Source organism: Paenirhodobacter hankyongi (genome assembly GCF_003664585.1).
Lineage (GTDB): Bacteria > Pseudomonadota > Alphaproteobacteria > Rhodobacterales > Rhodobacteraceae > Rhodobacter > Rhodobacter hankyongi.
Genome location: NZ_RCHI01000016.1, coordinates 57672 through 101136 on the forward strand (window position 1 = coordinate 57672; position 43465 = coordinate 101136).

Annotated in this window: 40 protein-coding genes (1 of these 40 running past the window's edge); 21 read left to right on the forward strand and 19 right to left on the reverse strand. The window is 68.6% G+C overall.

Annotation, left to right across the window (positions count from 1 at the left end; all coding sequences use genetic code 11):
- From DYS74_RS14835 to DYS74_RS14865, 7 genes are all read left to right on the forward strand, one after another.
- On the forward strand, window positions 1-721 hold the 3' portion of the coding sequence (locus tag DYS74_RS14835; protein WP_121534468.1) for a hydantoinase/oxoprolinase family protein. 1412 nt of this gene lie to the left of the window's left edge; the window shows 721 of its 2133 coding nt (coding positions 1413-2133); the start codon falls outside the window, past its left edge; it ends in the stop codon at window positions 719-721.
- A 57-nt stretch (window positions 722-778) separates the two neighbouring features.
- Complete coding sequence (locus DYS74_RS14840; RefSeq protein WP_121534469.1) at window positions 779-2827, forward strand: hydantoinase B/oxoprolinase family protein; 2049 nt, start codon at window positions 779-781, stop codon at window positions 2825-2827.
- A gap of 25 nt (window positions 2828-2852) precedes the next feature.
- Complete coding sequence (locus tag DYS74_RS14845; RefSeq protein WP_183077550.1) at window positions 2853-4418, forward strand: AMP-binding protein; 1566 nt, start codon at window positions 2853-2855, stop codon at window positions 4416-4418.
- A complete protein-coding gene (locus DYS74_RS14850; protein WP_121534470.1) occupies window positions 4415-4858 on the forward strand; it encodes a Zn-ribbon domain-containing OB-fold protein in 444 nt (147 codons plus the stop codon). The genes DYS74_RS14845 and DYS74_RS14850 overlap by 4 nt, the downstream gene beginning before the upstream one ends.
- Window positions 4855-5988 carry a thiolase family protein gene (locus DYS74_RS14855; RefSeq protein ID WP_121534471.1) on the forward strand — a complete coding sequence of 378 codons (1134 nt, stop codon included), beginning with the start codon at window positions 4855-4857 and terminating at the stop codon, window positions 5986-5988. The genes DYS74_RS14850 and DYS74_RS14855 overlap by 4 nt, the downstream gene beginning before the upstream one ends.
- A 34-nt stretch (window positions 5989-6022) precedes the next feature.
- A complete protein-coding gene (locus DYS74_RS14860) occupies window positions 6023-6796 on the forward strand; it encodes an SDR family NAD(P)-dependent oxidoreductase (protein ID WP_121534472.1) in 774 nt (257 codons plus the stop codon).
- A 123-nt stretch (window positions 6797-6919) separates the two neighbouring features.
- Complete coding sequence (locus DYS74_RS14865) at window positions 6920-7792, forward strand: transporter (RefSeq protein ID WP_245965296.1); 873 nt, start codon at window positions 6920-6922, stop codon at window positions 7790-7792.
- A 52-nt stretch (window positions 7793-7844) separates the two neighbouring features.
- Here the strand turns inward: DYS74_RS14865 and DYS74_RS14870 are convergent, their stop codons facing one another.
- The 7 genes from DYS74_RS14870 to paaN all read right to left on the reverse strand — a co-directional run bounded on the left by DYS74_RS14870 (window position 7845) and on the right by paaN (window position 16043).
- Window positions 7845-9788, reverse strand: coding sequence for a 3-hydroxyacyl-CoA dehydrogenase NAD-binding domain-containing protein (locus DYS74_RS14870; protein WP_121534473.1), 1944 nt, complete (start codon window positions 9786-9788; stop codon window positions 7845-7847).
- Window positions 9789-9791: 3 nt separating this feature from the next.
- Window positions 9792-10493 (reverse strand): ABC transporter ATP-binding protein, encoded by a 702-nt coding sequence (locus DYS74_RS14875; RefSeq protein ID WP_121534474.1) that lies wholly within the window; start codon window positions 10491-10493, stop codon window positions 9792-9794.
- A complete protein-coding gene (locus DYS74_RS14880; protein ID WP_121534475.1) occupies window positions 10480-11265 on the reverse strand; it encodes an ABC transporter ATP-binding protein in 786 nt (261 codons plus the stop codon). Before DYS74_RS14880 ends, DYS74_RS14875 begins: the two co-directional genes overlap by 14 nt.
- Window positions 11262-12218, reverse strand: coding sequence for a branched-chain amino acid ABC transporter permease (locus DYS74_RS14885; RefSeq protein ID WP_121534476.1), 957 nt, complete (start codon window positions 12216-12218; stop codon window positions 11262-11264). Before DYS74_RS14885 ends, DYS74_RS14880 begins: the two co-directional genes overlap by 4 nt.
- Before the next feature lie 4 nt (window positions 12219-12222).
- Window positions 12223-13095, reverse strand: a complete 873-nt coding sequence (locus DYS74_RS14890; RefSeq protein WP_121534477.1) for a branched-chain amino acid ABC transporter permease — start codon at window positions 13093-13095, stop codon at window positions 12223-12225.
- 127 nt (window positions 13096-13222) lie between these two features.
- Window positions 13223-14359 (reverse strand): ABC transporter substrate-binding protein, encoded by a 1137-nt coding sequence (locus tag DYS74_RS14895; RefSeq protein WP_121534478.1) that lies wholly within the window; start codon window positions 14357-14359, stop codon window positions 13223-13225.
- A gap of 34 nt (window positions 14360-14393) precedes the next feature.
- Window positions 14394-16043 carry a phenylacetic acid degradation protein PaaN gene (gene paaN / locus DYS74_RS14900; RefSeq protein WP_121534479.1) on the reverse strand — a complete coding sequence of 550 codons (1650 nt, stop codon included), beginning with the start codon at window positions 16041-16043 and terminating at the stop codon, window positions 14394-14396.
- A 119-nt stretch (window positions 16044-16162) separates the two neighbouring features.
- Here paaN and paaG point away from each other — a divergent pair, with 119 nt between their 5' ends.
- The 4 genes from paaG (at window position 16163) to DYS74_RS14920 (ending at window position 19514) form a co-directional block, all read left to right on the forward strand.
- Entirely contained in the window at window positions 16163-16957 is a 795-nt protein-coding gene (gene paaG / locus DYS74_RS14905; protein WP_121534480.1) for a 2-(1,2-epoxy-1,2-dihydrophenyl)acetyl-CoA isomerase PaaG, read from the forward strand.
- Window positions 16958-16971: 14 nt separating this feature from the next.
- Entirely contained in the window at window positions 16972-17409 is a 438-nt protein-coding gene (paaI, locus tag DYS74_RS14910; protein ID WP_220668858.1) for a hydroxyphenylacetyl-CoA thioesterase PaaI, read from the forward strand.
- A 31-nt stretch (window positions 17410-17440) separates the two neighbouring features.
- Window positions 17441-18751, forward strand: a complete 1311-nt coding sequence (paaK, locus tag DYS74_RS14915; RefSeq protein WP_121534482.1) for a phenylacetate--CoA ligase PaaK — start codon at window positions 17441-17443, stop codon at window positions 18749-18751.
- Window positions 18752-18914: 163 nt separating this feature from the next.
- Window positions 18915-19514, forward strand: coding sequence for a TetR/AcrR family transcriptional regulator (locus DYS74_RS14920; RefSeq protein ID WP_121534483.1), 600 nt, complete (start codon window positions 18915-18917; stop codon window positions 19512-19514).
- Here the strand turns inward: DYS74_RS14920 and DYS74_RS14925 are convergent.
- The 11 genes from DYS74_RS14925 to DYS74_RS14975 all read right to left on the reverse strand — a co-directional run bounded on the left by DYS74_RS14925 (window position 19498) and on the right by DYS74_RS14975 (window position 29735).
- Entirely contained in the window at window positions 19498-20145 is a 648-nt protein-coding gene (locus tag DYS74_RS14925) for a transferase hexapeptide repeat family protein (RefSeq protein WP_121534484.1), read from the reverse strand. The two genes, DYS74_RS14920 and DYS74_RS14925, sit on opposite strands and share 17 nt — an antisense overlap.
- The gene (gene paaZ, locus DYS74_RS14930; protein WP_121534485.1) at window positions 20145-22205 is read right to left on the reverse strand and encodes a phenylacetic acid degradation bifunctional protein PaaZ; all 2061 of its coding nucleotides are present in this window, start codon (window positions 22203-22205) and stop codon (window positions 20145-20147) included. Before paaZ ends, DYS74_RS14925 begins: the two co-directional genes overlap by 1 nt.
- A 62-nt stretch (window positions 22206-22267) precedes the next feature.
- Complete coding sequence (locus tag DYS74_RS14935; protein WP_121534486.1) at window positions 22268-23020, reverse strand: Phenylacetic acid catabolic protein; 753 nt, start codon at window positions 23018-23020, stop codon at window positions 22268-22270.
- An 8-nt stretch (window positions 23021-23028) separates the two neighbouring features.
- A complete protein-coding gene (gene paaE / locus DYS74_RS14940; protein WP_121534487.1) occupies window positions 23029-24105 on the reverse strand; it encodes a 1,2-phenylacetyl-CoA epoxidase subunit PaaE in 1077 nt (358 codons plus the stop codon).
- A 28-nt stretch (window positions 24106-24133) separates the two neighbouring features.
- The gene (paaD, locus tag DYS74_RS14945; RefSeq protein ID WP_121534488.1) at window positions 24134-24655 is read right to left on the reverse strand and encodes a 1,2-phenylacetyl-CoA epoxidase subunit PaaD; all 522 of its coding nucleotides are present in this window, start codon (window positions 24653-24655) and stop codon (window positions 24134-24136) included.
- A gap of 4 nt (window positions 24656-24659) precedes the next feature.
- Window positions 24660-25427, reverse strand: a complete 768-nt coding sequence (gene paaC / locus DYS74_RS14950) for a 1,2-phenylacetyl-CoA epoxidase subunit PaaC (RefSeq protein ID WP_121534489.1) — start codon at window positions 25425-25427, stop codon at window positions 24660-24662.
- A complete protein-coding gene (gene paaB / locus DYS74_RS14955; protein ID WP_121534490.1) occupies window positions 25427-25711 on the reverse strand; it encodes a 1,2-phenylacetyl-CoA epoxidase subunit PaaB in 285 nt (94 codons plus the stop codon). Before paaB ends, paaC begins: the two co-directional genes overlap by 1 nt.
- 59 nt (window positions 25712-25770) lie before the next feature.
- Complete coding sequence (paaA, locus tag DYS74_RS14960; RefSeq protein ID WP_121534491.1) at window positions 25771-26769, reverse strand: 1,2-phenylacetyl-CoA epoxidase subunit PaaA; 999 nt, start codon at window positions 26767-26769, stop codon at window positions 25771-25773.
- Window positions 26770-26786: 17 nt separating this feature from the next.
- Window positions 26787-27989, reverse strand: coding sequence for a 3-oxoadipyl-CoA thiolase (pcaF, locus tag DYS74_RS14965; protein ID WP_121534511.1), 1203 nt, complete (start codon window positions 27987-27989; stop codon window positions 26787-26789).
- A 173-nt stretch (window positions 27990-28162) separates the two neighbouring features.
- Window positions 28163-29005, reverse strand: a complete 843-nt coding sequence (locus DYS74_RS14970; protein ID WP_121534492.1) for a PaaX family transcriptional regulator C-terminal domain-containing protein — start codon at window positions 29003-29005, stop codon at window positions 28163-28165.
- Window positions 29006-29075: 70 nt separating this feature from the next.
- Window positions 29076-29735: a GntR family transcriptional regulator gene (locus DYS74_RS14975; protein ID WP_121534493.1), complete on the reverse strand. Its 660-nt coding sequence runs from the start codon at window positions 29733-29735 to the stop codon at window positions 29076-29078.
- A gap of 215 nt (window positions 29736-29950) precedes the next feature.
- Between DYS74_RS14975 and DYS74_RS14980 the strand changes: the two genes are divergently transcribed.
- On the forward strand, window positions 29951-31240 hold the full coding sequence (locus DYS74_RS14980) for an NAD(P)/FAD-dependent oxidoreductase (RefSeq protein ID WP_121534494.1): 1290 nt from the start codon (window positions 29951-29953) through the stop codon (window positions 31238-31240).
- Window positions 31241-31248: 8 nt separating this feature from the next.
- On the forward strand, window positions 31249-32562 hold the full coding sequence (locus DYS74_RS14985) for a hypothetical protein (RefSeq protein ID WP_121534495.1): 1314 nt from the start codon (window positions 31249-31251) through the stop codon (window positions 32560-32562).
- A gap of 370 nt (window positions 32563-32932) precedes the next feature.
- Here DYS74_RS14985 and DYS74_RS14990 read toward each other — a convergent pair whose 3' ends face one another.
- The gene (locus DYS74_RS14990) at window positions 32933-33697 is read right to left on the reverse strand and encodes a DeoR/GlpR family DNA-binding transcription regulator (RefSeq protein ID WP_121534496.1); all 765 of its coding nucleotides are present in this window, start codon (window positions 33695-33697) and stop codon (window positions 32933-32935) included.
- A 259-nt stretch (window positions 33698-33956) separates the two neighbouring features.
- Here DYS74_RS14990 and DYS74_RS14995 point away from each other — a divergent pair, with 259 nt between their 5' ends.
- The 8 genes from DYS74_RS14995 (at window position 33957) to DYS74_RS15030 (ending at window position 43374) form a co-directional block, all read left to right on the forward strand.
- Window positions 33957-34751, forward strand: a complete 795-nt coding sequence (locus DYS74_RS14995; RefSeq protein WP_121534497.1) for an inositol monophosphatase family protein — start codon at window positions 33957-33959, stop codon at window positions 34749-34751.
- Window positions 34752-34825: 74 nt separating this feature from the next.
- Window positions 34826-36400: an ABC transporter substrate-binding protein gene (locus DYS74_RS15000; RefSeq protein ID WP_121534498.1), complete on the forward strand. Its 1575-nt coding sequence runs from the start codon at window positions 34826-34828 to the stop codon at window positions 36398-36400.
- 63 nt (window positions 36401-36463) lie between these two features.
- Window positions 36464-37444 (forward strand): ABC transporter permease, encoded by a 981-nt coding sequence (locus DYS74_RS15005; RefSeq protein WP_121534499.1) that lies wholly within the window; start codon window positions 36464-36466, stop codon window positions 37442-37444.
- The gene (locus DYS74_RS15010; protein ID WP_121534500.1) at window positions 37444-38352 is read left to right on the forward strand and encodes an ABC transporter permease; all 909 of its coding nucleotides are present in this window, start codon (window positions 37444-37446) and stop codon (window positions 38350-38352) included. Before DYS74_RS15005 ends, DYS74_RS15010 begins: the two co-directional genes overlap by 1 nt.
- A gap of 1 nt (window position 38353) precedes the next feature.
- Window positions 38354-40210 carry an ABC transporter ATP-binding protein gene (locus DYS74_RS15015; RefSeq protein WP_121534501.1) on the forward strand — a complete coding sequence of 619 codons (1857 nt, stop codon included), beginning with the start codon at window positions 38354-38356 and terminating at the stop codon, window positions 40208-40210.
- Window positions 40203-41489: a Zn-dependent hydrolase gene (locus DYS74_RS15020; protein ID WP_121534502.1), complete on the forward strand. Its 1287-nt coding sequence runs from the start codon at window positions 40203-40205 to the stop codon at window positions 41487-41489. Before DYS74_RS15015 ends, DYS74_RS15020 begins: the two co-directional genes overlap by 8 nt.
- Complete coding sequence (locus DYS74_RS15025) at window positions 41486-42436, forward strand: phosphotransferase family protein (RefSeq protein ID WP_121534503.1); 951 nt, start codon at window positions 41486-41488, stop codon at window positions 42434-42436. The genes DYS74_RS15020 and DYS74_RS15025 overlap by 4 nt, the downstream gene beginning before the upstream one ends.
- The gene (locus tag DYS74_RS15030; RefSeq protein WP_121534504.1) at window positions 42433-43374 is read left to right on the forward strand and encodes a choline kinase family protein; all 942 of its coding nucleotides are present in this window, start codon (window positions 42433-42435) and stop codon (window positions 43372-43374) included. Before DYS74_RS15025 ends, DYS74_RS15030 begins: the two co-directional genes overlap by 4 nt.
- Window positions 43375-43465: the final 91 nt, after the last annotated feature.

The following is a 43465-nucleotide window of genomic DNA, read 5'->3' on the forward strand; positions in this document are numbered from 1 at the left end:
CCATGCCTGCGGCTTCGCGCGCCATGTCGGCGCCACCACGATCATCGTGCCGGCGATGTCCTCGGTCTCGGGGGCCTTCGGCGCCTCGTCGATGGAGATCCGCCAGGTCTGGGAGCAGTCGCGCAGCCTGCGGCTGTTCGACTTCAGGACCCAGACCTATCTGGCCGATCCCGAAGCGCTGAACGCGGTGATCGCCGATCTGACCGACCGCGCCACCCGCGATCTCAAGCTCGAGGGGTTCGACGCCGACCGCATCGCCTTCACGCTTGAATTCGACATGCGCTATGGCTCGCAATACCACCTGACGCGGGTGACCTCGCCGACGCTGAGCTTTGCCGGTGCCGATGACTTCCGTGCCCTGTGCGACCGGTTCGAGGCGCAATATGCCACGGTCTATTCGCCCGAGGCGGCCTTCCCCTCGGGCGGGATCGCGATCGAGGCGATCTTCGTCACCGCCGCCATCCGGCAGGAGCCGCGCCGGCTGAACGGCAGCGACGAGACCCCGCATCACCCCGAGCCCGGCGCGATCCGCCCGGCCTGCTTCGACGCGGCCGAGGGCATGGTCGACACCCCGGTCCACGACTGGACCGCGCTGCGCCCCGGCGCCGAGATCCCCGGTCCCGCGATCATCGAGGCGCCCGACACGACCTATGTGATCGAACCGGGCTGGATCTACCGCATGAACCGCCTGCGCAACGGCATCATTACCGCGCAGGGCTGAAACGGCACAACAGGGCGGCGGTCCCGCCACGGGACTGCCCGTCCAAGGGAGGACAGAATGAACGCACCGATGACCATCCGCTACAGCCGCGACACCGAGGTCGTGCAACGGCTGCGCCCGGAACCGCCCTCCGACCGCGAGGCGCGGGCGATGGAGGGGCTGAACGATCTGGAATACGAGATCTTCACCCACAAGCTGCACATGATCGCGCTCGAGGGCAAGGAAACCACGATGAAGCTGGGCGCTTCGACCGCGATGCGGTGGGGCGACGTGGCCTTCGGCATCTATACCGCACAGGGCGATCTGGCGGTCTGTGCCACCGGCATCTATCACCACGCGGTGCTGAGCCAGCTGCCGGTGAAATACCTCGTCAAGCATCTGGCCCATGACCCGACCGTGGGCCTGAAGGAGGGCGACGCCTTCTTCTACAACGACCCCTTCTATGGCGGCGTGCACAATGCCGACATGGGCCTGTGCATCCCGGTCTTCTCCGGCGGCGAGCTGGTGTGCTTCATCGGCGCGGCGGTCCACACCGGCGAATGCGGCGGCTCGGAGCCGGGCGGCATGGTGAACGGGGCGAAGTCGCGCTACGACGAGGGGCTGATGTGCCCGCCGATCAAGATCGGCGAGAACTTCGCGCTGAAGGAGGATCTTCTGGGTCTTCTGGCCACCGCGACCCGCGATCCGCGCACCATGGTGCTCGACATCAAGGCGCGCCTTGCCGCCGCGCGCATCGCCGAGCGGCGCCTGCACGACTATCTGGCCGAGATCGGCCCGGATTTCCTCGTCGGCGGGCTGCGCCGGATCCTGAAGCAGACCGGCGAGGCGGCGCGCGCGCGCATCGCCACGCTCAATGACGGCATCTATCGCCAGCCGCGCTTCATGGACACGACCGGGCCGGAATCGGCGCTGCTGAAGATCAATCTGACGATCGAGAAGAAGGGCGACCGGATCAAGCTGATCCTGAACGGATCCTCGCCGATGCTGCACGACCGGCCGGTGAACACCTATTTCCAGGGCCTGCTGGGGATGGCGATGGTCTATGTCTGCGGCTGGCTGATGCCCGACCTGCCCGCCAACAACGGCCTGCTCGAGGCGGTGGACTGGGAGTTCCCGGAAAACAGCTTCATCAATCCCAACGGCGACGTGCCGGTGTCCTATGCCCCCGCGACGATGGTGGCCTTCAGCCAGGGCATGTTCATGGCCGGGGCGAAGCTCGCCTATGCCACCGATCCCTCGCGCGCGGCCGGGGCCTGGTACACCGGCTTTGCGGTGACGGTCTTCGGCGGCTTCAACCAGTGGGGCGAGCCGATGGCCGACATCACCCCCGAGATCAACGCCACCGGTGCGGGCGGCCGCCCGGGCATGGATGGCGTCGATGTCGCCGGCGCCTTCTTCGCCACGATGAGCGATTGCGGCGATGTCGAAACCACCGAGGCCGAGCGCCCCTTCCTCTATACCTTCCGGAATTTCTTCGACAATTCCTATGGTCACGGGAAATACCGCGGCGGTTCCGGCGTCGGCATGGGGATCAAGGTGCACGGCGTGCCGATGGTGGCGCTCGGCTCGATGGGGTTCGGCTCGCATTTCCCGGCCACGCTCGGCATCTTCGGCGGGCGGGCGGCGCCGCCGGCCTTCGTGCAGACGGTGCGCGGATCGAACCTCGAGGCGCTGATGGCGGAAGGCGCCCCCCTGCCCCGCACCATGGCCGAGCTTTACGCCGGCACCCCCGAGGAAGGGCAGCGCGACTACCTCAACCTTGCCCATGCGCCGGCGCTGTTCCAGGGCGGCGACACCTTCTATGTGCCGATCTCGGGCGGGGCGGGCTATGGCGACGTGCTGCAGCGCGACCCCGAGGCGGTGGCGCGCGACGTGGCGATGGGGCGCTGTGCCGCCTCCGCGGCGCGGGACATCTACGCCGTCGCGATCAATCCCCGCACCGGACTGGCCGATCCGGCCGAGACCGACGCCCTGCGCGCGACCCGGCGCAAGGCCCGGCTCGCCCGCGCCAAACCCTATGACGCCTTCGTCGCCGAATGGGCGCAGCAATCGCCGCCCGAAGCGGTGCTGCGCTACTACGGCCCCTGGCAGGACGCGGCCGCCTGAGCGGGCGGGGAAAGGAAGACACGCGATGACGACCCCGACCACCATCCACGGCCTGCTGTCCCGGCAGGCCGCCCGATACGGGCAACGCCGGTTCCTGACCTTCGGCGAGACCGAGCTCAGCTTTGCCGGGATGGAGGCCCTCTCCTGCCGGGCGGCGGCGGGCCTTGCCGGCCTCGGCGTCGGCAAGGGCGACGCCGTCGCCCTGATGCTCGACAATTGCGTCGAATACCTGGCGCTGTGGTTCGGCCTGTCGCGTCTCGGCGCGGTGGAAGTGCCGCTGAACACGGCCCACCGCGGCGCGGTTCTCGCGCATATGCTGCGGCTGTCGAAGGCCCGGGTCGTCATCCTCGACCCCGGCTACCTGCCGGCGCTCGACGCGGTGCGGGGGGAAATCCCCTGGCCGCTGACGGTGGTGACGCGCGGTGCGGCGCCTGCGGGATGCCTGCCGCTCGAGCGGCTGATGGCAAGCGAGACGCCCCCGCCCGAGGTGACGGTCTCGGCCGGCGATCCCTATGCGATCATGTTCACCTCGGGCACCACCGGGCTGTCGAAGGGCGCGCTGATGCCGCAAGGCTATGCGATCGCCGCCGCAAGCCAGGTCTGCGCCGCCACCGGCTATGGCGAGGACGACTGCCTCTACAACGCCCTGCCGCTGTTTCACGGCAATGCGCAGATCCTGTCGGCCCTGCCCGCTCTGATGGCCGGCGCGCGCACCGTGCTGGTGCCGAAATTCTCCGCCAGCCGCTTCTGGGAGGATCTGCGCAGCCAGGGCTGCACCGCCTTCAACTACATCGGCACCATCCTCTCGGTGCTGATGAAGGCCCCCGAAAGCCCCGCGGACCGCGCCCACAGCCTGCGGGTGATGATGGGCGCCGGCGCCGGCAAGGGCCTGTTCGAGGCCTTCGAGGCGCGCTTCGGCGTCACCCTGATCGAGGGCTATGGCATGAGCGAGATCGGCGTGCCGATCATGGCCGATCCCGCCCGCGCCCGTCCCGGCTCCTGCGGCCGGCAGACCCCGCATTACGAGCTGATGCTGATCGACGCGGCGGGCGAACCGATCACCACCCCCGACACCCCCGGCCAGCTCCTGGTGCGGCCGAAGGCGCCGCATGGCATGATGATCGAATATGTCGGCATGCCGGAAAAGACCGTCGAGGCCTTCCGCGACCTGTGGTTCCACACCGGCGATCTGTTGCAGGTGGATGCCGAGGGCTTCTGGTATTTCCTCGACCGCGACAAGGATGCCCTGCGCCGGCGCGGCGAGAACATCTCGTCCTTCGAAGTTGAAAGGATCCTGAACGCCGAGGCGAGCGTGCGCGAATGCGCGGTGATCCCGGTGCCCTCCGAGCTGGGCGAGGACGAGGTGATGGCCTGCGTCGTGGCGGCCGAGGGCGCGCCGCGCGACCCGGCCGCACTGCGCGCCGCCTGTGCGGGCAAGATGGCCGAGTTCATGCTGCCGCGCTTCATCCGCTATGTGCCGGATCTGCCCAAGACCGCCACCGCCCGGGTCGAGAAGCACCGGCTGAAGGCCGAGGGCGTCACCCCCGACACCTGGGATTACGAGGCGGGCGGGAAGGCGGCGCGGGCATGACCGGCGTCCCCGCTCCCGAACTCCCGCCCGAGCTGGCCGCGCAATTCGCGCTGGCCGCGGATGGCACCGTGCTGCTGCGGGCGTCGCGGCCGGCGCAGGGCGACGCGGTGATCTTTCCGCCGCGGCTCTATGCCGGCGACGGGCTCGACACGACGACCGAAGTGCTGATCCCGGGCGACGGCCGGGTGAATTGCCTGACGCGGGTGCGGGTGCGCCCGCCCTATGGGCTGCCGCCGGGCTATGTCATCGGCTTCGTCGACCTCGAGGCCGCGCCGCTGCGCCTGTTCGGCCTGTTCGCGCCCGAGGATGCCGACAGCCTGGCCCCGGGCAGCCGGGTGCGGCTGAGCCTGATGCCGCTTGGCACCGACAATGACGCAACCCCCTGCCTGCGCCCGGTCTTCGTGCCCGCCGCAGAGCCCCTGACGGAGACCCGGCCATGACCCAGCCCTGGATTGCAGGTTGCGGCCTGACCGCCTTCGGCCGGCACGAGGACACCAGCCTCGAGGCCCTGGCCGCGCGCGCCGCGCGCGAGGCGCTGCTGCAGGCCGGGCTGCCCCCGCGCCGCATCGGCATGGCCGTCTTCGCCAATGCGCTGGCGGCACGGCTGTCGGGCAGCCTGACCATGGGGCAGGACGTGCTGGCCCATGTCGGCATCGCCGGCTGCGCGGTGATGAATGTGGAAAACGCCTGCACCTCGGGTTCGACCGCGGTCCATATCGCCGCGCTGGCGATCCGCGCCGGCGAGGTGGACGCCGCGCTGGTGGTCGGGGCGGAGAAGATGTTCCACCCCGCGCTCGGGCTGATCGATTCCGGCAAGACGCTCGCCGACACGCTGCTCGGCCGGGTCACGCCGGCGGGATTTGCGCTGCGGGCAAGCCGCCACATGGCGCGCTTCGGCACCACCGCCGACCAGCTTGCGGCGGTGTCGGTGAAGAACCGGCGCGCGGCCGCGGGCAACCCGCTCGCGATGATGCGCACGCCGCTGACGCTGGCCGAGGTGCTGGCCGCGCCGCTGGTCGTCGACCCGCTGACGCGGCTGCAATGCTCGCCCGTCGCCGATGGCGCGGCGGCCCTCGTGCTGGTCAGCGAGCGGCTGGCGCGGCAGTGCGGCGCGCGGGCCCGGCTGCGCGCCACCGTGCTGACCAGCGGGTCCTATGACCCGATGGCGGAGCTGTCGGAATGGGAGACCGACAGCCGCACCGCCCGCCTCGCGTGGGAGCGCGCGGAGGCGGGCGTCGAGGAGATCTCGGTCGTCGAATGCCATGACGCCTTCTCGATCGCGGAGATCCTGCATTACGAGGGGCTCGGCCTGTGCCCCGTCGGCGAGGGCGGACGCTATGCCGAACGGCTGCTCGCGGGCGACAGCGCCTGCGTGCCGGTGAACCCCTCGGGCGGGCTCCTGTCGCGCGGCCATCCGGTCGCCGCGACCGGCATCGCCCAGATCATCGAAGTCACGCGCCATCTGCACCGGCAGGGCGCGCCGGGCCGCCTTGGCCTTGCCCATTGCATGGGCGGCGACAAGGAGGCCGACACCAAATCCTGCACCATCGCGATCGTCGAAAGCGCCTGAGTGCAGGGCAATTTCCAGGGAGGAGACCACGGAAATGACGGACAGACAGAGACTTGACGGCAAGGTCGCGCTGATCACCGGCGCGGGCGGGGCGATCGGCGGCGCGGCGGCGCGGCTGATGGCGGCACGCGGCGCGCGGATCGTCGGGGTGGACCGCGACCCGGCGGCGCTCGACCGGCTGGCGGAGGCAATCCCCGGCTGCATCACCACCACCGCCGACGTCTCGCGCGAGGAAGATGTCGGCGCCTATGTGAAGACGGCGGTGGAGGCCGCGGGCCGCATCGACATCTTCTTCAACAATGCCGGGATCGAGGGGCAGTTCCACCCGATCGGCGCCTATCCGACCGAGGATTTCCGCCGTGTCATCGACATCAACCTGATCGGCGCCTTCCTTGGCTACAAGCATGTGGTGCCGGTGATGCTGGCGGGGGGCGGCGGCTCGATCATCGTCACCTCCTCGGTGGGCGGGCTGGTCGGCACGCCGCTGATCCCGGCCTATACCGCCAGCAAGCATGCGGTGATCGGGCTGATGCGCACCGTCGCCGCCGAGGTCGGCGCGGCGGGAGTGCGCTCGAACTCGGTGCATCCGGGGCCGATCGAGTCGCGGATGATGGCCGATGTCGAAAAGGGCATGGGCGCCGCGATCCCCGGCGGCGCGGTGCGCGAGATCATGACGCAGATGGTGCCGATGCGCCGCTATGGCACCCCTGAGGAGGTGGCCGAACTGGTGGCCTTCCTCGGCTCCGATGCGGCGAGCTTCATCAACGGCGCCACGATGACGGTGGATGGCGGCTTCACCGCCGTCTGACCCGCCCCCTCCCCCTCGCCACGACCACAGATCCGCCCACCGGACGGGCGGAGAACGGCACGGCCCTGCGCCATGCCGGGCGGGGGGGGGCATGTCCGGCCCACAGACAGAGGAGGAGACAGAATGGAACGGACCCGCTTGCATCTCGTGGCCGCGATGACGGCAGTTGCGCTTTCCGCCGGGGCGGCCCAGGCGATCGACGTGGCCCCCGGCGATTACACCCTGCTGCCCGCAGACACCCGCGTGCTGCTGCAGTATTTCCAGTATTCCACCACCGACAGCCTGCATTTCGACGGCGTCGGCAAGGTCCCCGGCTCCGGCATCGACGCCGTCACCGGCGTGTCGCGCGTGCTCTATTACGGCGATGCGGACGGGCTGCGCTACGGGCTTCAGGCCTATCTGCCCTTCGGCAGCTTCACCGAAGCCAAGATCGGCGGCGGCCCCGTGCCCGAGGCCAATGGCCTTGGCGACCTGACGGTCGGCGCGACGGTCTGGCTGGCCGCGCCCGAAAACCCGGCACAGGGCACCACCTTTGCCCTCACCGCCTTCCTGACCGCGCCCACCGGCACTTACGACCCGGCCGGCGTCAGCATCGGCAGCGGCACCTGGACGCTGACGCCCCAGGTCGCGCTGATCCAGGGCTTTGGCAACGGCTGGTTCTTCGACGGTATCGCCGATGTCGCGCTCAGCCGCGACCATGACGAGAACGGCGCGAAGATCAGCCATGACCCGAGCTGGCAGCTGCAGGCCTACCTGCGCTACCAGCCGACGCCGACGCGCTCGATCTCCGTCGGCTATTCCGGCAAGTCGGGGGGCGAGACCTATGTGAACGGCGCCTATAGCGGCACCAGGACACGGGTGGACACGCTGCGGCTCTTCGCCAACCAGTTCGTCTCGCCCACGATGCAGGTTCAGGGCATGATCTCGAAGGATTTCAATGCCAAGGGCGGGGCGGACAATCTGGTGACCCAGATCCGCCTGCTGAAGATGTTCTGAGACCCGCCCGCGCCCCGGAAGACCGCCCGTGTGACCACGGGCGGTCTTTTCGTCAGGCCCGGTCGCGGGTCTCGAACATCGGACCACCGCGCCAGCGCGGATAGCCGTAGCCGTGGATCTCGACGAGGTCGATATCGGCCGGCGCGCGAGCGATGCCCTCGTGCAGAATCGCGCGGCCCTCGGCGGCCATCTCGCCCACCAGATGTTGCGCGATCGCCTCGGGCGCCATGGCGGAGGCCGGCGCCAGCTGCGACGACAGCAGCTCGGCAACCGCCGGCGAGGGCTGCGGCCGGCGCTCGCCCGGCGCATAGTCATACCAGCCGCCGCCGGTCTTCTGCCCCTTGCGCCCGGCCCGCACCAGCACGTCGCCCAGCGTCTCGGGCACCGCCTGCCCGGCCTGCCGCGCCCCCTCGCGTTGCAGGAAGGCGATGTCGAGCCCGCCCAGATCCTGCGCCTCGAACGGGCCCATGGCAAAGCCGTGGGCGCGCATCGCCGCATCGACGGCCGCGATCGCCACGCCCTGGCGCACCAGCCCCTCGGCCGCGGCGCGATAGCGTTTCAGGATGCGGTTGCCGATGAAGCCCTCGCAGATCCCGGCCTCGACCGGGATCTTGCCCAGCAGCCGCGCCAGCGCAAAGCCGGTGGCCAGCACCGCGGGCGCGGTGTCCGGCACCGGCACGATCTCGAGCAGCTTCATCACATTGGCCGGGCTGAAGAAATGCAGCCCGAGGAAGCGATGCGGGTTGGGCACGCCGGCGGCGATCAGCCGCGGATCGAGATACGAGGTATTGGTCGCCAGCACCGCATCGGCGCGGCACACCCGGCCAAGCTCGGCAAAGACCGCGCGCTTGACGCCGATCTCCTCGAACACCGCCTCGATCACCAGATCGACCCCGGCGAGCGCGGCATATTCGGTGGTGCCGGTCACCCCCGCCAGCCGCGCGGCGGCCTGCTCGGGGGTCAGCTTGCCGCGCTTGACCGCGCCGTCGAAGATCGCCTGCAGATTGGCGATGCCGCGCGCGACGGCCTCGGCGTCGCGCTCGATCAGCACGACGGGCAGGCCCGCATCGCGCAGCGCCGCGGCGATCCCCGCTCCCATCGTGCCGCCGCCGACGACCCCGGCACTGCGCAGCGGCAGCGGCTCGTGGCCGGCCAGATGCCGCGGCCGCGGCGCGGTGCGCTCGGCGAAGAACACATGGCGCAGCGCCGCGGCCTGCTCGCTGCCGCGCAGCTCGAGGAAGGTGGCGCGCTCGAAGTCCATCGCCTCGGCGAAGGGCGCCTCGACCGCCCGGCGCAGGCATGACAGCGCGCGCAGCGGCGCACCCGCCCCTTTTGCCGCTTTCGCGACCTCGGCCTCCCGGGCGGTCCAGAACCCCGCCTCGGGCGCCGCGATGGCGCGCCGCGAGATCGGCGGCGGCAGCGGACGGGTCAGTGCCTGCCGTGCGAAGGCGCACGCGGCCCCGGCCAGATCGCCCGTCACCACGGCATCGACGAGGCCGAGCGCCTGCGCCCGCGCGGCCTTCACCGGCCTGCCGGTGGTGACCAGCTCCACCGCCGCCGCGACGCCCGCCAGCCGCGGGCTGCGCACGGTGCCACCTGCGCCCGGCACGATGCCGAGCGTCACCTCGGGCAGGCCGACCGAGGCGCTGTCGAGCGCGACGCGGAAACGGCAGCCCATGGCGATCTCGAAGCCGCCGCCCAGGGCCGAGCCGTGGATCGCCGCGATCCAGGGTTTCGCCGCGCCCTCGATCCGCGCCACCAGATCGGGCAGATGCGGCGCCACCGGCGGCGTGCCGAATTCGGCGACATCGGCGCCGGCGATGAAGGTGCGCCCGGCACAGAGCAGCACCACGGCCTGCACCTCGGGATCGGCGTCGCAGGTGGCGACGGCCTCCCACAGCCCCTGGCGCAGCGCCTGTGACAGGGCGTTGACCGGCGGATTGTCGACGGTGACGGTGGCAATCGTGCCCAAACGGGCAATGCTCACGAGACTCATGGTTCAGATTCCCAGATAGGCTTCACGGATGCGCGGATCGGCGATCAGCTCTTCGGCGCCCCCCGACATAGTGATATGGCCGGTTTCCATCACATAGCCGCGGTCGGCGATCTTCAGCGCGCCGAAGGCGTTCTGTTCGACCAGAAGCGTGGTGACGCCGAGGTCGCGGATTCCCTTCACCACCTCGAAGATCTGCGCGACGATGATCGGCGCGAGCCCCATCGAGGGCTCGTCGAGCAGCAGGCAGGACGGCCGGCCCATCAGCGCCCGCGCCATCGCCAGCATCTGCTGCTGACCGCCCGACAGCCCGCCCGCCGCGAGGTTGCGCTTTTCCTTCAGCACCGGGAACATCCGGAAGGCATCGTCCATGTCCTTCTCGACCCGGTCGTCGGCGAACAGGAAGGCGCCAAGGCGCAGGTTCTCCTCCACCGTCAGATTGGTGAAGATCTGCCGCCCCTCGGGCGATTGCGCAAGGCCCCGCGCCAGTCGCCGATAGGCCGGCACCGGCACCAGCGCCTCGCCGCGGAAGGTGATCGTGCCCGAGCTCACCGGCTGCACCCCCGACAGGCAGCGCAGCAGCGTGGTCTTGCCCGCGCCATTCGCGCCGACGACGGTGACGATCTCGCCCGATTGCACCTCGAGGTCGATGCCATGCAACACCTCGATGCGCCCGTAGCGCGAGCGCAGTCCCTCAACCGTGAGCATGGTCCTGCCCCTCCTCAACGCCCAGATAGGCGGCGATCACCGCCGGGTTGCGGCTGACCGTGGCCGGGTCGCCCTCGGCGATCTTCTCGCCATGGTCGAGCACCACGATGTGGTTCGAGATCCGCATCACCATCTTCATGTCATGCTCGACCAGCAGGATGGCGACGCCCGAGGCGGCCACCTCGGCGATCAGATGGTCGATCTCCTCGGTTTCGACGGCGTTGCAGCCGGCGGCGGGCTCGTCGAGCAGCAGCACCTTCGGCTCCAGCGCCAGCGCGCGGGCGATCTCCAGCCGCTTGAGGCTGCCATAGGAGAGATTGCCCGCCGCCCGTTCGGCGGCGCGTTCAAGCCCGACCCGCGCCAGCAGGGCGCGCGCCCCCTCCTCGGCCCGGCGGGCACGCGCGCGCGCGCCGGGCAGGCCGAGCAGATCGGCCAGCACCGGGCCGCGCTCCTGCAGGTGATAGCCGGTCACCGCGTTCTCGAGCGCCGTCATCGACGGGAAGATCTGCAGGTTCTGGAAGGTGCGGCTCATGCCGCGACGGGCCAGAAGATGCGGCTCCATCCCGGTGACGTCATCGCCCTCCAGCACGACGCGGCCGGCGCCGGGGCGATAGACGCCCGAGATCATGTTGAACAGCGTCGTCTTGCCCGCGCCATTGGGCCCGATGACCGACACGATCTCGCCCGGGCGGACCCGGAAGCTGACATCGTGCACCGCCTTCAGCCCGCCGAACGTGATGCCGAGCCCCTCGATCGAAAGCAGGTCGCTCATTCGTCTTTCCCCCGGAATTTCCTGAGGACCGAGGGCAGCAGCCCCTCGCGCAGGAAGATCATCACCAGCACCATGACCAGGCCCAGAACCATCTGTTCGTATTCGGCAAAGACCGTCAGCACCTGCGGCAGCAGCGTCAGGATGCCGGCGCCGAAGATCGCGCCCAGCACCGAGCCGACGCCGCCCAGAACCGCCATCGTCACCATCTCGATCGAGTGCATGAAGCCCGCGACATCGGGGGTGACGAACTTGTTCTGCAGCGCCAGCAGCGAGCCCGAGACCGAGGCATAGACCGCCGAGATCACGAAGGCCTGCAGCTTCAGCCGCGCCACGTCGATGCCGACCGTGCGCGCCGCCACCTCGGAGCCGTGCAGCGCGCGCAGGGCGCGGCCGGTGGGGCTCGCGTAGAGGTTCAGCGCCAGCCAGGCGCCGACCAGCAGGACGAGGCCGCAGAAGAAATACCAGAACTCGCCGTTGCTCAGCGTCAGCCCCCAGCCCTTCAGCAGGGCGCGCAGGCCGAGCTCGGGCACCGCCATGCCGTCCGGGCCGCCGGTCAGCTGGCGCTCGTTGTTCAGCACCATCGCGACGAGGATGCCGAGGCCCAGCGTCGCGACGCCGAGGTAATAGCCCTTCAGCCGCAGGATCGGCCGCCCGACGAGGAAGGCGAGGATCGCGGAGATCGCGGCGCCGAGGATCACCGCCAGCGCCGGATGCAGGCCCCAGTGCACCGGCGCAAGCGCACAGGCATAGGCGCCGATCCCGGCGAAGCCGGCGTGGCCGAGGCTGATCTGCCCGGCATAGCCGGTCAGGATCACCATGCCCGTCACGGCGATGCCGTTGACGAAGAGCAGCGCGCCGACGCGGTAGTAATAGCCCGAGGGAAAGAAGAACGGCGTCAGCGCGATCAGCGCCGCCAGCACCAGCAGGGTCGCGGTTTTCGGAGTCATCTTCATCGCGTCACACCCGATCCGTCGACGTGCGGCCGAACAGGCCCTGCGGCAGGAAGAACAGCACCGCGAGGATCACCACGAAGGCCGCCGCGTCCTTGTATTGCGAGGACAGGTAGCCCGCCGTCAGCGCCTCGATCATGCCGATCGCGAAGCCGCCGACGAGCGCGCCCTTGGGATTGCCCATGCCGCCCAGCATCGCCCCGGCAAAGCCCTTGAGCGCGAAGCCGATGCCGACGCCATAGGAGGTCAGGGTGATCGGGGTCGCCAGCACGCCCGCCAGCGCCCCGATCGCGGCCGAGAGCGCGAAGGACAGCGTCATCACGAAAGTGGTGTTGATCCCCACCAGCTGCGCTGCGAGCCGGTTGTTCGAGGTCGCGAGCACCGCGCGCCCGAGCAGGGTGCGGGTGAAGAACAGCCACAGCCCGACGAAGACGGCGATCGCCCCGCCGGTGACCCAGAGGCTTTGCGGCAGGATCGTCGCCCCGCCGACGCGGATCGGGGCATCGCCGGAAAAGGCCGGGAAGCTGTGGATCTGCTTGTCGAAGACCAGCTGCGCCGCGCCCTCGATGAAGATCGAGGCGCCGATGGTGATGATGATCAGCGACACCACCGGGGCGCCGCGCGCGGGCTCGATCATCAGCTTGTTCATCGCCACGCCCAGACAGGCCGTCGCGGCGATCGCGATCAGGGCGGCCAGCGGCAGCGGCAGGCCCGCCGCATGGGCGAACCAGGTGATCATGCCGCCGAGCATGACGAATTCGCCCTGGGCGAAGTTCACCACGTCCGAGGCGTTGTAGATGATCGTGAAACCGAGGGCGACCAGCGCATAGACCGCGCCGATGGTGACCCCCGAGAAGAGGAATTGCAGAAGTTCCGACATGGGCTCCCCCGGCGTCAGGCGGGCATTGAGGACATCGCCCCCGCCCGGTCGGGCGGGGCTGTGGTCGCCCCGGCCCCGTCCGCGCGCTGCGCGGGGGCCAGGGTCGGGCTCGGATGGACGGGGCGGATTACTCCACCAGCGTCCACTTGCCGCCGCGGATCTCCAGCATCCGGAATGCCGACAGGTCGAGGCCGAGGTGGTCGGTGCTCGAGAAGGTGTAGACCCCCGTCGTGCCCGCCAGCCCCGACGTCGCCTCGATCGCGTCGCGGATCGCGGCGGGCTCGCTCGAGCCGGCGCGGGCGATGGCGTCGGTCAGGATCAGGAAGGCGTCATGGGCATAGCCGCCGAAGGTGCCGACCGGCGTGCCGGTCTTCGCCTCGAAGGCGGCCTTGTAGGCGGTGACGACCGGCTTTTGCACGTCGTCCTCGGCCAGCAGATCGGCGACCAGCAGCGCGGTGCCGGGCAGGCGCACGCCCTCGGCCGCCTCGGCCCCGGCGAGCTGGATGAAGCCATCCGAGGCCACGCCATGCGACTGGTAGAACGGCAGACCGATATCGAGCTGCTTGTAGTTGCGCGTCACGATCGAGGGGCCCTGACCGAAGCCCGGGTTCAGCACCGCCTGCACCCCCGGCGCGTTCCTGATCTTGGTCAGCTGCGCCGTCATGTCGGCGTCCTTCGGGTCATAGGTCTCGTCGGCGACGATCTCGATGCCGTAATCGGCCACCACCGACTTGCACTGGGCCTGCATCGAGGCCCCGAAACCGTCGGTGCCCGAGATCATGCCGATCTTCGTGTAGCCCTGCGCCTTCATGTCCTCGAAGATCTTCTGGCAGGCCATGCGGTCGGTGTGCGGGGTCTTGAAGGTATAGGGCTTCACCGGATCGATGATGTCGATCGCACCGGCCAGCGAGATGAAGGGGATCTCGGCATCCTCGGCGATGGCGAGGATCGACATCGAGGTGCCGGTCGAGGTGCCGCCGATGATCGCCACCACCTCGTCGTCCTCGACGAGGCGGGTGGCGAAGGTGCGGGCCTTGTTCGGGTCACCGCCATCGTCATACATCACGAGCTTGACGTCTTCGCCGTTGATGCCGCCCGCCGCGTTCAGCGCCTCGACCAGCATTTCGAGCGTCTTCGCCTCGGGATCGCCGAGAAAGGCAGCGGGGCCGGTCGCCGAGATGCTGGCGCCGAGCCGGATCTCGGCCAGCGCGGCCGAGCTCAGGCCCATGGTCAGAAGGGCGGTGGTTGCGAGTATGGTCTTCATCTGGTCTCCTCCCTGAGAACTGGATGACGATGGGTCAGGTCGCGATCTGCCTTCGCCACATCACGCGGTGGAACCGCGGGGCAACGAAGGCGGTGTCGGTCAGGCAGGCATTGCCCGCCGGATTGGCGCCGGTGACGTGGAAGTCACTGAAGGCGGCCGACTGGTTGACGAAGATGTTGCCGGTCAGGTTGATCGAGAGATTGACCCCTGCCCCGGCAAATGCCCGAATGGCGCGGCCGATGCGGGCCTCGTCGGTGTCATAGAGCGCGGCGGTGATCGCGCCCTTGTCGCGGGCAAGCGCCGCGGCGCGGGAAATGCCCTCCTCGGCATCGCCACAGGCCACGACGAAGGCGACGGGGCCGAAGCACTCCTGCTCGGCGGCGGCCTCCCCTGCCGCCACCGCGAGCACCAGCGGCGAGGCCGTCCGGCCCGTGCCGAGCGCGGCGCTGTCGCGGATCACCCGCCCCGCGGTGCGGGCCGCCTGCAGCCGGTCCAGCGTCGCGGGATTGGCGAGCGCGCCCGCCACCCCCGCCGCGCGGGCCGGATCGGCAAGCAGCCGGTCGATGGCCTCGGCCAGCCCCTGCGCCACCGCGTCGAAGCTCTTGTGGCCCTGATCGGTCTCGATCCCGCTGCCGGGCACGAAGATCGTCTGCGGCGCACTGCACATCTGGCCGGAATAGAGCGCCAGCGAGAAGGCGAGGTTGTCGCACATGCCGGCGAAATCGGGGCTTGCGGCGATGGTGACGGTGTTCACCCCGGTTTCCTCGGTGAAGAGCCGGGCCTGGGTCGCATTGCGGCGAAGCCAGTCCCCGAAGGCCGACGAGCCGGTGAAATCGATCAGCCGCACCGCCGGATCGGTGGCCAGCCCCTGCGTCACCGGCGCCTCGGCCGTATCGGCGGCAAGCAGCACCGCATCGGCGGGCAGGCCCGCCTCGGCAAAGACCTCGCGCAGCACCCGCACGGTCAGCGCGAGCGGAAGGATCGCCGCCGGATGCGGCTTGACGATCACCGGATTGCCGGTCGCGAGGCTGGCGAAGAGCCCCGGATAGGCGTTCCAGGTCGGGAAGGTGTTGCAGCCGATCACCAGCGACAGCCCGGCCGGCACCAGCGTCCAGTGCTTTTCCAGCACCAGCGGCGCGGCCTTGCCCTGCGGCTTTTCCCAACGCGCCGCGGCGGCAAAGCGGGTCATCTCGTCCCAGGCCATCGCCACCGCCTCGAGGCCGCGATCCTGCGCATGCGGGCCGCCGGCCTGGAAGGCCATGGCAAAGGCCTGACCGGTGGTGTGCATCGTCGCCGTGCCGATCAGGAAGCTGATCCGGTTCAGCCGCTGCAACGCCTCGATCAGCGCCCCGACCCGCGCCTCGGGGCCGGCCGCCGCGAAAGCCGGCGCCGCAGCCTGCGCCGCCGCGATCAGCGTGGCGGGATCGGCGGCGGGATAGGTGATGCCGAGCGCCGGGCCGAAGGGCGAAAGCTCGGCCCCGACCTGTGCGGTCTCCGGATGCCCCGGCAGCACGAAGGGCTGACCGAGCAGCGCAGCAAAGCCCGCCTCGCCATCGGCGCGCGCGGTCTCGCCATAGATCTTGCCGCTCGGCGTCTCGGGGAACGGCGACCAGAATCCACGCGACTTGAGCGCCTGCACGGCATCGTTCAGCAAGGCGCTGTGGCGCGCAAACAGATCGGTCATGATTCTCCTCCATCCGGGGGATCGGTCCCGGAACAAGTTTACAATTGACCGACCGGTCGGTTTATGCAACGAGTTTTCACGAGGGCCCGAGTTTTTTTCGGGCAAGGGAGGAAACAGACATGACCAGCACGCCAACCGTGCTGTCGGCCCTGGCCGATGGCGTCCTGACGCTGACACTCAACCGGCCAGACAAGCTGAACGCCTTCAACGAGGAGATGCACCTTGCGCTGCGCGCGGGCATCGAGCGTGCGCGCGATGACAGCGCGGTGCGGGCGGTGCTGCTGACCGGCGCCGGGCGCGGCTTCTGTGCCGGGCAGGATCTGGGCGACCGCGATCCGCGCAAGGGCGGCCCGGCCCCGGATCTGGGGCGGACGCTCGAGACCTTCTACAACCCCAATCTGCGGCTGCTGCGGGCGCTGGAAAAGCCGGTGGTCTGCGCGGTGAACGGGGTGGCGGCGGGGGCCGGTGCCAATATCGCCTTCGCCTGCGACATCGTTCTTGCGGCGAAATCGGCGCGCTTCATCCAGGCCTTCGCGAAGATCGGCCTGATCCCCGATGCCGGCGGCACCTTCAGCCTGACCCGGATCCTCGGCGAGCCGCGCGCCAAGGCGCTGGCCCTGACTGCCGAGCCGCTGGGCGCCGAGACAGCCGCCGACTGGGGGCTGATCTGGAAGGCGGTCGAGGACGACGCGCTGATCGACACGGCGCAGACCCTGGCGCGCAGCCTTGCCGCCGGGCCGACACTGGGCCTCGGGCTGACCAAGCGCCTGATCCAGGCCGCCGCCACCAACAGCCTCGACGCGCAGCTCGACATGGAGCGCGACTGCCAGCAGATCGCCGGCCGCAGCGCCGATTATGCCGAAGGCGTCACCGCCTTCCTCGAGAAGCGCAAACCGGAGTTCACGGGCCAATGAAGACCGTCGCGGAAATGACCCCGCAGGAGCTTGCCGAGGCCGCGGCCGCGGCGATGTGGAGCGACGATTCGGCCAGCCAGCGGCTGAACATGACGCTCGAGCAGGTCGCGCCGGGCGCCGCCCGGCTGTCGATGACCGTCACCGAGGCGATGTCGAACGGCCACGGCAATTGCCATGGCGGCTATATCTTCACCCTCGCCGACAGCACCTTCGCCTTCGCCTGCAACAGCTACAACCAGCGCGCCGTGGCGCAGCATTGCAGCGTGTCCTACCTGATCCCCGTGCATATCGGCGACCGGCTGACCGCGACCGCGCGCGAAGTCTCGCGCCACGGTCGCTCGGGGATCTACGACGTCCGCATCACCAACCAGGATGGCGCGCAGGTGGCCGAGTTCCGCGGCCATTCCCGCACCGTCAAGGGCACCCATCTGCCGGTCGATCCGTCGATCTGACCCGGCCCCGTCATTTCCAAGGGAGGAAGCCATGGAAGACCTGACCCCGAATCGCAAGGAGCTGGACCCGATCGAGATCGCCTCGCGCGACGAGATCGAGGCGCTGCAGTTCCACCGCATGAAGCGCTCGCTGCGCCATGCCTTCGAGAACTCGCCCTTCTACCGTAAGCGCTTCATCGAGCATGACGTGCACCCGGAAGACCTGAAGTCGCTGTCCGACATCGCGAAATTCCCCTTCACGGTGAAACAGGATCTGCGCGACACCTACCCCTTCGGCATGTTCGCCGTGCCGCAGTCGAAACTGGTGCGCATCCACGGCTCCTCGGGCACCACCGGCAAGCCGACCGTGGTCGGCTATACCGCCGCCGACATCGACCACTGGGCCAATCTGATCGCGCGCTCGATCCGCGCGGCGGGCGGGCGTCCGGGCGACATGCTGCACAATGCCTATGGCTATGGCCTGTTCACCGGCGGCATCGGCGCCCATTACGGGGCCGAACGGCTGGGCTGCACCGTGGTGCCGATCTCGGGCGGGATGACCGAGCGCCAGGTGACGCTGATCAACGACTTCAAGCCCTCGATCATCATGGTGACGCCGAGCTACATGCTGTCGATCCTCGACGAGTTCCGCCGTCAGGGCCTCGACCCGCGCGCCTCCTCGCTGAAGGTCGGCATCTTCGGCGCCGAGCCCTGGACCGATTCCATGCGCGCCGAGATCGAGCAGGCCTTCGACATGCACGCCGTCGACATCTACGGCCTGTCCGAGGTGATGGGCCCCGGCGTCGCGCAGGAATGCGTGGAAACCAAGGACGGGCTGCATGTCTGGGAAGACCACTTCTACCCCGAGATCATCGACCCGGTGACCGGCGAGGTCCTGCCCGACGGCCAGATGGGCGAGCTGGTCTTCACCACGCTGACCAAGGAAGGCCTGCCGATGGTGCGCTACCGCACCCGCGACCTGACGCGTCTGCTGCCCGGCACCGCGCGCTCGATGCGGCGGATCGAGAAGATCACCGGCCGCTCGGACGACATGATCATCCTGCGCGGCGTCAATGTCTTCCCGACCCAGATCGAGGAGCAGATCCTGAAGTGCCGGGGCCTCGCGCCGCATTTCCAGATCGAGCTGAGCCGCTCGGGCCGGATGGACAACATGACCGTGCACGTCGAATGCACCACCGACAGGACCGACGAAGCCGCCCGCGCCGCCTCGGCCAAGGAGCTGTCGCATCACATCAAGTCGGTCGTCGGCGTCACCACCCGCATCGAGGTGCGGGATCCGAACTCGATGGCCCGGTCGGACGGCAAGGCCAAGCGCGTCGTCGACAACCGCCCGAGCGCCTGACCGGCGGGGGCGCGGGTGCCTGCGCCCCTCCCCGGCCAAAGAGTGACTGATCGGTCAATGAACCCGTGACAGGGCTTCTTGCCGGGTCTAAAGCGAAACCGGGGGGCCTTCCCCCGGTGTTTCAGGGGCGCAGACGGCCCCTGCCATGAGGAAAGTGACTGCCATGGCCCGGACCCGTGCCCAGGATTTCGAGGAAAAGCAGCGCAGCATCCTGGACAGTGCTGCGCAGGTCTTTGCCGAGCAGGGAATGGAAAAAGCCTCGATGGCGCAGGTCGCGGCGCATGCCCATGTGTCGAAGGCGCTGCTCTACCACTATTACCCGAGCAAGGATGCGCTGATCTTCGCGATCATCGTCACCCATCTCGAGGAGCTCGACAGCGCCGTCGAGGAGGCCGACAATCCCGAGCTCGCCCCGAACGCTCGCCTGCGCGAGCTGGTGGGCGCGGTGCTCGAGACCTATCGCGGCGCGGACAATCAGCACAAGGTGCAGCTGAACGCCTCCTCGGCACTCTCCGAGGAGCAGAAGGCCGAGATCCTCGCCCTCGAACGCCAGATCGTGCGCCGCTTCGCGCTGGTGCTCGACATGATCAATCCCGGCCTCAACGACAAGGACCGCCCGCTGCTGACGCCGGTCACCATGTCGCTCTTCGGCATGATGAACTGGATGTACATGTGGTTCCGAGACGGCGGCCGGATCTCGCGCGAGGATTATGCCGATATCGCGACGACCCTGATCCTCGAAGGGGTCAAGGCCGTCCGCTGACCCCGCCCCCGCGCTCGCCCTCGCCGAACCCCGCACGCGCCAGAACCAGCGGGTCATAGGCCGGGGCCTCGGCGCGGCGGCGATCGGGCTCGGCATGCGCAAGCGGCTCGGCGGGCGCGATCTTCTGCGCCGCCTCGATCGCGAGGCGCTGATAGACCCCGGTGCCGCGCCGCTTCCAGCCGATCTCCTCGGGCGTCAGCTCCCGCACCACCTTGGCCGGCGAGCCGACCAGCAGCACGTTCGCGGGCACCTGCGCACCGGCCTTCACGAAGGCCATGGCGGCGACGATGGTGTTCTCGCCCACCACCGCCTCGTCCATCACCACGGCATTCATCCCCACCATCGCGTTGCGGCCGATATGGCAGCCATGCAGCACCGCGCCATGGCCAATATGGCCCTCGGTCTCGATCACCACATCCTTGCCGGGGAAGGAATGCACCACGCAGGTTTCCTGCACGTTGCAGCCCGGCTGCAGCACGATCCGGCCGAAATCGCCGCGCAGCACCGCGCAGGGGCCGACATAGGCCCCCGCCCCCACCAGAACGTCGCCGATCACCACCGCCTCGGGATGCACGAAGGCGCCCGGATCGATGACCGGCACGATCCCGTCATAGCTGTAGACCCGCGCCATCACGCCACCGCCTCCGGCGGCCAGTGCTTGGCCACCATGGTCAGAACGTCATATTGCGCGACGACCGCGCCGTCCTGATTGGTGACCTGGCAATCCCAGCGGACCTCGCCATGCTCGGCATTGGCACGCGGGTTGATCTCCTTGCAGGTCAGCCGCACCTGCAGCGTGTCGCCGAAATAGACCGGCGTCAGGAAGCGCAGGTTGTCCACCCCGTAATTGGCCAGAACCGGGCCCGGGCTGGGCTCGACGAAGAGCCCCGCGGCAAAGCTCGCGATCAGATAGCCATGCGCCACCCGGTCCTCGAAGAACGGGTTCGCCTTCGCCGCCGCGGCATCCATGTGGGCGTAGAAGGTGTCGCCGGTGAAATGGGCGAAATGCTCGACATCCTCGAGCGTGACCGTGCGCGAAGCGGTGACGAGCTGGTCGCCGATCCGCAGCTCGGCCAGCGACTTGCGGAACGGGTGGACATCGTGCTGCGCCGCCGCCCCCTCGATCCAGCGCCCGGTGACTGCCGACAGCAGACGCGGGCAGCCCTGCACCGCGGTGCGCTGCATGTAGTGCTTGACGCCGCGGATGCCGCCCATCTCCTCGCCGCCGCCGGCGCGCCCGGGCCCGCCATGAACGAGCGGCGCAAGCGGCGAGCCGTGCCCGGTCGAGGTCTTGGCCGAGGCGCGGTTGCCGATCAGCACCCGGCCGTGGAAGGGCGCGGCGCCCAGAACGATCTCCTCGGCCACCGCCGGATCATCGGTGAAGACCGAGGTGACGAGCGAGCCCTTGCCCATCCGGCTCAGCTCCACCGCCTCCTCGGGCGTGTCATAGGGCATGACCGTCGACACCGGCCCGAAGGCCTCGACCTCATGCACCGCGGTCGCGGCAAAGGGCCGGTCGCAATACATCAGCACCGGGTTGAGGAAGGCCCCCCGCTCGGCATCGCCCGAGCTGACGCGGACCTCGTCGGGACTGCCCGCGACGATCTCGGCATCGGCTTGCAGGTCGCGGATGCGGGCCCGCACCTCGGCGCGCTGCTCGAGACTGGCAAGCGCCCCCATGCGGGTGGCGGCATCGCCCGGCAGACCGAGCGCGGTCTTGCCCAGCCGCTCGCCCAGCGCCTCGACCAGCGCCTGAACATGCGCGCGCGGCGCGATGACCCGGCGGATGGCGGTGCATTTCTGCCCCGCCTTCGCCGTCATCTCGCGCGTGACTTCCTTGACGAACAGATCGAATTCCGGCGTGCCCGGCCCGGCGTCCGGGCCAAGGATCGAGGCGTTGAGGCTGTCGGCCTCCATGGTGAAGCGCACCGAATTGGCGATGACCGCCGGATGCGCCTTCAGCCGGCGCCCGGTCGAGGCCGACCCGGTGAAGGTGACCGCGTCCTGTCCGGTCACATGGTCGAGCAGATCGCCCACCGACCCCGAGATCAGCTGCAGCGCCCCCTCGGGCAGGAGGCCGGTCTCGATGATGCGGCGCACGCACAGCTCGGTCAGATAGGCGGTCTGGCTGGCCGGTTTCACCACGCAGGGCATCCCCGCAAGCAGGGTCGGCGCGATCTTCTCCAGCATCCCCCAGATCGGGAAGTTGAAGGCGTTGATATGCACCGCCACCCCCTGCAGCGGCGACAGGATGTGCTGGGCGACGAAGCTGCCGTCCTTCGACAGCCCCTCGACCGCGCCATCGGTCAGCACGCGGGTGTTCGGCAATTCGCGACGGCCCTTCGAAGCGAAGGTCAGCATCGTGCCGATGCCGCCCTCGATGTCGATCCAGCCATCGGGCCGGGTGGCGCCGGTGTGCAGGCTCTCGGCATAGAATTCTTCCTTGCGCTCCATCAGCGCGAGGCCCAGCGCCTTGAGCATCCCGGCGCGGTCATGGAAGGACATCGCCCGCAGCCGGGGGCCGGCGACGCGGCGGCCGTGCTCGAGCACGGCGGCAAAGTCGATCCCCGAGGAATCGATGCGCGCCACCGGATCGCCGGTCGCGGCATCAAGCAACAGCTGCCCCTCTCCGGTGCCGGGGGTCCAGCTTCCGCAAACATAGCTTTCAAGACGGCGCGGCGCGACGGTCATGGCTTTTCCTTCATTTCCTGGGGTGCGGGGGCCTGTTGCCCCCGCAGATGTCGGTTCCGGCCTTACAGGCCCGAGGTGGCCAGATGCTCCGCCACCAGCGTCTTCCAGCGCGCCAGCAGCTCCTCGTTCGGGGCGTGGCGCAGGCCGAACTTGCGCAGCATCGGATAGCGTTCCGATCCCGCCACGCCGAAGGTCGCGGCAACGCGCGGCTGCCAGTAGGCCAGCGCGGCCTGCACCTGCGCCCGGCCTTCGTCACTCGCCACGAGCCGCTCGAGCCCCTCGAGGCCGAGTTCGGCGTGGCGCTGCTCGCGCGGGGCGATGGCGCGGAAGACCTCGGCGAGCGGGCCATAGGAGACCCGGGTCAGCTCGGTCATCTGCACGCCGGTGGCGAGGCCCTGCAGCACATTCATCACCACCGCATCGGCCCAGCCGGTGATCGGGTAGTGGAACACCGAAAGCCGCATGTCGCCCGCCTGCCGGCTGGTGCCCAGATCGGCATCGCGCGGCACCCGCGCCGACCAGTCATGCTGGCGCTGATAGCGCCCGGCATCGGTGCCGAAATCCGCCATCACCGTCAGCACGCGCTCGGCGTGATCGGCCTTTTCAAGAGTGATCCGGCTCGCGGCGATGCGCTCGCGGATGCCGGGGGCAAAATTGATCGCCCCCGCGAAGCCGGCCGAGGCGGCCAGCTCGCTGTCCACAAAGGACGACATCAGCCGCATCAGCTCGCCGCGATAGCGGGCGGGCACGTTGCCGGGGGCGGTCAGCACGCCGCCCTGCGCGAGATAGTCGTCGAGATTCATCGTGTCGGACATCTCGGGCCTCATTCGTCATAGGTGACGACGACGCGCGCGCTCAGCGGCATCGCCTGGCAGGACAGGACATAGCCGGCGCGAACCTCGTAATCTTCGAGCGCGTGGTTGACGACCATCTCGACCTCGCCTTCCAGCACCTTGCAGCGACAGGTGGAACAGACCCCGGCCTTGCACGAATAGGGGGCGTCCATCTTCGCCTCGAGCGCCGCCTCGAGGATCGTCTGCCCCTGGCGCGCCATCTCGAAACTGCGGGTGGCGCCATCCAGCGTCACCGTCGCCTCGGTGCCGGTGCCCGGCGCCACCGCGGTTTTCGACACCGCGCGGGTGCGGGCGCGGCCGGGCTGGCCGCTGGCGAAGAGCTCGAAGCGGATCTGGCTGTCGGCAAGGCCATGGTCGCGCAGCGCCGCGGCAATCGCCAGCATCATCGGTTCGGGACCGCAGATGAAGGCGGTATCCACCGCGCTCGCATCAAGCCAGTGCGCGAACAGCGCCTGCATCTTCGCGGCGTCGATGCGGCCGGTGAACAGGTCGATCTCCTGCCCTTCCTGTTCCAGCACGTGGATGACCGACAGCCGGCCGAGGTGGAGGTTCTTCAGATCCTCCAGCTCCTCGCGGAACATGATCGAGCTGATCTGGCGATTGGCATAGACGAGGGTGAACTTCGACTTCGGCTCGCGCGCCAGCACGGTCTTGATGATCGACAGCAGCGGCGTGATGCCCGAGCCGCCGGCAAAGCCCAGATACTGCTTCTCGGCCTCGGGCTCGATCGGGGTGAAGAACTTGCCCATCGGCGGCATCGCGTCGATCTCGTCGCCGGGGGCGAGGTTCTCGTTCGCCCAGGTCGAGAAGGCGCCGCCATCGACGCGCTTGATGCCGACCTTCAGCACCCCCTCACCCACGCCCGCGCAGATCGAGTAGCTGCGGCGCAGCTCCTCGCCGTCGAAGTCGCGGCGCAGCGTCAGATATTGTCCCTGGGTGAAATCGAACAGGGCGCGGTCCTCGTCCCTGGGGGCGAGGGTGACGACCACGGCGTCGCGGGTTTCGCGGCGCACGTCGGTCACGGTCAGCGGATGGAAGCGTGCCATGCGGGTTCGTTCCTGTGCAGCGGCATCCTCAGATGCACTTGAAATAGTCGAAGGGTTCCAGACAGTCCGTGCAGCGCCAGCTGGCCTTGCAGGGGGTCGAGCCGAACTGGCTGATCTTTTCGGTCCGGGTCGAGCCGCAGCGCGGGCAGGCGATCACCAGGTTCGAGGTGCCCGCCAGCCGCGAGATGCGCCCGGCCAGCCGTCCGTCGGCGGCGGTGCCGTCGACGGGCGGCGCGATGCCATAGGCGCGCAGCTTCTCGCGCGCCGCGGCGGTGATCCAGTCGCTGGTCCAGGGCGGCGACAGCTGCCGCTCCAGCCGCAGCTTGCCGATCCCGTGGCCGCGCAGCGCGGTCTCGATGTCGAGGTTGATGATGCTGGTCGCGGGGCAGCCCGAATAGGTCGGGGTCACCGTGACGACCAGCGTGTCACCCTCCCAGACCAGATCGCGGATGATGCCGAGATCGGTCAGCGAGATCACCGGGATCTCCGGGTCCGGCACCTGGGAAAGCCAGTGCCACACCTCGGAAAGATCGGGCTGAACTGCGGTCATGGCGTTACCAGACGGCGCCCGGATAGGCCCGTTGCAGGAACTGCATCTCGGCCAGGACGAAGCCCAGATGCTCGGTATGCACGCCCCGCTTGCCGCCCTTGTGACTGAACGCCTCGCCCGGATGGGCCAGCGTCGCCTCGGCCAGCACCTCGGACACCGTGCGCTCCCAGGCGGGGCGCAGGCTCGAGGGCAAGGGCGCGATGCCCGCCTGCGCCATCGCCGCGTCGACGGCATCGTCGAGGAACATCTCGCCGGTGTAGGGCCACTGCGATTTCAGCGCCTTTTCCATGCGCGCATGGCTTTCCGCGGTGCCGTCGCCAAGCCGCACCACCAGATCGGCCGAGCGCTCCAGATGATAGGCCACTTCCTTTTCCGCCTTGGCCGCGATCTCGGCCACGCGCGGATCGGCGGAGGATTTCAGCGCCCGCAACAGCTCGATGTGGAAGGCGTCGAACAGGAACTGCCGCATCAGGGTCTGGCCGAAATCGCCGTTCGGGCGCTCGACCAGCAGCAGGTTGCGGAACTCGACCGCATCGCGCAGATAGGCGAGCTGGTCGGCGGTGCGGCCCCGGCCCTCGACCTCGGCGGCAAGGCCCAGCCACAGCTGGCACTGGCCGATCAGGTCCAGCGCCTGGTTGGCCAGCGCGATGTCCTCTTCCAGCACCGGGGCATGGCCGCACCATTCCGAGACGCGATGCCCGAGGATCAGCGCATTGTCGCCAATCCGTTGCAGCCATTCGACAAAGGCTGCCTGATCGACTGCACCGGCCATCACATGTGCCCCACTTCTTCGGGAATGTCGAAGAAGGTCGGGTGGCGATAGACCTTGGCATTCGACGGCTCGAACAGCGGCCCCTTCTCGGACGGGCTCGAGGCGGTGATCGCATTCGACGGCACCACCCAGATCGACACGCCTTCATTGCGGCGGGTGTAGACGTCGCGCGCGTTGCGGATCGCCATCTCGGCATCCGGCGCGTGCAGCGACCCGACGTGGCGGTGGTTCAGGCCGTGCTGGCCGCGGATGAAGATTTCCCACAGGGGCCATTGGCTGGACATGTCTTGCTTCCTCCCGAAGCTGGATAGGGAAAGAGGCGGGCGTAACCGCCCGCGATCGGTTACTCGGCGGCCACGCGGGCGGCGCGGCGGCGGGCCTCGGCCTTTTCGGCATGGGCCATCAGCCCGTCGCGGAACCAGGCTCCGTCCTCCCAGGCCTTGACCCGGGCGCCAAGCCGTTCCTCGTTGCACGGACCGTTGCCGGCGATCACCGCGAAGAACTCGGACCAGTCGGGTTCGCTGAAATCCCAGCCGCCCTTCTCCTCGTTCCAGGCGAGGCTCTCGTCCGGGATCGACAGGCCGAGGTATTTCGCCTGCGGCACGGTCTGATCGACGAATTTCTGCCGCAGCTCGTCATTGGTGTTGATCTTGATCTTCCAGGCCATCGACTGCGCCGAATGGACGCTGTCCTTGTCCGAGGGGCCGAACATCATCAGCGCCGGATACCAGAAGCGGTTGAGCGCATCCTGCGCCATCGCCTTCTGCTCGGGCGTGCCCGCGGCCATCTTCATCATGATGTCGTAGCCCTGCCGCTGGTGGAAGCTCTCCTCCTTGCAGATGCGGATCATCGCGCGGCTGTAGGGGCCATAGGAGGTGCGCTGCAGCGGCACCTGGTTCATGATCGCCGCGCCGTCGACCAGCCAGCCGACCGCGCCGATATCGGCCCAGTTCAGCGTCGGATAGTTGAAGATCGACGAATATTTCATGTTGCCGCTGTGCAGCTTCTCGAGCAGCTCGTCGCGGCTCACGCCGAGCGTCTCGGCGGCGCTGTAGAGATAGAGGCCGTGACCCGCCTCATCCTGCACCTTGGCAAGCAGGATCGCCTTGCGCTCGAGCGTGGGCGCACGGGTGATCCAGTTGCCCTCGGGCAGCTGGCCGACGATCTCGCTGTGGGCGTGCTGGCCGATCTGGCGGATCAGCGTCTTGCGATAGCCCTCGGGCATCCATTCCTTCGGCTCGATCTTCTCGCCGCGGTCGATGCGCTCCTGGAAGGCGATCTCTTCCGGGGTCATTTCCTCGCGGGGCTTGGCCCCTTCGGATTTCACAAGCTGTGCATACATGGCTGGCTTCTCCTCCCTCAGACGCGTTCGATGATGATGGCGATGCCCTGGCCGACGCCGATGCACATGGTGCACAGCGCATAGCGCCCGCCGGTGCGGTGGAGCTGATACATCGCCGTGGTGACCAGACGGGCCCCCGACATGCCGAGCGGATGGCCCAGCGCGATCGCCCCGCCATTGGGGTTCACCTGCGGCGCATCGTCGGGCAGGCCGAGATCGCGCAGCGTGGCCAGCGCCTGGCTGGCAAAGGCCTCGTTCAGCTCGATCACGTCCATCTGCCCGATGCTCAGCCCGGCGCGGGCCAGAACTTTCTTCGCGGCAGGCGCCGGACCGATCCCCATGATCCGGGGTTCGACCCCGGCGGCGGCCATCGCCACGATCCGGGCCCGGGGCGTCAGGCCCTGGGCGCGCGCGGCCTGTTCCGACAGGATCGCCAGCGCCGCCGCCCCGTCATTGACGCCCGAGGCATTGCCGGCCGTCACCGACAGATCCGGCCCGTTCACGCCGCGCAGCTTCGCCAGCATCTCGACCGTGGTGCCCGGGCGCGGATGCTCGTCGGTGTCGACGACGATCGGCGCGCCCTTCTTCTGCGGGATCGTCACCGGGACGATCTCCTCGGCGAAGATCCCGGCCGCCTGCGCCGCCGCCCAGCGTTCCTGCGAGCGCGCCGCGAAAGCGTCCTGATCTTCGCGCGAGATGCCGAAATCGGCGGCGACGTTGTCGGCGGTCTGCGGCATGCTGTCGACGCCGAACCGCGCCTGCATCTTCGGGTTCACGAAGCGCCAGCCGATGGTGGTGTCATAGACCGCATTCGTGCGCGAGAAGGCGCTTTCGGCCTTGGGCATCACGAAGGGGGCGCGCGACATGCTCTCGACACCGCCCGCGATGACGAAGTCGCAGTCGCCCGCCTTGATCGCGCGCGCCGCCATGCCGACCGCATCCATCCCCGAGCCGCACAGACGGTTCACCGTGGTGCCCGGCACGCCGACCGGCATGCCCGCGAGCAGCACCGCCATGCGGCCGACGTTGCGGTTGTCCTCGCCCGCCTGATTGGCGCAGCCATAGATCAGGTCGTCGACCGCCGACCAGTCCACCTGCGGGTTGCGCGCCATCAGCGCAGCCAGCGGCAGCGCCGCAAGATCATCGGCGCGAACCTGCGCCAGCGCCCCGCCATAACGACCGATCGGCGTGCGCACAGCATCGCAGATGAAGGCGTCCAACATGCCTCGCTCCTTCGCATTTCCCGGAAAGGCCGACGATTCTCCCAAATTCGCCGACCGCACGGTCAATGAATATCATCGAAACAATACATGTCAAAGCAATTTTGCCAACATCTTGTAATGTTTTAAGCCAGCCCCCTGCCGGCGCGGGGATCGGCCGCCGCGCATGGTGGTTATCTCAGGCTGTCGAGCCGGGCCGCGCTTGTCGGCGTGGCGGCGGGCAAGGCACCATCCTGATCCTCGAGCACCGCGGCAATCTCCGCCTCGGCGGCCGGCGTCAGATCCAGATAGAGCTGCCGGAACAGCGCCTGCGCCGCCGCCCCGCTCCAGCCCGGCGGCAGCGCCGCCTCGGGCAACAGCGGGTCGCGCAGCAGCGCCCCGCGATAGAGATGCACCAGCAGCAGCCGCGCGGTCAGCGCCTCGGCCGGCGCCAGCCGTCGGCCGGCGCGCAGATCTGCGGCCAGAGGCCCGAACCGGGCGATCATCGCGTCATAGCGCGCGGCAAGCCCGGTCAGATCCCAGAACCGGGCAAGGCCCGGACAATGCGCCGGATCATTGCCGGGGCTGCGCAGCACCAGCGCCGCGCCCGGGGGCAGCTCGCCCCAATCGGGACAGATCCACAGATCGCCGCCCATGCGCGCCAGATGGAACCGCCGCAGGGTCTCCTCGGGGACGTCCTCGGCCGCCAGAACCAGCCAGCCCGCAGGCCGCAACCGGGGCGCATAGAGCAGGCGCGCCGCCTCGGAAAACTCGGCGCGCGCCGCGGGGGCAAGGCGGTAGAAGCTGCGCCGCCCGGCCCGCTCCCCTTCCAGCCGCCCGGCCGCGACAAGGCGCGAGGTCGCGGTGCGCACGAGGTTCTCGCTGATGCCGATCCGGGCGCAGATGCCGATCAGGCTGCCCATCCACAGAACCTCGCCGCGCGGCACCACCACGTCGCCATAGACCGTGACGATGAAGGAGGCCGCCGTCACCGTCAGCCCCGCGGTCAGTTCTGCAACAGCTTCGCCCTGCGTCATGGCCCCCTCTGCGCGGATGATTGCGACCGTTTCGCATAGGCGGCGCGGCCCGCCAAGTCAAACCGCCGCCTCAGTCCGGCGCCTTCAGCCCGGCGCGGGAGATGAAGGCCATGCCCTGCGCGATGTCGTCGTGAACCGCCTGCACGAAAGCCGCGCCGTCGCGCCGTTCCAGCGCGGCGACCACGCTCTTGTGGTGATCGACGGTGCCCGGATCGGTGCCGTATTGCGCCGCGATGTAGCGCATCGACGGCCCGTATTGCAGCCACAGCGCCTCGACCAGGCGCAGCAGCGTGGGCGAGCCGGCCTTGCGATAGATGCGGAAATGAAACTCGAAATTCGTCTGCATGTAACGCGGGATGTCCTGCGCCGCGATCGCCGCGTCCATGGCCGCATCGATCGCCACGAGGAACTCCAGATCGGTCTGGTCGAGCATGGCGAAGGCCATCCGCGCGAGTTCCGGTTCCAGCTGCGAGCGCGCGAAGAGCACGTCGCGGTGATTGGCCAGGTTCAGCTGCGGCACCTCGATGGTGCGGCTGTCGACGAAGCACAGCGCGCCCTCGGCCACCAGCCGGCGCACCGCATCGCGCACCGGGATCACGCTCAGCCCGCGTTCGAGCGCCAGCGCCCGGATCGACACCCGGTCGCCCGGCAGGAAGGCCCCGCCCCAGATCTGCTGCCGCAGCTCGCCATGGACCATGTCGGCGACGGTATCCGGCTGGTAGTTGCTCATTTTTTCATCACCCGTGCATCTGGGAGACCGCGAAAGGCCGGAAGGTATTTGTTATATCATCAGTCTATGTATTATAACATGTGACAGACCAACACCGAAACATGCCATGACCCAGATCCGATTCCGCGCCGAAGCCCCCCGCTTCCGACGCCCCAAAGATACATGCCCCGCGGCGGGCGCGACAGACCATCCCCTGACGCAGGGGGGGCAACGCCTTGGCTGAACCGCATGCAGGCTCCTATTACGCGGCAACCGCCCTGCCCGGCCCGAATTTTGCGCGCCTCGAGGACGAGATCGACACCGATGTCGTGGTGATGGGCGGCGGCTTCACCGGGATCAACGCGGCGATCGAGCTGGCCGAGCGCGGGCTGCGGGTGGTGGTCCTCGAGGCGAACCGGATCGGCTGGGGCGCCTCGGGGCGCAACGGCGGGCAGATCACCGGCTCGCTCTCGGGCGACACCGCGATGCGCAAGGAATTCCGCCGCAGCCTGGGCGACGGGGCTGACGACTACATCTGGTCGCTGCGCTGGCGCGGGCACGACATCATCCGCAGCCGCGTCGCGCGTTTCGGCATCGCCTGCGACCTGAAGCCCGGCCACCTGCAGGCGGCGATGCGCCCCGCCCATGTCACCGAGCTGCGCGCGATGGCCGAGGAGGCCGCGGCCCGCGGCATGGGCGACGAGGTCTCCTGGGTCGAGGGACAGGCGCTGCGCGATCTGGTCGAGAGCCCGATCTATCTCGGCGGCGTCTACAACCGGCGCAACATGCATGTGCATTCGCTCAACCTCGTGCGCGGCGAGGCGCAGGCGGCGGCCACGCTCGGGGTGCGGATCTTCGAGGACAGCAAGGTCGAGGGCATCGAGCACGCCCCCCGGCCGCTGGTGCGCACCCGGCTTGGCCGGGTCCGCTGCGACATGGTGCTGATGGCGGGCAACGCCTATCACCGGCTGGCGCAGGGGCGGATGCGCGGCGCGCTGTTTCCCGCCTCGCTCGGCATCGTCGCGACCGAGCCCCTGCCCGAGGCCACCGCCTGCGCGATCAACCCGCGCGACATCGCGATCTACGACAACCGCTTCATCCTCGACTATCACCGGCTGACCGCCGATCGGCGGCTGCTGTTCGGGGGCGGCACCAATTACACCGGCCGTGACAGCCGCGACCTTGCCGCCGAGCTGCGCCCGGCGATCGAGCGCACCTATCCGCGGCTGAAGGGCGTGCGGATCGACTATCAGTGGTCGGGACAGGCCGGGATCATCCCGAACCGGATCCCGCATCTGGGCCGGATCGCGCCCAATGTCTTCTATGCCGAAGGCTATTCCGGCCACGGCATCGCCACCTCGCATATCGTCGCCGAGATCATGGCCAAGGCGATGACCGGCACGATGGCGGAATTCGACGTTTTCGACGCCGTGCGCCGCCTGCGCCTGCCGATGGGGGCCCGGCTTGCCCATCAGGCGCTGGCGCTCGGCATGGCCTGGTTCGCGCTGAAGGAGCGCCTGCGGTGAGAGAGACCATGAACGACCTGATCGACACGCTGAACGCCCATGACGCGAAAATCGTCCAAGTCGGGCAATTCGACTATGCCTCCATCTTCCGGATGCGCCGCTTCTCGCGCCCCGCCTTCGAGGAGTGGGCGACCGAGCCGCGCTTCTCGAACGTGCTGCCCTATTGGGACCAGACCGACGATCTGTGGACCGGCGAGCGCTTCTTTCCGCAGCAGGTGCGCATCGACCCGGGCTCGATCCGCCGCAACCCGTCGGAGCCCGGCGCGGTGACGCTGATCGCCGAATACGAGGGCACCGAGGCGCCGCTGATGCCGCGCGCGGTGCTGCGCCGTCAGCTCGACCGCGCCGCCGCCATGGGCTTCGAGGTCGAGGCCGCCTTCGAATACGAGGCGCTGATCCTCGAGGAAACCGATGTCACGCTGCGCGAGAAGGGCTTTCGCGGCCTGCAAAGCTTCAACCCCGGGCACAAGTGCTGGTCGGGCGTCACCCATTCCGTCCATGCCGATTTCTTCGCCGGGCTGCAGGCCGAGGTCGAGGGTCATGACATCGCCCTTTATTCCGTCGGCACCGAACTCGGGCCGGGCTGCTTCGAGATCACGCTGGGCCGCGCCGCCGGCATGAAGGCGGCCGACGACGCCTCGTTCTTCCGCATGGCGACCCGCGCCTTCGCCCGCAAGATGGGCAAGACGGCAAGCTTCATGGCCTATCTCGGCGAGGGGCTGCCCGGCACCGGCGGCCATTGCACGATGAGCCTGCGCGACAGGGCGACGGGGCGCAACCTTTTCGCCGCGCAGGACGGGCGCACCACCGCGCTGGCCGGGCAGTTCGTCGCCGGGATGATGCAGATCGTGCCGCAGGCCTTTGCGCTCTGCACCTCGAGCGTCAACGCCTTCCGCCGGCTGGCGCCGGGCAGCTGGGCGCCGAAGGCGCTGACCTGGGCCGAGCAGCCGCACACCGTGGCGGTGCGCTCGGCGCCGAACGCGAATGACCGCGCGCGGCTCGAATTCCGGGTGCCGCCCTCGGATGCCAATGCCTATCTGGTGATGGCGCTGATGCTCGGCGCCGGGCTCGACGGGATCGAGCGGCAGCTGCCGGTGCCGCCGCAATCCGAAAACGCCCATCCCGATTTCATCCCCGAGGGCGCCGAGCGCTTCCCGCGCGACCTGATCGAGGCCGCCGACCGGCTGGCGGTGTCGGAAGATGCGAAGCGCCTGTTCGGCGCCGAATTCGTCGGGAATTTCGCCGCGACCTGCCGGCACGAATATGCCGCGCTCGCCCGCGCCGTCAGCGCCGAGGAACGCGCGCGCTACCTCGAGGGCTGAGAACACCTCGTCGCCCTGCGCCGCGCTTGCGCGAAGCGTCAGGCTCTGCGCGGGCCGCGCACGTCGCGAGCAGGACGACGAACACGTCCCCCAAGCGGGCAAGCACTCGCGGGCCGGCCATCAAGCGCATCTCCCATCTGCGGCCCGGACACCGAAGGCGCGCGGTCGATCTCGGCGTCGACGCCAACCTTCATGCCGGGCTGTCGGACATGCCCGGTCAGGACGTCAGCGCCAGACGATCCAGGTTCTGTTCCAGGCGCGGCGCCCGATGGGGGATTTCAGGATCGGCTGACGGCGTGCACGACCGCAAAGACCGCGCCCGCGGTCCGCGCCGTGCGGATCTTCCGGGCAACGGCGGTCTCGCGCCGTCTCAGAGAGCGGGCCTTGCGTAATGCACCTTGCCGCGCGAGAGCGTCAGGTCGACGGGGGCGCGGCTGTCGGTGACCAGATGGTCGATCTCGTCCGGGCGGCAGATCGTCACCCGGCTTTCCACGCCGATCTTGTCGGCATGGCACAGCATGATGCAGGCCCGGGCGCGGCGCATCATCGTGCGGGCCACCTCGGCCTCGTGGATCTCGTAATCCGTGGCGCCGCGGGCCGGATGCAGCCCCACCGGCGAGATCACCGCGAAATCGGCCAGAAAGCGGTCGATCTCGGCGAGCGTCATCTCGCCATAGGTTGCGGGCACGTCGCTGTGCGGCCGCCCGCCCAGCAGCAGCGTGTCGCAACTGTCGACCGGCGCGGTGATCTGCGCGATCTCCATCGAATTGGTGATGATCCGCATGTTGCCGCGGCGCGCAAGCTCCTGTGCGAAGGCAAGGGTCGTGGTGCCGGCATCGATGAACAGGGTCGAGCCCGGCGGGATCAGATCGCAGGCGCAGATGCCGATCGCCGTCTTGAATTCGGATTGCACCCCGCGCCGCTCGTGGAAGGCTGGCTCGGGGGCAAGGTCGGCGCGGCGCTGCATCGCGCCCCCATGCACGCGCAGGATGTCGCCGTCCTCTTCCATCTCGAGCAGGTCGCGCCGCACCGTCTCGCGCGAGACATCGAAGAGCTGGGCGAGGGTGTTGGTATAGACCTTGCCGTCGCGCCCGAGGATCTCGAGGATCTTCGACTTCCGTTCATGCGCCCACATCGCTGCTCTCCTTCGTTTCATGACCTGTAGCATGTGCATGGCGGGGCGTCATCGATTTTGCGTTTATGTGCATCACTGTGTCTTTTGTCGTGTTTTTTGCGCATTTAATTGGCAAATGAGGAGATTCCTTGCGGATATATTAGTCAACTTATGGATTTACGTGCTCTTCTTTTTGTTTTTTGTGGTTTTCCGCGGTGTCCTTGCTGCAATCTGCCTGCAAGACCCAATGATTCCACAAGAACTGAAGAGGCACCCGATCATGCTGAACCTGACAGAGGCGCTGCATTTCGCCAATGAGACCGCCGACGAGGCGGGCAGGATCGCGCGGGAGCATTTCCGCCATCCGCTGGCCGTCGAGCACAAGGCAGACGACAGCCCGGTGACGGTGGCTGATCGCGGCATCGAGGCCTTCGTGCGCGCCCGGATCGGCACCGCCTATCCCGACCACGGCATCTATGGCGAGGAAGAGGGGCCGGTGAACCTCGACCGGCCGCATGTCTGGGTGGTCGATCCGATCGACGGCACGAAGAGCTTCGTCACCGGCCATCCGCTCTTCGGCGGGCTGATGGCGCTGCTCGAGGACGGCAAGCCCTGCCTTGGGATGATCAACATGCCGGTGACCGGCGAGCGCTGGTGCGGGTTGCGCGGAGAGCAGACCACGCTGAACGGCGTGCCGTGCCGTACCAGCGGGCGCAAGGATCTGGCCGAGGCCTTTGCCTATACCACCGACCCGCTGCTGTTCACTGGCCCGAAGGCACCGGTGTTCGAGATGCTGCGCGAGACGGTGCGGATGATCCGCTTCGGCGGCGATTGCTACAACTATGCGCTGCTCGCCTCGGGCTGGTGCGATCTCGTGCTCGAGACCGGCCTCGAACCCTATGACTACCTGCCGGTGGTGCAGGTGGTGCGCGGCGCGGGGGGCGTCATCACCGACTGGGAGGGGGGCGAGCTGAGCACCTCCTCGCGCGGCGATGTGCTGGCCTCGGCCACCCCGGAACTGCATGCGGCAATGCTCGACCGGCTGGCCGGGCTGCGCGCGACACAGGCGGCGTGACGATCACGCCAACCCAAGACGACAAGACCGAAAAACACACAAAAAACCACAAGACCCAACAGGAGACTGACAGCATGGAAAGACGACAGTTCCTTCGGTACGGCGCCATGGTGGGGGCGGCCTTCGCCGCGCCCCGGATCAACCCCGACTTCCTCTTCAGCTCGGCCCGCGCCGCGGACATGCGGCCGCTGACCTTCCTCTCGGCCGAGAACATCACCGGCAACTGGGACCCGACCTCGCACACGACTCTGTCGCAGTCGAACATCGAGGGCTTCGTCATGGGCTTCCTGACCCGGGCCCCGATGCGCCCCGAAAACCCCGACGAGGTGATCTACGAGCTTGCCACCTCGATCCGCGAGATCGACGCGCATCACCTCGAGATCAAGCTGCGCGAGGGCGTCACCTTCCACGATGGCAAGCCCTTCACCGCCGAGGACGTGAAGGCGACCTTCGACTATGGTGCGCAGCCCGACCGGCCGAAGCAGGTCTATCCCGGCCCGACCGGCAGCTTCGAGATCACCACCCCCGATGACTATACCGTCATCGTCGACACCTCGAAGGGCGGCTACGGCGCCTCGCTGTTCATCTTCCTCGCCTCCTATCTGCCGATCCTGTCGGCCAAGGACGTGGCCGAGGGGCCGAAGGGCGCGCTGACGCAGCGGCTGAACGGCACCGGGCCGTTCAGGTTCGTCGAACAGCGCGGCAACGACACGGTGATGGAGGCCTTCCCGGGCTACTTCAAGGGCGCGCCGAAGATCGCGGGCGTCACCTTCTCCTTCGTCGGCGATGCGACCACGCGGATGCTGTCGCTGATGAACGGCCAGGCCGACGTCATCGAACGTCTCGAACCGGAACAGGTCGAGACGCTGGAAAAGGAAAAGAGCATCAAGCTCTCGCGCCTCGTCTCGGTCGAGAACAAGTACCTGTGGTTCCGCTGCTCGAAACCGCCGTTCAACGACCCGCGCCTGCGCAAGGCGGCCGCCCATGCGATCGACCGCGACATGATCATGGAAGTGATGGGCTCGGCCGGGCATGCCTCGTCGAACTTCATCTCGCCGATCAAGTTCGGCTATGTCGACCTGCCGAACTATCCGAAATACGACCCCGACGAATGCCAGCGCCTGCTGGCCGAGGCGGGCTTCCCGGGCGGCAAGGGCCTGCCGGAGCTCGAATACATCACCTCGACCGGCTTCTATCCGAAGACCAAGGAATATGGCGAGGTGATCGCCGCGATGCTGCAGGAACAGGGCTTCCCGGTGACGCTGAACGTGATGGAGGTCGCCGCCTGGAACGAGCGCCTCTATGACCGTCCCGGCGGCGGCCCGGGCCACATGGTCGACTGCGGCTGGTCGACCGGCTCGCCCGAGCCCGACCTGGTGCTGCGCACGCATTTCCATTCGAGTTCGAAGCGGATCTGCGGCATCGAGGACCCCGAGATCGACGCGGCGCTCGATGCCGAGCGCAACGCCCCCTCGCTCGAGGCGCGCAAGGAATCGCTGCAGACCAACCTGATGCCGATGCTGGCCGACAAGGTTCCGGCGCTGAGCCTGTTCACCTCGGTGCTGATCCACGGCATGCGCGCCGATGTGCAGGATCTGTTCATCTACCCCGACGGGCTGAGCGACGCCTCGAAGACCACGCTCGGTTGATCCCTGCCGGGGCCGCGCAGGCGGCCCCGGTTTCCCCGACAGCCACGAAGCCCGGAGCAGTCGATGCCCATTCTCCGTTTCCTCGTGCGCCGGCTCTTCCAGGGGGCGATCATCGTCTTCCTGGTCTCGGCGCTGATCTTCACCCTGCTGCGCATCGTCCCCGGCGATCCGGTGCGGCTGATGGCCGGCGGCATGGCGCCCGAGGCGCTGATCGAGCAGATCGCGACCGAGATGGGCCTGCGCGACCCGATCTACGAGCAGTTCGGCCGCTATGTCGGCGGCGTGCTGCAAGGCGATCTGGGGCAAAGCTTCGTGCGCCCGGCGAATGGCGCGGCGGTCGGCGGCGCGAGTTTCGACGACAGCACCCGCTCCGAGCGCGCCAAGGTGCTTGACCTGATCGCGCAGACCGCGCCGAAGACGATCCAGCTTGCCCTTCTGGCCATGGTCTTCGCGCTGATCATCGCGGTGCCGATCGGGGTCTGGGGCGGGCTCAACCCGGGGCGGCTGCCGGACCGACTGGCGCTTTATCTGTCCTCGCTGCTCGTCAGCCTGCCGAACTTCTGGCTGGGCATCGTGCTTGCTCTGCTGCTTTCGGTGAAGCTGAACCTGCTGCCGGCGATCGGCTACAAGGGCTTTGCCTACACGATCCTGCCGGCCTTCGTGCTGGCGCTCGAGATTGCCCCCTTCATCATCCGCAACCTCTCGGTCTCGGTCGCCGGGGTGATGGGGCAGAATTTCATCGACATCGCCCGGGTGCGCGGGCTGACCCGCAACCAGATCGTCTTTCGCCACGCGATGAAAAACTCGGCGGTGCCGCTTCTGAACCTGCTCGGCGTGCAGTTCTCGATGTTGCTGGGCGGCGTTCTCGTGATCGAATTCATCTTCGACTATCCGGGGCTTGGCCTCTTGACGATCAATGCCGTGATGCAGCGTGACTTTCCGCTGATCCAGGGCATCGCCGTCGTCACCGCCGCGGCCTTCGTCCTCATCAACATCGTCGTCGACCTGCTGGCGACGACCATCGACCCGAGGCTCGACTACTGATGAGCAGCATCGACATCACCCCGCCCCGCGCCGCTGTCCGGGAAAAGACCGTTTCCGCCCGGATCTGGCAGCTCGCGCTCTCCTCGGTCGAGTTCCGCATCGGCCTCGTCGTCTTCACCGTGCTGCTGCTGGCCACGCTGTTCTATCCGTGGCTGAGCGGCATCGACCCGCTGAAGATGGCGATCCGCGAAAAGCTTCTGCCGCCGCTCTTCCTCGGCGAGGGCTGGAGCTGGGCGCATCCGCTCGGCACCGACCAGCTGGGCCGCGACATGCTGGCGCGCGCGCTCGTCGGGCTGCGCTACTCGCTGCTGATCGGGATCTCGACGACGGTCCTGATGGTGCTGATCGGCGCGATGGTCGGGCTCTTTGCCGGCTATTACGGCGGCCGGGTCGACACCGTGCTGATGCGGCTCACCGATGCCCAGCTGTCGATCCCGATGATCATCCTCGCGATCACCATTCTCGGCGTCTCGCGTCCGACGATCCCGGCGATCATCGTCGTGCTGGGCCTCGCGGGCTGGCCGGTCTATGCGCGGGTCATGCGCTCGACGGTGATGGCCGAGCGCAAGAAGGAATACGTGCGCGGCGCGATGGTGCTGGGTGCCACTGATCTGCGGATCATGTTCAGCCTGATCCTGCCGCTCGTGCTGCCGCCGATGTGCTTCGTCGCGGTGCTCGACATCGCGCGGATGATGATCTTCGAAAGCGTGCTCGGCTTTCTCGGCCTCGGCGTGCAGCCGCCCACCCCCACCTTCGGCAACATCATCGCCGACGGCCGGAAATACCTGATGAACGCCTGGTGGATCGCCACCATGCCCGGCGTGTTCCTCGTGCTGACGCTGACCAGCATCAACCTGATGGGCGCCGCGCTCGAACGCGCCCGCAACGCGATCTACGGAGGTGCGTGAGATGTCGCTCGACATGGTCCGGAACGAGGTGTTGCTGTCGGTGCGCGATCTGTCGGTCGCGGCGGAGGAAGGGGGCGGTGCGCTGCGCCCGATCCTCGACCGGATTTCCTTCGATCTGGCGCCGCGCCAGATCCTGTCGGTGATCGGCGAAAGCGGGTCCGGCAAGACGGTGCTCGCCCGCACGATCGCGAACTGGCTCTCCGCGCCGCTCAGGGTCACCGGGGGAGAGGTGCTATTTCGCGGCCGCGACCTGCTGGCCGATCCCATCCACGCGCGCAGCCTGGCCGGGCGCGAGATCGCCTATGTCGGCGGCAACCCGGCCGGTGCGCTCGATCCGACGATGACGGTGGGCGCCCAGCTGGTCGAGAAGCTGCGCGCCGTGCGCCCCGAGATCACCCCCGCCGAGGCGAAGGACAAGGCGATCCGGCTGCTGTCAGCGGTGCGCATCCCCGCCGCCGCGCGGCGCTTCCACGAATACCCGTTCCAGTATTCGGGCGGCATGATGCAGCGCGCGATGATCGTCGATGCGCTGATCTCGGACCCGGCGCTGCTGATCGCCGACAACATCACGCAGCCGCTCGACGTCACCGTGGCGGCGCAGATCCTCAAGCTGATGCGCGAGCTCAACGCCGAGTTCTCTACCGCGATCCTGTTCATCTGCTCCTCGCTGCCGGTGGCCTGCGATGCCTCGGACGAGGTGATGGTGCTGCATCAGGGCCGGGTGGTGGAGCGACAGGCGCCCGCGGCCCTCGTCACCCGGCCCGAACACGGCTATACCCGCGCCCTGATCGCCGAGCTGCCGACGCTGTGGCAGGGCGGCCCCGAGGGGCGCGACGAGCGCCAAAGGCGCGACCAGCGCGCGATCATGTCGGTCAACGGCGTCTCGAAGGCCTACGAGACCCGCGGCAAGAGCGGCAAGGCGCTGGTGCAGGCGGTGCGCGACGTCACCTTCGACGTCTTCCCGGGCGACAATTTCGGCATCGTGGGCGAATCCGGCTGCGGCAAGTCCTCGCTGATGCGGCTGCTCACCGGGCTCGAACGCCCCGATGGCGGCACGATCCTGTTCGAGGGCGAGAATGTCGGCGCGGCCAGCCCGGCGCGCCTGCGCGAGCTGCGCCGCAAGTTCCAGCTGGTGCTGCAGGATCCCTATGGCTCGCTGCCGCCGCAAAGCGCGATCGGCGCGATCCTCGAGGAGCCGCTGAAGATCCACCGCATCGGCACCCCGGCCGAGCGGCGCGAGCGCGCCCGCGCGGTGATGAGCGAGGTGGGGCTTCCCGCCGACATCTACGAGAGCCTGCCGACCGGGCTTTCGGCGGGCCAGCGCCAGCGTCTCAACGTCGCCCGCGCGATGATCCTGGAGCCGCGACTGCTCATCATGGACGAGACGCTCTCGGCGCTCGACCAGACCGAGCAGGGCAAGCTTCTGGATCTGTTCGAGCGGCTGCAGGCGCAGCACGGCTTCACCTATATCTTCATCTCGCATGACATGACGATGGTGCGGCAGGTCTGTTCGCGCATCGCGGTGATGTATCTGGGCGAGACCGTCGAGGTGGCCCCGAACGAGCGGCTGTTCTTCGAGCCGGGTCACCCCTACACCCGGGCGCTGCTCTCCGCCGCGCCGACGCTCGAACCGCGCCGCTACCGGCCCGAGGACTGCCTGCTCGACGGCGAACCGCCGAGCCCGATCGACCTGCCGCCGGGCTGCGCCTTCGCCTCGCGCTGCCCGAGTGTCACCGCTCGCTGCCGCGCCGAGAACCCGGCGCTGCGCACCCGCGGGGGGCAGGCGCTCGCCGCCTGTTTCCTCGTTCCCGACCCTTCCGTGACTTTCGATGAACCGATGGAGAAATCCGATGTCTGACACCCTTGAGCTCGCGCAGATCGACGCAGGCCTCTTTCAAACCCTGATGGATAAGGTCTCCGAATTCGGCTCGACCGGGGATGGCGGGGTCGACCGTCCGGTGCTGACCGACGCCCACAAGGCGGCGCGCGACTGGTTCATCTCGGAACTGACGGCGCGCGGCTATACCGTGGTGATCGACGACATCGGCAACCTGTTCGGCCGCATTGATCTGGCCGGGCCTGACGCGCCGCTGGTCATGCTGGGCTCGCATCTCGACAGCCAGCCGAAGGGCGGTCGCTTCGACGGCGCCTATGGCGTGATGGCGGCGCTGGCGGCCGTCGAAACCTGGCGCGCGACTGCCGCGGCGCAGGGCATCGCGCCGAAATGCAACTATGTCGTCGCCGACTGGATGAACGAGGAGGGGGCGCGGTTTCAGCCCTCGCTTCTCGGCTCTTCGGTCTGGGCGGGGCTGGTCGAGCGGGACTGGGCGCTCGAACGGCGCGACCGCGACGGCAAGAGCGTGGGCGAGGAGCTGGTGCGCACCGGGTTCAACGGCACCGGCGTGATGCCGAAGCCCGACCTCTATCTGGAGATCCACATCGAGGGGGATTCGAAGATGGAACAGGCCGGCGCCCGGATCGCCCCCTATGCCCGCCACTGGGGCGCCTACAAGGTCCGCATCGAGGTCACCGGCGAGCAGAACCACACCGGCCCGACCCCGATGGAAGAGCGCAAGGACGCCGTTCTCGGCGCGGCCCTCATCATCGCCAAGGTGCGCGAGCTGGCCGAGACTGCGGCCGATACGCTGTATACCTCGGTGGCGCGGGTCGACATCTCGCCGAACTCGCCCAATATCGTGCCCGGCAAGGCGATCCTCTTCGCCGAGCTGCGCTCGCCCGAACAGGCGATGCTCGACTGGTCGCTCGGCGAGCTGCGCAAGGCGCTGCCGGGGCTTGCCGCGCAGGCGAATGTCAGCGCCGAGATCGCGGCGATCGACGAGCGCCCGGCGGGCCGGTTCGATCCGCGGCTGGTGAAGCTGACCGAGCAGGCCGCCGATGCCTTCGGCTATCCGCGGATGGAGCTCGACACCGTCGGCGGCCATGACGCGGTTGCGGTGAACGCGATCCTGCCGGCGATCGTCATCGCGGTGCCCTCGGTCAACGGGGTGATCCACCGCAACGACGAATACACCTCGCCCGAGGATCTGGCGGCGGGCTGCGATGTCTTCGTCGACATCGTGCGGCGCGTCGATCAGGCGGGCGGCGATCTCGACAAGGCCGTGGGGGCGAACGCATGACGGGGGCGCTGGTCACATCTGACGATCTGGCCGCCGCCTGCCGGGCTGCGGGCCTGCCCGGGGGGGCGCCGGTCGCGCCCGGTCCGGGGCCGCTTGCCTCGCCCAGCTACAAGGCGCTTGAAAGCGCCTCGGTCTTCGTCGAGGCGCCCACGGGGCCGGTCTTTGTCAAGGTCATGCACCCCGAGATGCGGGCGGGCTTCGATCTGCCGGCGGCGATGAGCCTTGCCCGCGCCGCGGGTGCGGCGGGCGTCGGTCCGCGCGTGCTTTGGGCCGATGCCGGGGCCGGGGCGATCGCGATGGAGGCTTTGCTGCCCGCCGCGGGCTGGCGCGGGGCCAATCAGGCGGTGTTGCAGGATCCGGCGGTGCTGGCCGCCGCGATGGCGGCGCTGCGCGCGCTGCAGGCCACCGCGCCGCTTGCGCACCGCTTCGATCCCTTCGCCGAGATCGACCGGCTGATCGCGGGCTTTGCCGCGATCGGCGCGCCGCTGCCTGCCGACACCGGCTGGCTGCGCGCGGTCATCGCGCTGTGCGAACCGATGATGGACGACGCCGTTCTGGCGCCCTGCCGCAACGACGGATCGGCCTCGAACCTGCTGGTCGGGCCGGGCGGCGTGCGGCTGATCGACTTCGACCGGGCCGGGATGATGGACCCGCTTTACGAGGTCGGCGCGCTGCTGGCCGAGGTCACCGATTTCGAGACCGACATGATGCCCGGCTTCGTCGCCTATCTGGGCGGCTTCGACGCGGTGGCCTTTGCCCGCGCGCGGCTGTGGTCCTTTGTCGACGACATGCTGCACGGGCTGTGGTCGCGGCTGCAGGCGCATCGCTCGGTGCGCGGCGGCGTCGAATGGCAGAAATACGGCGAATGGCGGCTGATGCGGCTGCGCCTTGCGCTGAACCATCCGGGGTTCGAGGAAAAGATCCGCATCGTCAGGGGGCAGGCATGATGAAACCTCTGGGCACGGCGGCGACGCCGATGGAGGAAACGATCGAGGCCGTCATCCTCGAGGCGCCGCTGTTCCGCGGCGGGCACGGGATGGTCTATGGCCCGGTCTCGGGCGGGATCTCGAACGAGAACTGGCGCGTCACCGCCACCGATGGTGGCGGCGACTGGTTCGTGAAGGTGCCGGGCAACGGCACCGAGATGTTCATCGACCGCGTTGCGGCCTTCGATGCCGCGCGCAAGGCGGCGGCGGCGGGGCTTGGGCCGCGGGTCTATGAGGACCTCGCGCACAAGGGCATCGAGATCAACGATTTCCTGCCCGACCGGCGGCCCTCGACGCACAGCGATTTCGCCGATCCGGCAAAGCGGCGCGCGGCGATCGCGGCCTATCGCAGGATGCACGGCATGCCCGCGCTCGGCCTGACGAAGACGGTCTTCGACATGATCGACGAGCACGCCGCGCAGGTGGCGGACCTCGGCGCGCCGCATTACCGCGACGAGGCCTGGGTGATGTTCAACGCCGGTCTGGCGCGGCAGGCGCTCGAGGCTTCCGGGCTTGATCTGGTGCCCTCGTTCAACGATCCGATGCCGGGGAATTTCATGATCGGCCCCGACGGCTCGGTGATGCTGATCGACTATGAATACGCCTCGATGAACGATCGCTGCTATGACCTCGGCATCTGGTTCGGCGAGATGTTCTTCACGCCCGAGCAGGAGCTCGAGCTGATCGAGGACTATTTCGGCGAGGTCCGGCGCGACATCGTCGCCCGCGTCACCGTGCACAAGGCGCTGGCGGATGTGAAATGGGCGCTGTGGTCGATGGTGCAACTGAAAGTCTCGCGCCTCGATTTCGACTTCCATAAATATGGGGTATGGAAGCTGATGCGTTTCCGCCAGATCACCGGCCACCCGGACTGGCCCACGCATCTGCGCAACCTGTGAGGCGGTGATGGGATATCAGGCAGTTGCGCGCGGCGAGCGGTTCCGTTTCGGCACGCTTGCCGCGGTGATGGCGGCGGCAACGCCGGAGCGG

Bases quoted from the DNA above. Each gene is read 5' to 3' on its own strand.
- DYS74_RS14840 (WP_121534469.1), top strand. From the start codon at position 779: ATGAACGCACCGATGACCATCCGCTACAGCCGCGACACCGAGGTCGTG.
- DYS74_RS14845 (WP_183077550.1), top strand. From the start codon at position 2,853: ATGACGACCCCGACCACCATCCACGGCCTGCTGTCCCGGCAGGCCGCC.
- DYS74_RS14850 (WP_121534470.1), top strand. From the start codon at position 4,415: ATGACCGGCGTCCCCGCTCCCGAACTCCCGCCCGAGCTGGCCGCGCAA.
- DYS74_RS14855 (WP_121534471.1), top strand. From the start codon at position 4,855: ATGACCCAGCCCTGGATTGCAGGTTGCGGCCTGACCGCCTTCGGCCGG.
- DYS74_RS14860 (WP_121534472.1), top strand. From the start codon at position 6,023: ATGACGGACAGACAGAGACTTGACGGCAAGGTCGCGCTGATCACCGGC.
- DYS74_RS14865 (WP_245965296.1), top strand. From the start codon at position 6,920: ATGGAACGGACCCGCTTGCATCTCGTGGCCGCGATGACGGCAGTTGCG.
- DYS74_RS14870 (WP_121534473.1), bottom strand. From the start codon at position 9,788: ATGAGTCTCGTGAGCATTGCCCGTTTGGGCACGATTGCCACCGTCACC.
- DYS74_RS14875 (WP_121534474.1), bottom strand. From the start codon at position 10,493: ATGCTCACGGTTGAGGGACTGCGCTCGCGCTACGGGCGCATCGAGGTG.
- DYS74_RS14880 (WP_121534475.1), bottom strand. From the start codon at position 11,265: ATGAGCGACCTGCTTTCGATCGAGGGGCTCGGCATCACGTTCGGCGGG.
- DYS74_RS14885 (WP_121534476.1), bottom strand. From the start codon at position 12,218: ATGAAGATGACTCCGAAAACCGCGACCCTGCTGGTGCTGGCGGCGCTG.
- DYS74_RS14890 (WP_121534477.1), bottom strand. From the start codon at position 13,095: ATGTCGGAACTTCTGCAATTCCTCTTCTCGGGGGTCACCATCGGCGCG.
- DYS74_RS14895 (WP_121534478.1), bottom strand. From the start codon at position 14,359: ATGAAGACCATACTCGCAACCACCGCCCTTCTGACCATGGGCCTGAGC.
- paaN (WP_121534479.1), bottom strand. From the start codon at position 16,043: ATGACCGATCTGTTTGCGCGCCACAGCGCCTTGCTGAACGATGCCGTG.
- paaG (WP_121534480.1), top strand. From the start codon at position 16,163: ATGACCAGCACGCCAACCGTGCTGTCGGCCCTGGCCGATGGCGTCCTG.
- paaI (WP_220668858.1), top strand. From the start codon at position 16,972: ATGACCCCGCAGGAGCTTGCCGAGGCCGCGGCCGCGGCGATGTGGAGC.
- paaK (WP_121534482.1), top strand. From the start codon at position 17,441: ATGGAAGACCTGACCCCGAATCGCAAGGAGCTGGACCCGATCGAGATC.
- DYS74_RS14920 (WP_121534483.1), top strand. From the start codon at position 18,915: ATGGCCCGGACCCGTGCCCAGGATTTCGAGGAAAAGCAGCGCAGCATC.
- DYS74_RS14925 (WP_121534484.1), bottom strand. From the start codon at position 20,145: ATGGCGCGGGTCTACAGCTATGACGGGATCGTGCCGGTCATCGATCCG.
- paaZ (WP_121534485.1), bottom strand. From the start codon at position 22,205: ATGACCGTCGCGCCGCGCCGTCTTGAAAGCTATGTTTGCGGAAGCTGG.
- DYS74_RS14935 (WP_121534486.1), bottom strand. From the start codon at position 23,020: ATGTCCGACACGATGAATCTCGACGACTATCTCGCGCAGGGCGGCGTG.
- paaE (WP_121534487.1), bottom strand. From the start codon at position 24,105: ATGGCACGCTTCCATCCGCTGACCGTGACCGACGTGCGCCGCGAAACC.
- paaD (WP_121534488.1), bottom strand. From the start codon at position 24,655: ATGACCGCAGTTCAGCCCGATCTTTCCGAGGTGTGGCACTGGCTTTCC.
- paaC (WP_121534489.1), bottom strand. From the start codon at position 25,427: ATGGCCGGTGCAGTCGATCAGGCAGCCTTTGTCGAATGGCTGCAACGG.
- paaB (WP_121534490.1), bottom strand. From the start codon at position 25,711: ATGTCCAGCCAATGGCCCCTGTGGGAAATCTTCATCCGCGGCCAGCAC.
- paaA (WP_121534491.1), bottom strand. From the start codon at position 26,769: ATGTATGCACAGCTTGTGAAATCCGAAGGGGCCAAGCCCCGCGAGGAA.
- DYS74_RS14970 (WP_121534492.1), bottom strand. From the start codon at position 29,005: ATGACGCAGGGCGAAGCTGTTGCAGAACTGACCGCGGGGCTGACGGTG.
- DYS74_RS14975 (WP_121534493.1), bottom strand. From the start codon at position 29,735: ATGAGCAACTACCAGCCGGATACCGTCGCCGACATGGTCCATGGCGAG.
- DYS74_RS14985 (WP_121534495.1), top strand. From the start codon at position 31,249: ATGAACGACCTGATCGACACGCTGAACGCCCATGACGCGAAAATCGTC.
- DYS74_RS14990 (WP_121534496.1), bottom strand. From the start codon at position 33,697: ATGTGGGCGCATGAACGGAAGTCGAAGATCCTCGAGATCCTCGGGCGC.
- DYS74_RS14995 (WP_121534497.1), top strand. From the start codon at position 33,957: ATGCTGAACCTGACAGAGGCGCTGCATTTCGCCAATGAGACCGCCGAC.
- DYS74_RS15000 (WP_121534498.1), top strand. From the start codon at position 34,826: ATGGAAAGACGACAGTTCCTTCGGTACGGCGCCATGGTGGGGGCGGCC.
- DYS74_RS15005 (WP_121534499.1), top strand. From the start codon at position 36,464: ATGCCCATTCTCCGTTTCCTCGTGCGCCGGCTCTTCCAGGGGGCGATC.
- DYS74_RS15010 (WP_121534500.1), top strand. From the start codon at position 37,444: ATGAGCAGCATCGACATCACCCCGCCCCGCGCCGCTGTCCGGGAAAAG.
- DYS74_RS15015 (WP_121534501.1), top strand. From the start codon at position 38,354: ATGTCGCTCGACATGGTCCGGAACGAGGTGTTGCTGTCGGTGCGCGAT.
- DYS74_RS15020 (WP_121534502.1), top strand. From the start codon at position 40,203: ATGTCTGACACCCTTGAGCTCGCGCAGATCGACGCAGGCCTCTTTCAA.
- DYS74_RS15025 (WP_121534503.1), top strand. From the start codon at position 41,486: ATGACGGGGGCGCTGGTCACATCTGACGATCTGGCCGCCGCCTGCCGG.
- DYS74_RS15030 (WP_121534504.1), top strand. From the start codon at position 42,433: ATGATGAAACCTCTGGGCACGGCGGCGACGCCGATGGAGGAAACGATC.